The organism is Lentzea albida (genome assembly GCF_900111005.1).
Classification (GTDB): Bacteria; Actinomycetota; Actinomycetes; order Mycobacteriales; family Pseudonocardiaceae; genus Lentzea; species Lentzea albida.
Genome location: NZ_FOFV01000011.1, coordinates 166,229 through 219,651, shown reverse-complemented (window position 1 = coordinate 219,651; position 53,423 = coordinate 166,229). Strand labels below are relative to the sequence as shown.

Below are 53,423 nucleotides of genomic sequence, written 5' to 3'. Positions count from 1 at the left end.
GCTCGTGGTGGGGGCGCTCGTCGCCTGGTTCGTGCGGGTGCCGCGGGACGTGGTCGCCGTGGTGATGGCGTTCGGTGCCGGGGTGCTGATCGCGGCGGCGTCGTTCGAGCTGGTGGACGAGGCGGAGAGGACCGGTGGCCTGCTCCCGACCGCGGCCGGGTTCCTGGGCGGGGCGGTGGCGTACGTGCTGGCCAACGTCCTGCTCGCCCGGTACGGCGCGCGGCACCGCAAGCGCAGCACCGATCAGCCGACGGAGTCCGAGCAGGCCGGCAGCGGCACGGCGATCGCGGTCGGCGCGCTGCTCGACGGCGTGCCGGAGTCGGTGGTGCTGGGCGTGTCGTTGCTCGGTGGTGGCGGCGTCGGCGTGGCGATGCTCGCGGCGGTGGTCATCTCGAACGTGCCGGAGGGGCTCTCCAGCGTGGCGGGCATGAAACAGGCGGGGCGCGGGCCGAGGTACGTGTTCGGGGTGTGGGGTGTGATCGCGGTGGCGAGCGGGGTGTCGGCCGCACTGGGCAACCTGCTGCTCGACGGCGCCTCGCCGCAGCTCGTCGCCGTGATCACGGCGGTGGCGGCGGGGGCGATCCTGGCGATGGTCGCGGACACGATGATCCCCGAGGCGTTCGACCGCGCCCACCTCTACACGGGACTGTGCACGACGGCGGGGTTCCTGACGGCGTTCGTGGTGGAACGCCTCGGCTAGAAGTGTGCCGCGGAGCTAGGCGCGCCAGACCGTGGCGCCGCGGGTCTCGGTGCTCTCCAGCGTCAACGGCACCGGCACCTCGTAGCGGGCCAGCGCCGTGAACCGGCCGGGCGGCAGGTGCGCGCGGTCGGGGTCGCCGAGCAGCACCAGCGCGCCCCGTGCGGCGGCCCTGGCCAGGAACGGCAGCACGAGCGCGGTGATCTCGCCGTCGTAGAACACGTCTCCCGCCAGCACGACGTCGGCGCCGTGGGCGTCGCTGTCGAGCTGGTCGCCGCCGAGCGTGGCGACGGTGACGCCGTTGGCCGCGGCGTTGAGCCCCACGGCGGTCAGGGCGAGCGGGTCGATGTCGTTGGCCGTCACCGAGTCGGCGCCGGCCAGCGCGGCGGCGATCGCGACGAGACCGGAGCCGGACGCCAGGTCGAACACCTTCTTGTCGCGCACCAGGCCCGCGTGGTCGAGCAGGTGCCGTGCCAGGGCCTGGCCGCCCGCCCACGGGAACGCCCAGAACGGCGGCTGGTCGTGGCGGGTGAGCTCCCACAGGTCCATCGCCTCGGCCGCGCTGTGCAGCGACACCTCCGGCACCAGCGGCACGGGCGTCAGCGTCGTGTGGGCGAGCACGAAGTCGGTGAGCGTGGGCGCGGACATGACGGAGAAGCCTACGGGCAGGCCGGAGGCCCGCCGCAGAGGCGAAAGGCCTCGCGCGCGGTCACATGCCGCCCGCGACCCGCAGGATCGCGCCCGTCGTGTACGAGGCCTCGTCGGAGAGCAGCCACGCGATGGCGTTCGCGATCTCGCCGGCCTCGCCGGGACGTCCGAGCGGGATGCGGGAGGCGACGCGGTCGGGGCGGTCGGGCACACCGGAGAGCCGGTGGATGTCGGTGCGCACGGTGCCGGGCTGCACGCAGTTGACCCGGATCCCGCTCGGCGCGAGCTCCTTGGCCAGGCCGATCGTCAACGCGTCCACGGCGGCCTTGGTGGCGGCGTAGTGCACGTACTCCCCCGGGCTGCCCAGCGTCGCCGCCCCCGACGACACGTTCACGATCGACCCGCGGGTCATCCGCCGCGCCGCCTCCCGCGCGACGAAGAACGCGCCGACGACGTTGACGTCGACCACGCGGCGCAGGTGCTCGGTGCGCAGCTGGGCGAGCGGCCCGACCGGGGAGGTGACGCCGGCGTTGTTGACCACGCCGGTGACGTCCTCGCCCGCCGCGTCGAACAAGCGCGCCACGTCGTCCTCGTCGGTGGTGTCGGCGCGCACGGCGAGCACCCCGAGTTCCTTCTCGAGCAGCCGCGCCTCGTCCTCGGCCTGGCGGTAGCCGATCACGACGCGGTGGCCGTCGCGCACGAGCCTGCGGGCGGTCGCGGCACCGATGCCCCGGCTTCCCCCGGTGATCACCGTTGTCATGCCGCCACCCTAACTTCGGGACCGGCACCGGCTGGTGGGGCGCGCGAACGCGGTGGTATCCCGGCGAGGACCCACCGCACTTCCACCCTGGGGCCGGAAGGGGTTAGAGCTGACCGAACCGCACGACCGCGACGAACACCGCCAGCGCGAACAACACGGCGTTGATCGGCAGCGTGGCCTTCTCGCCGCGCCGCAGGTGCGTGACCGCCGCCCCGGCCTGCACCACCGCGAGGCCCGCCGCGGCGATCGGGGTCAGGACCGGCGCGACGCCGGTGAGCCACGGCAGCACCAGGCCGAGCGCGCCCGCGACCTCGACCGCGCCGATGCCCTTGACCTGACCGGACGTGAAGTCCCCCGCCCACGCCATGCGCGGCTCAGCGAGCAGGTCCTGTTTCGTCTTCGCCAGCTTGGTGAAGCCCGCCATGAGGTACAGGGCGGCCAGAACACCCGACACGATCCACACCACGACGTTCATGACCGGAAACCTAGTGATTCGGACGGCGATGTCCTACATCACACCCGACCGAGTAAGGGTGTCCTTACTCATCACCCGAACGGCCCTATAGAGTGTGCAGATGAGGTGCTCGATACTCTCCGACTTCGCGGGCGAACCGCTGGCCGGCACGGCCGCGACCGCGACGGCGTGGCTGTGCCTGGAGCAGCCCGGCCCGTGGGGCCGCGACGCGCTGACCGAGAGCCACCTCGACCCGGAACTGGGTGCCGAGCTGCAGCGCCGCGCCGACGGCACCGGGGTGCGCATCCTGCTGATCCGCCGCCCCGGCAAGCACGCCGACGACCACGTGCCCGCACGCCGCCGCCTGTACCTGGCCTCGACGAAGCCCGGTGGATCATGGCTGGAACAGGCCGATCTCGCCTCGCCGGAGGAGGCCCTCGAGCTCGACTTCGCGGCACTGGGCGCGGGCCGTTCCACCGCGTTCGGCACGCCGGTCGACGATCCGCTGCTGCTGGTCTGCACGAACAGCAAACGCGACGTCTGCTGCGCCCTGTACGGCCGTCCGATCGCCACCGCGCTGAACCTGTGGGAGTGCACCCACACCGGCGGTCACCGCTTCGCGCCCACCGGCGTGCTGCTGCCCACCGGTCACCTGTACGGGCGACTCGACCACCGTTTGGCGCAGCGCGTCGTCACGGAGGGCATCGTCGCCGACCGGTGCCGGGGCCGCTCCTGCTTCACCCCCCGGGGTCAGGTCGCCGAGGTCGCCGTGCGGCAGCAGATCGGGGAGACCCGCGACGTGCTCACCGTCGTGGCCGAGACCGGGGACTCCGCGACGGTGCGGCACGCCGACGGCCGCGAGTGGCGGGTGGCGCTGACCGAGAAGTCCGTGCCGCCGCGGCCGGCGAGCTGCGGCAAGTCCCCCGACGTCGCCATCGCGCTGGTGGCGACGGCGATCGACGAGCTGGTGCGCGTCTGCCGCTGAACGCCGGGGGTGACGGGCCGCCGCCCGGCCGCCCCTGCCGCCCGACGAGACCTCCGGGCCACGGCCTAGGCTCGGCCGGGTGCCCAGGCTGATCCACCTCAACGGTCCCACCGGCGTCGGCAAGTCCACGATCGCCGCCCGCTACGCCGCCGACCACCCCCGCACGCTCAACCTCGACGCCGACGAGATCGTCCGGCTGGTCGGCGCGTGGGAGGACGACTTCTCCGGCGCGGTGAACCTGGTGCGCCCGCTGGCGATCACGATGGCGACCACGCACCTGCGCTCCGGTCACGACGTCGTCATGCCGCAGCTGATCACCGACCGCTCCCAGAGCGACGCGTTCGCCCGGGCGGCGGCGTCGGCGGGCGCCGAGTACGTCGAGTTCGTGCTGCTCGCCTCGCCCGAGACCACGATCGACCGGTTCCAGGCGCGCGAGCACCACATCGACCGGGCCGTCGAGGCCATGGGCGGGGTGGCGGTCATCCGCCGCATCCACACCCACCTCGCCGCCTACCTCACGCCCGACTCGGTCGTCGTCGACACCGACACCGCCGACGTGGAGCGCACCTACGAGGCGCTGCTGGCGGCCCTGTCAGCCTGACTCCGCCGGACGCCGCGGCACGGCGGCGGTGTTCGGCGCGGTCGCGGAGAACACGCCGATCCCCAGCGCGTACGGGTCGTCAAGGCCCACCGTCTCGAGCGTCTCGGCCGGCAGGGCGAGCAGCGAGATGGCCACCCCGAGGAAGTAGGCGTCGAGCAGGCCGGTGTCGCGCACGGTCGAGGGCAGGCCCGCGGCCTGCTGCAGGGCTGCGGCGGCCTCGGCGTTGGCGAGCACCATGCCCGACAGCGCCGCCCGCACCCCCGGACGGCGCACGGCCTCCAGGTAGAGCTCGACCATCGCGAGCATCTGGGTCGGGTCGTCGGCGACCGCGCGGCGCAGCAGGGCCGGGTAGAGCTCGGCGACGTCGCTCGCGGTGACGTCGGGCGGGGTGGTCTCGCGCAGGCGCTGCACGGCGGCCTGGTGCAGGGAAGTCATGCGGGCCGCGCAGGCGGTGAGGATCGCCTCGCGGGTCGGGAAGTAGTTCTTGGTGGTGCCGAGGGGGACGCCGGCCTCGCGGTCGATCGCGCGGTGGGTCAGGCCCCGGCCGCCGTCCACCGCGAGGATCTGGATCGCGGTGTCGCACAGAAGATCACGACGGCTCACGGTCCGGGACACTAGCAAGATCACCGCCGGTCCGGCGTGCCGGGGCGAACGCGCTGGTCCCGGCGGTGGCGGTGACGGTCCCGCGTTCGAGCACGAGGAACAGGCCGCACACGCAGCGGACGTAGGCGACGGTGCCGTGCCGGGAGACGGCGGAGGTGGCGGGCCAGTGGCAGGCGGGGCAGGTGGCGATCATGGATCCCAGCGTGCTGTCATGGTCTAGTGCATTTCAACCCTTACGGCGGGGCGGCGGCGGAACTCGCCGCGAAGCTGGTCAACGCCGACCCGGCACTGCCCCTGCTCGACGTGCTGAAATCGTCGGACTACAAGCCCCTGGGCTCGCTCGACGCACGTCAGGAACGTGACGTACGAGACTGGGTCGAGCGGCTGCGGCAGGTGTTCCGCGAGCCCACCGTCGAGCTGCTCAACGACCTGCTCGCCCGCTCCTCGACCACGCACTACATCTCCACGCACGACGGACGCGCCCCGCACCTGCACTACGCCCGCGAGGACGCGCCGACCGACGTGCGCGTGAAGGCCTACACCGCCGCGGGCATGGCGGCGTTGTTCTGCGAGGACGCCGGGCGCATCGGCGTCTGCGGGCGCGACGGCTGCGACACGGTGTTCGTCGACACCAGCCGCAACGGCAAGAGGCGCTTCTGCTCCACCAAATGCGCCAACCGCGTCGCCGTCGCCAACCACCGCACGAGGACGACCGCGGCGCTCAGCCGGTCACGTTGAGCAGCCGCCGCGGCCGGTAGTTGTCCGTCGCGGAGATCCCGTAGCGCAGCACGCGGTACGTGGTGCCGTAGGTGCTGCGCTGCTCGTAGGCGTGATACGCCGTCCTGTACGGGTCGGCCCACTTCTCGAAGATCACCACGTGCCGTCCGTCGGCGGTGTCACCGGTGGTGTTGACGACGATGTCGCCCCACCGCAGGTCGGCCATCGCGATCGGCGCGGAGTGCAGCCGGTCCGCGAGGTCGATGGTGATCTTGCCCGGCGCGTCGATCCTCGCCGCCATCGACACGTAGCCGGAGCAGTCCTGCCGGTACCCCTGCAACCCCACGCTCTGGCTGTAGGGCACCGGTCCCCCGCCCGGCCCCGCCGTCAGCCACGACTTCGCGCGGGCGATCACCTCGGCGCGCGACACCTGCGGGTAGGCGTGCGCGGGTGCCGTCGACACCAGGGTCGTGCTCACCGCGACCAGGACCGCGGCGGCCATCGCGAGGACTCTCATGTGTGCTTCTCCCATTCCGTAGATCACCAGCGGGCGCTTAGGGTCGGCCCATGGAGCCGTCAGAGCTGTCGGAGCTGTGTTTCGCGGGCGTCGCCGCACAGGCGCGCGCCGTGCGATCCGGTCAGGTGAGCGCGCGGGAACTGGTCGCGGAACACCTGCGCCGCATCGAGCGGATCGACCCGGGGCTCAACGCGTTCCGCCTGGTCTTCGCCGACCAGGCCCTCGAGGAGGCGGCACGGCTCGACGCCCGCGGCTCCGGGGACCTGCCGTTGCGGGGCGTGCCGATCGCGGTCAAGGAGGACATCGCGATCGCGGGCCTGCCCACGACCAAGGGCACCAACGCCGCCCGCACCCCGCAGCCGGCCGATTCCGCGATCGTGGCCCGGCTGCGCGCGGCCGGAGCGGTGGTCATCGGCCGCACCCGCATGCCCGAACTGGGGCTGTGGCCCCACACCGAGAGCTCCTGGGCGGGCCCGACGCGCAACCCGTGGTCGCCGACCCACTCGCCCGGCGGATCGAGCGGAGGCTCGGCCGCCGCGGTGGCGGCAGGACTCGCCGCCGCGGCGATCGGCACCGACGGGGCCGGATCGATCCGCATCCCGTCGGCCGTCACGGGCCTGTTCGGGCTCAAGCCCCAGCGCGGCCGCGTCTCGCTGTCCCCCGAACCGCAGATGCTCGGCGGACTCGTCGTGGCCGGGCCGATCACCCGCACCGTGCAGGACTGGGCGCTGGTCGCCGACCAGATCCGCGGCGCCGCCCCCGGTGACGCGCACGTCGCCCACCCGCCGCGCACGAGCTTCACCCAGGCCGCGCGCACGGACCCGGGCAGGCTGCGGATCGGAGTGTCGCTGCGGCCGTGGGGTCCGGGCATCACCATCGACGGCGAGGTCCGCGACGCCGTGCAGGACACCGCCGCGCTGCTCACCGACCTCGGCCACGACGTGGTGCGCCTGGACCCGCCGATGCGCGATGTCACCGCCTCGACCCGGTTCGCCGTGCGCTACCTGCACAACGCCCACCTGGCCCGCACCGGCATGGAGTTCCCGGACCTGGTCGAGCCCCGCACCCGCGCGGTCGGCGAGCTGGGCCGCCGGGTGCCGCGCGGGGTGGCGCGGTGGGCGTGCGGTGGCGACGCCGACCTCACCGCGTACGCGAACCGGATCTTCACCTCGGTCGACGTGCTGCTCACCCCGGCGCTGACCCGCCCGCCGATCCGCGTCGGCGAGTGGGACGGCCGCGGCGCGTTCACGGCGTTGCTCGCGGCCTCGCACTACACGACGTTCCTGCCGCTGTGGAACATCACCGGCAACCCCGCCGCCTCGGTCCCGGCGGGCCGCACGTCGCAGGGACTGCCGCTCGCGGTGCAGCTCGTGGGCCGCCAGCACGACGAGTGCACGCTGCTGTCGGTGTCCGCCCAGCTCGAGCGCGCCCGGCCGTGGGCGGACCGGATCCCCTCCGGCCTCGATCATGCGAACTAGGATATTACGACTACGTACTATCCGAGGTGGGATCGGTCAGAAGCCGCGGCGGGACAACTCGTCGAGCAGTTCCCGGTCGGCGACGTGGCGGGACTTGATGTGGTCCAGGTAGTCGGCGAACGCGTCGGGCTGCAGACCGCGTAGTTGCGCGAGCCATTCCACGACCAGGTCCTGCTCCTCGATCCCCCGCCGCGCCAGCTCGACCTCGACGATGCGCCGGTAGACCTCGACCGCGAGCCGGCTGCCGTCCTGCACGAGATGCTGCACCAGCTCCGCGCGCAACGGCGGCCAGTCGTCGGTGTGCACGACCAGGGCCCGCGCCTTGAGGTAGACGTCGAGGTTCGGGCGCAGGAAGAACGCCTCCCGGCACACCTGCACCGCCCGCCCGGGCGAGCCGCGGCGCAGGTGCTCCTCCACGGCGAGGTCGATCAGCCGCAGCGCCGCGCCCCGGCCGCCGACGGCCCGCAGGCCTCGCTCCACCCACTCCAGGGCTTCGTCGGAGCGGTCGTTGTCGCGCAGCACGGTCGCGACCTGGAGGTAGTGCCAGCCCGAGGACAGGTCCTTCGACAGCACGAGCAGCTGCAGGTCGACGTCCTCGGTGTACTCGGCGAGCTCCTCCATGACGCGCAGCAACGCCCAGCGGGCGCGGTCGTAGCGGCCGGTCTCACCGAACCCGATCACCGGCAGCGGCTCGAACAACGCCACCGCCCGCTCCCGGTAGGTGGCCAGTCCCTCGTCGTCGAGCGCGCGGGCATAGGCGGCGAGGCTGACGTCGGGCGCCTCGGGGTGGTGCAGCTGCAGGTCGAGCAGCCAGTCGGCGAGCCGCCGCGGGTCGGGGGCGGTCTCGGCGCAGGCTCGGGCGTGGGTGGTCAGGACGCGGTGGGCCAGTTCGGCGAGCTCGACGCGGTGCCGGCGGCTGGCGGCGACCCCGTCGGCCAGCTGGGTGACGATCTCCTCGATCAGGGCGACGAGCCGCGGGCCGGGGTCGGTGACGAGCAGGGACTGCAGTTCGACCGACACCGCCGTCAGGGCCTGCCAGCGGGCGGGCCAGGCAGCGTCGTCCGCCTCGTCGTCGGCCTCGACGAGCGCGGAGGCGACGGTGGCGGGCAGCGAGTCCATTCACAACATCATTCCCGTGTCACCCGGTCGAGTGCCACCGATGTCCCCCGTACGATTTAAGGTTCACCCTCCGTGGCGGATCGCCTACAGTTCGGCCAGCTTGCGGGCCAGCACGGCGCGTTCGCGTTCGTTGCCGCAGAGACGAACGGCCTGCTCCAGCGCGGTGCGGGCCTCGTCGACGCGGCCCAGGCGGCGCAGCAACTCTCCGCGCACACCCGGCAGCTGGTGCGAGTCCTTGAACGCGTCGCTGCCCGCGAGGGAGTCGACGAGCGGCAGGGCGGCGGCGGGCCCCTGGGCCATCGAGACGGCGACCGCGCGGTTGAGGTCCACGACCGGGGACGGGGCGAGACGGCCCAAGCCGTCGTAGAGGGCGACGATGCGGACCCAGTTCGTCTCCTGCACCGAGGACGCCAGCGCGTGGCACTCCGCGATCGCGGCCTGCAGCCCGTAGTAGCCGTACCCGCGGCCGGCGTCGGTGGCCTTGGCGAGCGCGGCGCGGCCGCGGGCGATGGCGGAGCGGTCCCAGCGACGCCGGTCCTGTTCCTGCAGCAGCACGGTCTCGCCGTCGGGGCCGCGGCGGGCCGGGAACCGCGCGGCGGTCAGTTCGAGCAACGCGAGCAGGCTGTGCACCTCGGGTTCCTCGGGCATCAGCCGCGACAGGATCCGGGCGAGCCGTTGCGCCTCGCCGGCGAGGTCGAAGCGGATGACCTCGTCACCGGAGCTGGCGGAGGAACCCTCGGTGAAGATCAGGTAGACCACGCTGAGCACCTGCGCCAGGCGCGCGGGCCGTTCGCTCACCGGCGGCACCTCGAACGGCACCCCCGCCGCCCCGAGGGTCTTCTTGGCCCGCGTGATGCGCGCCTGCACCGTCGCCGTCGGCACCAGGAACGCCCGCGCGATCTCGTCGCTGGTCAGACCGCCGATCACGCGCAACGTCAGCGCCACCCCGGCCTCCCGCGACAGCACCGGGTGGCAGGAGGTGAACATCAGGGCGAGGGTGTCGTCGTCGATCTGGTCCGGGTCCCACAGCACGTCGTCGGGCGCGGGACCGGGTTCAGCGCCGGTGAGCGCGCCGCCTTCGGGCAGGTGGTGAGCCATGGCCGCGTACTTCTCGTCGCGGGCGCTGCGGCGGCGGAACGCGTCGATCGCGCGGCGCCGGCCGACGGTGAGCAGCCAGCCCGCCGGGTTGTTCGGCACACCCTCGCGCGGCCACGTCACCAGCGCTTCGGCGAGGGCTTCCTGCGCGAGGTCCTCGGCGAGGGCGAAGTCGCCGGTGTAGCGGGTGAGCGCACCGATGATCCTCGCGGAGTCGATGCGCCACACCGCGGCTACGGCCTTGCGTCCCGTGGGGTCGCTCATGGCGCCCAAAGTAGTTCAGGCGCGGAAACTCAGAGCTGGCCGGTGGACTCTCGCCACGCCCGTTCCTTCTTGATCCACTCGTTGTCCTGCGGGAACTCGTCGATCGTCGGCACGCGGCGGATCTCGGTCTTGAACCCGGCGGCGGTCATCGGGGTGCGCTTGGCCCACTCGATCGCGTCCTGGATGGTGGGGACGTTGATCAGGTAGAAGCCGTTGAACAGCTCCTTGGTCTCCCCGTACGGGCCGTCGGTGACCACGGGAGGCTCGGAGGAGAAGTCGACGACCACGCCCTCCTCGGCCGGCGCGAGGCCTTCGGCGGCGACGAGGACGCCCGCGTTGATGAGCTCCTCGTTGAACCGGCCGACGGTCTCGAGCATCTGGTCGAAGTCGATCTCGCCGAGGTTGCCCCAGGCCTCGTCGGAGGTCACGCGCCAGATCAGCATGAACTTCATGGTCAGTCTCTCCCGGGTGGTTCGTGCGGGTCCCTTGTGGACCCTTTCACGCCCAGGTCGAACGGGCGGGTGCTTCGATCGACACGCGCCCGGAAAAAATCTGGAACTTTCTGTTTCCGCTGGTCACACAGAGGAGCGGCCCACCCCGGTGATCGGGGTGGGCCGCTCGCGGGTGGTGCTCAGAGCCGTTCGTCGGGCTGGTGCAGCGACCGGGGCTGCTCCGCCTCCAGCTCCGGGACCGGGGACGGCGCGGCCACCGGACGCGGCGGGGTGCCCAGCGGGCCGGGCACCTCCTGACGCGCCACCGCCTCCGCGGCGGCGACGGCCTCCGCGACCTTCGGGTCCGACTTGAGGTCGAACCACGCGGCGACCGACTCGTCGTCGTCCTCGGGCTTGGGCCGCTCGGTGTCGTCGGCCGGTGCCTCGTAGCGGAACACGCCGTCGTCACCGGGTGCGCCGAGCATGCGGGCGAACCCTTCGAGGGCCTTGCCGTAGTCGGACGGGATCATCCAGACCTTGTTCGCGTCGCCCTGCGCCATCTGCGGCAGCGTCTGCAGGTACTGGTAGGCCAGCACCTCCGGGGTGGGCTTGCCGTCCTTGATCGCACCGAAGACCTTCTCGATGGCCTTGGCCTGACCCTGGGCCTGCAGGTAGCGGGCGGCGCGCTCACCCTGCGCGCGCAGGATCTGCGACTGCCGCTCACCCTCGGCCGACAGGATCGCGGCCTGCTTGGCACCCTCCGCGGCGAGGATCTGCGACTGCTTCTGGCCCTCGGCGGTCTTGATCGAGGACTCGCGCTGGCCCTCGGCGGTGAGGATCATGGCGCGCTTCTCGCGGTCGGCGCGCATCTGCTTCTCCATCGAGTCCTGGATGGAGGGCGGCGGGTCGATCGACTTGAGCTCGACGCGGGCCACGCGCAGGCCCCAGCGGCCGGTGGCCTCGTCCAGCACACCGCGCAGCTGGCCGTTGATGTGGTCGCGGGAGGTCAGGGTCTCCTCGAGGCTCATGCCGCCGACGAGGTTGCGCAGCGTGGTGATGGTGAGCTGCTCGACACCGACGATGTAGTTGGAGATCTCGTACACCGCCGAGCGCGGGTCGGTGACCTGGAAGTACACGACCGTGTCGATGGAGACGGTGAGGTTGTCCTGAGTGATCACCGGCTGCGGCGGGAACGACACGACCTGCTCGCGCAGGTCGATGCGGGCGCGCACCTTGTCGATGAACGGGACCATGATGTTGAGGCCGGGTGCCGCGGTGGTGCGGAAACGGCCGAGGCGTTCGATGACGGCGGCCTGCGCCTGCGGGATGACCAGCACGGACTTGACGGCGATGGTCAGCACGAAGATCGCGATGACGGCGACGATCACGAGGGTGATCGGGTCCAACTCGGTTCACATCCTTCTTGGGTTCGCACCCAGGGGGTCACACCGCGGCGATGACGACGGCGGTGGCTCCCGAGATCTCGACAACGGTGACGGCTTCGCCTTCTTCGACCACGGACCCGTCGAGGGTGCGCGCGCTCCAGGTGTCGCCGCCGATCTTCACCTGCCCGCCGTGCTCGTCCACCTTCGTCACCGCGACGGCTCTGCTGCCCAGCAGCGCCTCGTGGTGCATCCGCACGTTCGACCCGAGCTGCAGCCGCTTCTTGAGCAGCGGCCGGGCCGTGACGATCAGGCCCAGCGACGAGGCCGCGAACACGAGCACGCTCACCAGGTCGGCGGCACCCAGTGCGGACACGCCCGCGGCGGCCAGCGCGGCGGCGCCGAGCATGACCAGCACGAAGTCACCGGAGAGAACCTCGGCGACGACGAGCAGTATCCCGACGATCAGCCAGATCAGCGCGGCCATGAGCCCATACATACACCAACGGGGACCACGCAGCGTGAAGATTCACCGTGCTGGGCCCCGGACCGTTGCGAAATCGATCATCCGGCGGTGCCGCGACCACGCGGCGCCGTTCGCGCAGCCGGTGACGTGGGCCTTTCGCGAGTGCGCTGCGCGCGGGTCAGTCCTGGGGCACGGTGACGAAGTCGATGAGCCGTTCGACGGCGCCGAGCAGGTCGGACTCGATGTCCTTGTAGCTGCTCACGGCGCCCAGGACGCGCTGCCAGCCCTCCCACGTCTCGCCCCAGCCGAGCCGGGCGCACACGCCGGTCTTCCAGTCGGTGCCCCGCGGCACGCTCGGCCAGGCCTCGATCTTGACGGCCGCTGGTTTGACGGCCTGCCAGATGTCGACGTAGGGGTGGCCGGTGACCAGCACGTTCTCGTCGGTGATGCCGTCGACGATGCGCTGTTCCTTGGAGCGGGCGACGAGGTGGTCGACCAGGACGCCGAGGCGGCGGTGCGGGGCGGGGCCGAACTCGGTGACCAGGCGCGGGAGGTCGTCGACGCCGTGCAGGGGTTCGACGACGACGCCCTCGACGCGCAGGTCGTGGCCCCAGACGCGTTCGACGAGCTCGGCGTCGTGCTTGCCCTCGACCCAGATGCGGCTGGCCTTGGCGGTCTGCGCGCGCAGCCCTTCGACGCGCACCGAACCCGACGCGCTGGTCCGGGGCTTCTGCGCCTGCGGCATCGGCTTGACGAGGGTGACGGGCTTGCCGTCGACGAGGAACCCGGCGGGGTTGAGCGGGAACAGCCGGTGGCGGCCGTGGCGGTCCTCCAGCACGACCTGGCCGTACTCGAACTTCACGACGGCCCCGCAGAAGCCGCTGGCGGGGTCCTCGACGACGAGGCCGGGTTCGGCCGTGATCTCGGGGACCTTCTTGCGCTTCGGGTTCGACAGGACGTCGCGGCCGTAGTCGTGGGAACGCACGCACGGAACCCTAGCGCGGCGATCACCGCGCCGGTGCACCCGTGCACGGCACCAGCCCTCGTTCTTGACTGGAAATCAAGACGGTCCTAGCGTTCGTCTCCATCAGCTCTTGATCGCGAGTCAAGAAAGTCGGATGGGGTGGGCAATGGACACTTCGGCGGAGAAGGACAGCCCTGCCGCGGCGGTGCGGCGGGACGTGTGGTTCGAGTCCGGCGGCGTGCGGTGCGCGGCGTGGCTGTACGTGCCGGCGGCGGACGGCGGGCCTCGGCCGCTGGTGGTCATGGCGCACGGGCTGGGTGCGGTGCGGGAGTGGCGGCTGGACGCATTCGCGCAGCGGTTCGCCGCGCAGGGGTGGGTGGTGCTGGTGTTCGACTACCGGTACCTGGGGGCCAGCGAAGGAACTCCTCGTCAGTTGCTCGACATCGGCGACCAGCTCGACGACTGGCGGGCGGCGCTGGCCTACGGCCGGTCGCTGCCGGAGGTCGACCCGGACCAGGTCGCGGTGTGGGGGACCTCGTTCGGCGGCGGGCACGTGCTGCGGGTGGCGAGCGAGGACCACGGCGTGGCCGCGGTGGTGGCCCAGTGTCCGTTCACCGACGGTCCGGCGTCGTTGCTCTCCCGCTTGCGGTCCGGCCCGGTGAGCATGATCGGGCTCGTCGTCGCCGCCGTCCTCGATGTCGTGGGGTCGGTGTTCGGGGCGAAGCCGGTGCTGGCCCCGGTGGTCGGGGTGTGGTGGATGCCCGCCTTCCTGGTGTCGCCGACCGCGATCGCCGCGGCGTCCAGGCTGATCCCGGCGGGGTCGCGGCTCTCGCCTCGCACCGCCGGGGTCCTGTCCCGCATCCCGGCCGTGGGCAGGGGGCTGTCCCCGACCGTCGAGACGGCCGGGGAGCCGTTCCGCCCCGGCGACACCGCTGTCGGCCGCGACACCATCTGGGGCGTCTTGACGGGCTCGGGCGGCGGTGACAGCGCCAACGCGATCGCGGCCCGGCTCGCGTTGCGGCTACCGCTGTACCGGCCGGGCAAGGACCTGCGCAAGATCGCCGCGGCGGCCCTGTTGTGCGTGTGCGACGACGACCGCGCCGCCCCCGCGCGCACCACGGCCCGCCTCGCGGCCGGGCGCGACCACGTCCAGGTCAACCACTACGACGGTGACCACTTCGACATCTACGTCGGTGACCTGTTCGAGCGCGCCGTCGCGGACCAGGTCCAGTTCCTCACGGCCCGGTTCACGGCCGCGGCGAGCCGGTAGCGCCCGCCGCGTCACCGGGAGTCGGCGGAACCCGGCACGGCGGCGATGCCACGGGCGCTGCGGACCAGCGTCTCGACGACGGCGCGATCGCCCTCGGCGTCGCCTGTGTGCGTCAGCATCCCTTCGACGACGAACACGCCGATCCGGGTCATCGCGTCCTGTTCGGCCTCCGGCACCCCCAACGCGGCCAGGTGCCACCGCAGGACCGCCTCGACCTGCGCGTGGAAGCCGTCGTGCCACACCCGCAGCGACTCCGACGCAGCGACCCTGGCGTGCACCGTCGTGATCAGCCGGTCTACCCGCCGCAGCTCGCCGACGGCCCACAGCAACTGCTCGACCGGCGGTTCGGCCGAGCGTTGCGCCACGCCGGCCAGGAACTGCGCGAACAGCGCGTCCAGGACGGCGACCAGTACCTCGTCCTTGTCCTTGAAGTACCAGTAGACGGTGTTGGAGGTCACCCCCGCCTCGCGCCCGATCCGCGCCACCGTCGTGGAGTCGTAGCCCTCGTCCACGAACAACCGCGTGGCCGCGGCGACGATCTCGCCGCGCTTCTCTTCCCGGTCCTGCGGGCGTCGGTTACGCGGCATCCCCTACCTGGCCAGATCGGTCGCGCTGGAACCCCACTGTAAGGGGGCACGGACGTCCCGGCGAGGCCGGGTGATCACCGCGCTAGCCGTAGAAGGGCTTGAAGGCGGCGAGCCACTCGTGGACGCGGTCGAGGTCGACGTCGGCGCCGTGCAGGTCGTAGCCGCCGTGCACGAAGTCGAGCCAGTCGACGGCCGGGTCGCCGACGCAGGCACGGGGGTCGATGGCGACGGGGCCGTGCGGGCCTTGCAGGACGTTGCCGGGGTGCATGTCGCCGTGCAGCAGCACGGGCGGGATGTCGTCCTCGGCGAGTTTGCGGGCGCGGTGGTGTTCGGTGGCGTAGTAGGTGCCGGTGCGGCGGGTCAGCACCGTTTCGAACAGGAAGTCGACGCGGGCTTTGAGGGGCGGGAAGCCCTTCGGGCTGGCCTGGTGCAGGTGCGGGACGACCTTGGCGGGCTCGGCGGCGGGGGTGCCGGGGTCGATGGTGTCGAGCAGCAGCGCGCCGCGGGTGAGGTCGGTGTCGAGGAGGCCGACCACGGCGGGGGTGGCGGCCCAGGCGGTGAGGGCGCGGGCCTCGTGCCGGGCTATGTCGTGGTCGGGGGTGAGTTTGAGGACCGCGGTGGTGCACCGGAACGTGGCGCCGGTGCCGCCGGGCATGTGCCGCACGACCGTGAGGTCCCAGCGGGCGGTGAGGGTGGCGAGGAGGTCGGGCAGCGCGTCGACCCAGGCGTTCACGTCGGTGCCGAAACGGCGGACCAGGCGGGCTCTGGCGTCCTCATCGATCACTCAACTCAGAGTAGCGAGTCCGCTCCCGACTGGCGGCGGAACTGGTAGTCGGCCAGGGCCGGGCGCCACAGCGCGTTGGCGTCGAAGCAGGTGGAGAGCAGTTTCAGGTCGGCGCCGTCGCCGGCGATGGCGACCTTGCCGTCGACGACCCATCGGCCCCACGGCAGCAGCGGCACGGGCCAGCCCGCGATGACGAGCCGGTCGCACACCAGGCGCTGCAGGCGTCCGCCGTCGTTGTCGACGACGACGGCGGGGGTGTCGAGGTCGAGGTCGCGGACGGTGGCGAGCGGGTAGCGGCGGACGCCGATGTCGCCGAGCGCGTCGGTGCCGGGACCGATGAGGTGCACGGGCCCGAAGCGCCGCGCCAGGCACGTCGCGGCCCGCGCGCCGAGACCGGCGGCGCCCACCACGACGATCCGTTCGAAATAGCTCATGTCACCGTGTCCCGCAGTCGCGATTCGACTGTTCACGCAGGTCAGAACGCTTTACAGAAGATAGGGGCACGATGATCGACACGTCAAACCCCGGCAGCGTCTCAACTGGGGCGTGGATCGATGGGCACCGAATGGATCTCCGATGGCGGCCACGCTCAGTAGGTGACGGTGATCGTGCGGGCGGGCCCGTCGGCCTCGATGGTGCCGCCGACGGGGATGACGACCTGCGTCAGCGGGCTGCTGTTGCCGACGAACGGCTTGGGTCGCGCCCGTCGTGCGGGTCGCGGGTGCTCGACGAGCGTGAGGCCGAACTCGGTCCTCAGGCGCCGCAGGCCCGGTTCGTGCGGCAGTGACGCGGCGGCGTCAGAACGCGGGCCAGGGGATGGCGGGCCAGTCACCGGAGGGCTCGGGGTAGACGCCGTCGGCGAGCAGTTTGTCGACGCGCTCCCCCACGGCCCGGACCTCGGCGCGGGTGAGGTGGTCGTGCAACGTCTCCCCCAGCTGCGAGTCGAGCGAGGACCGCAGGCGGCGCAGCGTCTCGACGACGGTGCCGGGCAGCGGTTCGCGGGCCCAGCCCCACAGCACGGTGCGGAGTTTGGGTTCGGTGTGCAGGCAGATGCCGTGGTCGACGCCGTGCACGGAGCCGTCGAGGGCGTGCAGGACGTGGCCGCCCTTGCGGTCGGCGTTGTTGACGACGACGTCGAAGGCGGACATCTCGGCGATGCGGGGGTGGTCGGCGTGCACGAGCACGGCGGGTTCGCCGAAGCGGTCGTGGGCGTGGAAGACGGGGATCCAGCCTGGTTCGACGTCGTCGGCGGCGACGATGTCGACGAGTTCGTCCTCCTCGCGGGTCTCGACCCACAGCTGGACCATGCCGCTGCCGAACGGGCCGGGGCGCAGCACGGTGGGCGGGACGAGGCCGAAGGACGCGGCGGAGATCAGGTAGGTGGCCACCTCGCGGCCGGCGAGCGTGCCGTCGGGGAAGTCCCACAGCGGCCGTTCGCCTCGCACGGGCTTGTAGACGCACTGGGCGTCGACGCCGTCCAACGAGATCTTGCAGAACAAGGTGGCGTTGGAGGCGTCGACCAGGCGTCCCTCGACCTCGATGCGGCCGTGTTCGAGCAGGTGCAGGGCCGCGGAGGTGTCCACGTCAGTCTTCTTCGGTGCGGCGGTAGCCGTTCTGCCGCGGGCAGATGTGGCCGTCCGCGTCGAGCGGTTCGGCGCACAGCGGGCACGGTTTGCGGCCGGCGTTGACGACGCGGTCGGCGCGTTCGGCGAAGGCCCGGGCGGCGGACGGCGACAGGAAGACCCGCACGGCGTCGGGGCCCTCCTCGGTGTCGTCGAGCACGACGGCCTCGTCGACCTCCTCCTCGGAGATCGCGAGCAGCTCGATGACGACCGCCTTGGACTCGGCGTCCCAGCCGAGGCCCATGGTGCCGACCCGGAACTCCTCCTCGACGGGGACGTCGAGGGGCTGGGTGTCGAGGTCGTCGGGAGGGGCGTCGTCGGGCACGTCGGTGCCGAAGCGGCGGTGCACCTCCTCGAGCAGCGAGCCGATGCGTTCGGCGAGGACCTGGACCTGCTGCTTTTCCAGGGCGACGCTGATCAACCTGCTCTGCTCGGAGGCCTGCAGGTAGAAGGTGCGGTCGCCGGGCTGCCCGACGGTCCCTGCGATGAACCGGTCGGGTGCGCGGAATACGTGAATGACGCGAGCCATGGCAGATACGACCCTAGGCCACGCGGAGATCGTCGGCAGGTCCTCCCCCACCAAACACTCCGCGTATAGGGTCGGGTTGTGGTGAAGATCGCTTCGTACGGGACCTGGACCTCGCCGATCACGGCCGGCGACACCTCGAAGCCGGGGGGTGGGTTCCAGTGGGCCGACCTGCACGGTGAGAGCGTGTGGTGGGCGGAGAGCCGGCCCGCCGAGGGCGGCAGGGTGGCGTTGGTGCGCGACGGCGTGGAGGTGCTGCCCGCGCCGTGGAACGCCCGCAACCGGGTGCATGAGTACGGCGGGCGGCCGTTCGTGGTGCTCGCCGAGGACAGGGTGGCGTTCACGCACTGGGCCGACCAGCGCGTCTACGTGTTCGATCCCGCCTCCCCGGAGCCCACGCCCCTGACCGAGGAGCCGCGGCGGCACCACGGGATCCGGTACTCGGACCTGTCGGCGGGCCCGGACGGTGAGGTGTGGTGCGTGCGGGAGACCGTGACCGGTGAGGCGCGCACGGACGTGCGCCGCGACCTGGTGGCGATCACCCGCGACGGCGGGATCCGGGTGCTGGGCGCGTCGCACCACTTCATGACGGGCCCGAAGATCAGCCCGGACGGCACGAAGGTCGCCTGGATCGGCTGGGACCACCCGCGGATGCCGTGGGACGGCACCGAGCTGTGCGTCGCCGATGTCGGGTCCTCGGAGCACCGCGTGGTGGCGGGCTCGGACACCGAGGCGGTGTGCCAGTTCGAGTGGGAGGGCGACTCGCTGCTCGCGCTGACCGATCCGGACGGCTGGTGGAACCTCTTCCGCGTCTCCCCGGACGGCACGCGCAAGAACCTGGCGCCGTGCGAGGAGGAGCTGGGCGGCCCGATGTGGCGGCTGGGCAACCGGTGGTTCGCGACGCTGTCGCCGGGCCGGTACCTGGTGGTGCGCTCCGGGCACCTGGCGGTGCTCGACGAACGCAGCGCGACCGTCACCGACGTGCAGACCGACCTGCCGACGTGGGCGGCGGACCTGTCGGTGCGCGACGGCGTGGTGGTCTGCGGCGCGGCGGGGCCGACGTCGGACTACGCCGTGGTGCGCCTGGACCTGTCCAACGGCGAGCTGACCTACCTGACCGGCGGCCAGGAGTCCCCGGAGGCGGCGTACCTGCCGGTGCCGGTGGAACGGATGTTCGGGGAGATCCCGGCGTACGTGTACGCGCCGTCGAACCCGGACTTCGCCGGTCCTGAGGACGAGCTGCCGCCGTACGTGGTGCACGTGCACGGCGGTCCCACGGGCCGTGCGCTGCCCAAGCTCGACACGGACATCGCCTACTTCACCAGCCGCGGCATCGGCGTGGTGGCGGTGAACTACGGCGGCTCGACCGGCTACGGGCGGGCGTTCCGGGAGCGGCTGCGCGAGCAGTGGGGTGTCGTGGACGTGGAGGACTGCGCGTTCGTGGCCCAGCAGCTCGCGAAGGAGGGCACGGCGGACCCGGCGCGGCTGGGGATCCGGGGCGGCTCGGCGGGCGGCTGGACGTCGGCGGCGTCGCTGACCTCGACGAACGTGTACCGGTGCGGCATGGTGGCGTTCCCGATCCTCGACCTGGCGGGCTGGACGTCGGAGGGCGGCGAGACGCACGACTTCGAGTCGCGGTACGTGGAGGGCCTGGTCGGCACGCTGCCCGAGGCCGCCGACCGGTACTCCGACAGGTCGCCGTCGACGAAGGCCAGGTCGGTGTCGGGTCCGGTGCTGCTGTTGCAGGGCCTGGAGGACGAGATCTGCCCGCCGGAGCAGGCCGACCGGTTCGCCGCGGACCTGGCGGGGTCGGGGATCCCGCACGCGTACATCACGTTCGAGGGCGAGCAGCACGGGTTCCGGATGGCCGAGAACATCAGGACGGCGCTGGAGGCGGAGCTGTCGTTCTACGGGCAGGCGTTCGGGTTCGTCCCGCCGGGTGTTCCGGTGCTGGAACTGTCGCAGTGACCCTGCTCTCGCGCGGGGACCGGGTCGCGCTGGTGTCACCGGCCGGCCCGGCCCTGCCGTCGCGGCTGGCCGCGGGGGTGCAGGTGCTGCGCTCGTGGGGACTGGAGGTCACCACACCTGTGGTGGCGCCGTGGTCGTTGCCGTATCTCGCGGGCTCTGACCAGGCACGGGCCGACGAGTTCGTGGCGGGCTGGTGTTCGGACGTGGCGGCGGTGTTCTGCGTGCGCGGCGGCTACGGCTGTCTGCGGATGACCGATCTGGTGCCGTGGAAGGACCTGCCGGCGCGGGTGTTCGTGGGCTCGTCGGACGTGACGGTGCTGCACACCGAGCTCAACGCCGTGGGGCAGCCGACGGTGTTCGGGCCGATGCCGGGCACGGCGGACTTCGTCGACGACCCGCTGGCGCAGCGGCGGTTGCGGGCGGTGCTGTTCGACGGCGTGAAGTCGTGGACGGCCGGAACGCCCGTGGTGGCGGGTCGTGCGCGTGGGGTGCTCACGGGCGGGAACGTGGCGTTGCTGGCGGCGTCGGTGGGCGGCCCGCGGTGGTCGCCTCCGCCGCCGGGGGCGATCGCGGTGCTGGAGGACATCGGCGAGGAGGCCTACCGGCTGGACCGGCTGCTGACGCAGCTGCTGCGGGCGGGCTGGTTCGCGCCGGTGTCGGGGATCGTGCTGGGGTCGTGGACGGACTGCGGTGACGTGTCCGCGGTGCTGACCGACCGCCTGGCGGGGCTCGGCGTGCCGGTGCTGGGGGACTTCGGGTTCGGGCACTGCGCGGGGTCGTGGTCGTTGCCGCTGGGCGTGGCGGCGGAGCTCGACGTCGCGGCGCGGTCGCTCACGCTCGCCTGAGCCGGACCGGACCGCTGGGACCGGACTGCTGGGACCGGACTGGTCAGCCGCGGCGGTGGCGCTGGTCCAGGCGCAGCCGGTCGGTCTGGCGGCCGATGCCGGCGATCTGCTCGGCGAGGCCGGGTTGGTGTTCGCGCAGTCCCTCCTCGGCCTGGGCGAGCGGGGTGAGCAGGTCCGCGGCGTCCGACCCGCCGAGCGCGTGTTGCACGGCGGCGTCGTGCGGGCCGACCTGGGCGGCGAGGCCGCGCAGCACGCCTGCGTTGCGCTGGGCCCAGGCGGCGACGGCCTTGTCGCCGGCGCGGCGGTCGCGTTCGGCCTGGACGCGTTCGTCGCCGGTGCCGCTCTCCCCGGTGCGGCGCACCCGCAGGTAGCGCTTCTCGGCGGCCTGGCGGCTCGCGACGCCGAGTGCCGGGGCGAGGTCGGCCCAGCTGGTGCCCAGTGCCCGTGCGGCTTCGATCAGCTGGGGTTCCCATTCGGACAGCTCGTCGCGCAGCTGGCGCAGCAGCATCAGCGCGGCGAGGACCTCGGTGGCGGTGCCGGGGGTGGCGGCCGCGGCGCGGACGGCGTCGTAGTCGTTCGTCATGTCATCCTCCCGACGACATTTGGGACTTGTCATCGTTTCGACGACATGTTACAACGGTGGGGCAGCGCATTGACAGTCCCGATGAGCGATGACTGGAGGTGTCAGATGTTGATGCGCACTGACCCGTTCCGTGAGTTCGACCGGCTGACGCAGCAGGTGCTGGGGTCGGCGGGCACGTGGTCGCGGCCCGCGGCGATGCCGATGGACGCCTACCGCGACGGGGACGAGTTCGTGGTGGCCTTCGACCTGCCCGGGGTGGCGCCGGACGCGATCGATCTCGACGTCGAGCGCAACGTGCTGACCGTGAAGGCGGAGCGCAGGCCGGTGGGCAAGGACGTGGAGATGCAGGTGTCGGAACGGCCGCTGGGCGTGTTCTCGCGGCAGCTGTTCCTCGGTGACACCCTCGACGCCGACCGCATCGACGCGAAGTACGACGCGGGTGTGCTGACGCTGCGGATCCCGATCGCGGAACGCGCGAAGCCCCGCAAGATCGCGATCTCCGCCGGGGACGAGTCGCCCCGCCAGATCGACGCCTGATCCACCCGGCGGGCGGCGGCCGTCCGGGTGACGCCGGGTAGGCTTCCGCCCGCCATGAGACCCCAGCCCCAGTGGACGGCGTTAGACGTCTACGCGTCCAACTCCGACCTCTACGCCGATCCCCGACTGGTGGAACGGGTGGACTACCGGCGCCGCTTCAAGCGCCACCGCCCCCGCACGCCCTCGGTCGTCCTCGCCCCGCACGGCGGTGGCATCGAGGTCGGCACCTCGGAACTGTGCCTCGCGATCGCGGGCTTGCACCCCGGCACGCGCGTGCCGATCGGCCAGACCCACGACTACTGGATGTTCGAGGGCCTGCGCACCGCGGCGAACGACGAGCTGCACGTCACCTCGTCCAACTGCGACGACCGCGTGGCCCGCCAGCTCGTCTCGGGGGCCTCGCACGCCCTCGGTCTGCACGGCTGCACCGCCGCGGCCGCGGGCCTGGAGGACCACGACCGGGCCGTCCTGGTCGGCGGCCGGGACGCGTTGCTGCGCCTGGAGCTGCTGACGCGGCTGCGGCGGGCCGGTTTCCACACGATCGACGCGGTCGACCACCCGGTGCTGGGCGGCTTCGACCGGGCGAACATCGCGAACCGCACGAAGTCGCGCCAGGGCGCGCAGCTGGAGCTGACGACACCGCTGCGCACCGCGATGTTCGCGGAGAACTCGCGCTCGGACCGGCGGCACACCACGACCGAGGTGTTCTGGGACTTCGTGCACGCCTGCCGGGCCGCGCTGGCCGCGCGTGAGGCGCTCAACAACTAGCGTCAGGCCGCATGCGCCTCACGTCGGTCACCATCGGCACGTCCCAGCCCGTCGCGCTCGCCGCGTTCTACGCCCGTCTGCTCGGCGGCACCGTGCAGGCCGTGGACGACGGCTGGGCGCAGGTGCGGACACCCGGCGGGCTGACGGTGAACCTGGAGCGGGAGCAGGCGTTCCGGCGACCGGTGTGGCCCGCGGTCGCGGGTGAGCAGGTGGCGACGCAGCACCTCGACATCGAGGTGGACGACCTGGAGGTGTCGGTCGCGCACGCGGTGGCGTGCGGGGCGGTGCTCGCGCAGGTGCAGCCGCAGGAGGACGTGCGGGTGCTGTTCGATCCGGACGGGCACCCGTTCTGCCTGTTCACCGGCTAGTGGCGTGGCACAGAACGTTGGCGACGTATCCGCGCTCAGCAGGATCCGTCGCGGCACCGCCCCACGCCCCCGTTCAACCAGTACGAGGCCGTGGGGGGCGGCACCCCGACACATCCGTCTGACCACGAATACACCGGCAACGTTCCGAGCCACACCACTAGACGCGCTGCCCGAGCAGCCGGCCGGGCCAGGTGCCGCCGCGCGCGGTGAAGGTGCCCAGCGACGTGAAGCCCTGCTTCTCGTAGTAGGCGACGAGGCGGTGGTCGTCGCCGTCGTAGCAGTCGACGCGGACGAGGCCGACCCCGGCGGCGCGGGCTTCGGCGAGGGCGTGGCGCAGCAGCGCGGCGCCGACGCCCCGGCCGGTGAACGCGCGGGCGGTGACGAGCAGGGAGATGTAGTGCTCGGGCTCGTCGGCGGGCGGCACGTACGCGGCGGCGGTGGTGGAGGTGATGACCACACCGGCGACGGCGTTGCCGGTGTTGCCCGTGTTGTCGGCGGTGCTCTCGTCGCCACGGTCGACGGCGAGCCACACGGTGCCTGTCGTGGCGAGCGCGGTGAACCGTTCGACGGAGGCCGGGACGCCGGAGAAGTGGTCGGTCCCCCACTGTCCGGTGCGACCTCGCGAGGCGAGCCAGTCCTGCGCGTCATCCAGCATCTGCAGGATCGCCGGGACGTCGGCCGGCCCGCCTCGCGTGATCTCCATGCCTCTACAGGTACTTCTTGAGCTCCCGCTTGGCCAGCGACATGCGGTGGACCTCGTCGGGTCCGTCGGCGAGCCGCAGGGTGCGGGCGGCGACCCAGAGTTCGGCGAGCGGGGTGTCCTGGCTGACGCCGCCGGCGCCGTGGGCCTGGATGGCCTTGTCGAGGACCCATTCGGTCATGAGCGGGGTGCCGATCTTGATGGCCTGGATCTCGGTGTGGGCGCCCTTGTTGCCGACGGTGTCCATGAGCCACGCGGTCTTGAGCACGAGCAGGCGGGCCTGTTCGATGCGGACGCGGGCCTCGGCGATCCACTCCTGCACGACGCCCTGGGTGGCGATGGGCTTGCCGAAGGCGACGCGGGACACGGCGCGGCGGCACATGAGTTCGAGGGCGCGTTCGGCCATGCCGATCAGGCGCATGCAGTGGTGGATGCGGCCGGGGCCGAGGCGGGCCTGGGCGATGGCGAAGCCCTCGCCCTCCCCGGCTATGAGGTTCGACGCGGGGACGCGGACGTTGTCGAAGACGATCTCGGCGTGGCCGCCGTGGGCGTGGTCGCCGTAGCCGAAGACGCGCATCTCGCGTTGCACGGTGATGCCGGGGGTGTCGCGCGGGACGAGGATCTGGGACTGCTGGCGGTGGCGGTCGGCGCCGGGGTCGGTCTTGCCCATGACGATGAAGATGGCGCAGTTGGGGTTCATGGCGCCCGAGGACCACCACTTGCGGCCGTTGATGACGTAGTCGTCGCCGTCGCGTTCGATGCGGGTGGCGATGTTGGTGGCGTCGGAGCTGGCGACGTCGGGTTCGGTCATGCAGAACGCGGAGCGGATCTCGCCGTCGAGCAGGGGCTGCAGCCACTGCTTCTTCTGCTCGTCGGTGCCGAACATGGCGAGCACTTCCATGTTGCCGGTGTCCGGGGCGGCGCAGTTGAGGGCTTCGGGGGCGAGGTGGGGGCTGCGGCCGGTGATCTCGGCCAGGGGCGCGTACTGCAGGTTCGTCAGGCCCGCGCCGTGCTCGGCGTCGGGAAGGAAGAGGTTCCACAGGCCTTGGCGGCGGGCCTCGGCCTTGAGCTCTTCGAGGACCGGCTGGCGCTGCCACGGGTCGTCGGCGTCGTGCAGCTGCTGCTCCAGCACGGCCTCGGCCGGGTAGACGAACTCGTCCATGAAGGTGAGGAGCCTGGTGCGCAGTTCCTCGGTCTTGGCGTCGTAGGCGAAGTCCATGACTCAGAGCTCCTTGTGGGCGGCGGCGAGTCCCTGCCGCACGAGGGGAACGGTGAACGCGCCGAGCTTGTCGAAGCCGGCGCCGACGGTCTGGCCGCCTGCGAAGCGGAAGTGGATGCCTTCGACGATGACGGCGAGCTTGAAGTAGCCGAAGGCGATGTACCAGCCGAGGCCGGAGGTGTCGGTGCCGGTGCGGGCGGTGTAGCGGGCGACGAGCTCGTCGGCGGAGAGGAACCCGGGCAGGGAGGTGACGCCGCCGGTGATGGGGTCGTTGTCGGAACCGAGACCCGCCCAGTAGACGTAGAGCAGTCCGAGGTCGGCGAGCGGGTCGCCGAGGGTGGCCATCTCCCAGTCCAGGACGGCGCTGATGGCGAGGGGGTCCTGGGTGACGAGGGCGTTGTCGAGGCGGTAGTCGCCGTGGATGATCGCGGCGCGCGGCGAGTCGGGGACGGTGGCGGCGAGCTTGTCGCGCAGTTCGTCGATGCCGGGCAGGTCGCGGCTGCGCGAGGCGTCGAGCTGCTTGCCCCAGCGCTTGACCTGGCGGGCGAGGAACCCCTCCGGGCGGCCGAAGTCGCCGAGCCCGACGGACTCGGGGTCGACGGCGTGCAGGTCGGCGAGCACGTCGACGAGGCGCTGCGACAGGGTGCGGGCCTGCTCAGGGGTGATCCAGGGGCACTGGCCGCGTTCGCGCAGGGCGGCGCCGGGCATCTCCTGCATGAGGTAGAACGGCGCGCCGATCACGGACGGGTCCTCGACCAGCAGCTTCGCGCCCGGTACGGGGACGGCGGTGCCGGCGAGGGCGGAGATGACGCGGAACTCCCGCGCCATGTCGTGCGCGGTGGCGAGGACGTGGCCCAGCGGCGGGCGGCGCAGCACCCACGTGTCGGTGCCGTCGCTGACGCGGTAGGTGAGGTTGGAGCGGCCGCCGCGGAACAGCTCGCCGGTGAGCGGGCCCGTGCCCAGGTGCGTGGCCAGTGCCTGCAGGTCGAGGCCGGGAAGGTCGGTCACAGGTTCACTCCGAGGGTGGCGAGGTGGGCGCGGGTGGCGTCGGCGCTCGTGTGCCGCAGGGCGTGCATGCCGACGGCCTGGGCGGCTTCGACGTTGATCGGCGCGTCGTCGAAGAACACGGCGCGCCCGGCGGGGACGCCGATGCGCTCCAGGGTGTGGTGGTAGATGCGCTCGTCGGGTTTGCGCAGGCCGATGCGGCCGCTGATCACGACGGTGTCGAACAGCTCGAGCAGCAGGTCCTTCGGGTAGCCCTCGCCCCAGCTGTTGGACAGCAGCGCGGTGTGCAGACCGGCGGCGCGCGCCTTGCGGACGAGTTCGACCATCGCCGGGTCGGGGGTGGCGCCGCCGAACATGCGCTTGAGCAGCCCGTTGCCGTCCACGGCCGTGCCGGTGGTGGTGATGAGCTCGGCGGCGAGCAGCCGTTCGAACTCGGGCACCGTGAGCTCGCCGGTCTCCAGGCGGAACACGGGGTTGTCCGGGAGCGCGTCGCGGCTGAGCCATTCGCGCATGATGCGGCCGTAGACGTCGCGGTCGATGGCCTCGGCGTGCATCCAGGCGCCGACGAACTCGGGCACGGAGACCGTCATGACGCCGCCCCAGTCGAACACCAGCGCGTCGACCTCGGGCTGCGGAGGAAGCGTTGAGTCACCCACGCACCGGAGGGTACCGACCGGTCGGTATGTGAGCAACCGGTGGTCGTCGCGTCCGACTTTCGATGGACGCGCCCTGTCGCCTTTATGCGGTTTCCCCGCCGTGTGGTCCTCGCTACGTTCGACCCCGAAAGGGGGATTCATGAGAAGGACAGCAGTGGCGGTGCTGGCCGCCGTGATGACACTGGCCGTCGTGCCGCCCGCGGCCTCTGCCTCGGCGGACGGGCCGGTGGTGAGCACGGACAAGGGCGCGGTGCGGGGGAAGGTGACCGAGCGGGTGCGGACGTTCGGGAGCATCCCGTTCGCCGCCGCGCCGGTCGGGGCGAACCGGTGGCGCGACCCGCAGCCGGTGACGGCGTGGCGGGGTGTGCGGGACGCGACGACGCCCGCTCCGGCGTGCGCGCAGACCTCGCAGCTGGGGCAGCCGGCCTCGGAGACGGAGGACTGCCTCTACCTGAACGTGACGACACCGGCGCAGCGCTCCCACCGGACGCGGCCGGTCATGGTGTGGATCCACGGCGGCGGCTTCACCGCCGGGGCGGCGTCGATGTACGACCCGTCGTGGCTCGCGGCGAACAACGACGCCGTCGTGGTCACGGTGAACTACCGGCTGGGCGTGTTCGGGTTCTTCGGCCACCCCGGACTGCCGGGATCAGGGGCGTTCGGGCTGGCCGACCAGCAGGCGGCGCTGCGGTGGGTGCAGCGCAACGCCCGCGCGTTCGGCGGCGACGCCCGCAACGTGACGGTGTTCGGCGAGTCCGCGGGCGGGCTGAGCGTGTGCGCGCAGCTGGCGTCCCCGCGGGCGGCCGGGTTGTTCGCCAAGGCGATCATCCAGTCGGGGCCGTGCGGGCTGACGCTGCCGTCGTTCACCACGCCGGGTGAGTTCACCGGTGTGTGGCGGTCACGCGCGGACACGGAGAAGGCCGGTACCGGCACCCTCGGGTGCGCCGATCTGGCCTGCCTGCGGGCCAAGCCGGTGGCGGAACTGCTGACGGTGCACGAGCAGTTCGCGTCACCGTCCTACGACACCGCCGTGCTGCCGATCGACCCGGTCATCGCACAACGCACCGGCCGGATCCACCGCGTGCCGACGCTGGTGGGGTCGACGCACGACGAGATGACGCTGTTCGCGCCGCTGTTCTGGCCGCAGCCGATCCCGGAGTCCGCCTACGGCGACCAGCTGGCCTGGATCTTCGGCGCAGACGCCGGCGAGGTCGCGGCCCGCTACCCCGTCAACGGCAACGACGACGCCCGCGACGAGATCGCCCGCGTGCTGACCGACCGGTCGTGGGCCTGCACCAGCCAGACCACGCGCGCGGAGCTGGGCCGGTACACGCGGGTGTCGGGCTACGAGTTCGCCGACCCCGACGTGCCGATGATCTTCCCCGGCTTCCCGCCGTTCCCCGACTACGGCGCCTACCACGGCTCCGAGCTGCTGATGCTGTTCGACCTGGGCCAGACGCTCACGCCCGCACAGCGGCAGGTGTCGGACTACGTGATCGCGGAGTGGGGCCGCTTCGCCCGCACCGGTGACCCGGGGTGGCGCGCGCCGGTGCAGTCACTCGCGCCGGGGGCGATCGGCGGCACCGATTTCGCCCTGGATCACCAGTGCGGGTTCTGGTCGTCCATCCTGTAGCGCATGCCCGGTTACCGCGGACTCGCCCGCGATCGCGAGTTCCGCGCCCTGTTCGTGGCGCACGTGGTGTCGGTGGCCGGGGACCAGTTCGCCAGGGTCGCGCTGACGGTGCACGTCTACGACCGCACCGCCAGCGCGGGCCTCACGGCGCTGACCTACGCGTTGACGTTCCTGCCGGACCTGCTCGGCGGGCCCCTGCTCTCGGGGCTCGCCGACCGGTTCGCGCGCCGCGGCGTGATGGTGGCCGCCGACCTCGTGCGAGCGGCGTTGCTGCTGGTGATGGCGGTGCCGGGGCTGCCGTTGTGGGTGCTGGCGGCGCTGCTGGTCGCGGTGCAGCTCGCGGGCGCCCCGCACGGAGCGGCCCGGGCCGCGGTGCTGCCGACCATCCTGCCCGACGAGCGCTACCCCCTCGCCCAGGCCGCGCTCAACACCGTCACCCAGCTCGCGCAGGTCGCCGGGTTCCTCGGCGGCGGCGTGCTCGTCGCCGCCCTGGGACCGAGCCCGGTGCTCGTGGCGGACGCGGCGACGTTCGCGGTGTCCGCGCTGCTCGTCGGCGTGTTCCTGCTGCACCGGCCACCACCGGCCCACCCGCACGTGCGCGCCTGGCCCGCCGACCTCGTGGGAGGCGCGAGACTGGTGTGGGGCGACCGCCGCCTGCGCGCACTGGTCGCACTCGCCTGCGTGTCCGGCTTCTACATCACCGCCGAAGCACTCGCCGCACCGCTCGCGTCCGGGCTCGGCGCGGGACCGGCCGCCGTCGGCGCCATCTTCGGTGTGGTGTCGGCGGGCACCGCGGCGGGCATGGTCGTCCTCGCCCGCGTCCCCGCCGAACGCGGGCTGCGGTGGATGCCCGTGCTCGCGGTCGCCTCGTGCGCGGTGCTGCTGCCGATGGCGTTGCAGCCGGGTCTGCTGTGGACCCTCGTCCTGCTCGGCCTCTCCGGCGCCGCGAGCGGCTACCAGCTGCTCGCGAACGCGACGTTCGTCCGTTCCGTGCCCGACGCCACCCGCGGGCAGGCGTTCGGGCTCGCCGTCACCGCCCTGCGCGTCTCGCAGGGCCTCGGGATCGCCGCGGCGGGCGCCGCCGCGCAAGCCTGGCCCGTGCACCACGTCGTCGCCGCCGTCGCCGCGGTGGGCGTGCTGGCGGCGGCCGGTGCCGCACGGGACTGGAAGCAAGCCTGCGAACAGGCCGAACAAGCGTCACGGTGACGGTGGAGGGTGCTGGCGGACACCCTCCTTCGTCACCACGAACCCCCAGGGCTCAGACGGTCCAGTCGGTCGACGCGAACGTCCAGTCCGTCGACGAGGCGAACGTCCAGTCGGTCGACCCGGACGCGAACGTCCAGTCCGTCGACTTCGCGAAAGTCCAGTCAGTGGAGGTGAAGGTCCAGTCGGTGGACAGCGCGCGGTTGATCATGACCGTCTCCTTGTGGGAATGCGGGGTGTGCAACGAGGGGTGAGAACACGAGGACTACTCAGGGTGAGGTCCCCCACATGGAGCCACGACTTCGCGTGACCCGGTAGCTACAGTGGTTTGTTCCTGATGGTGTTCGGTGGGGGTGGCAGCGTGCCTTGGCTCGACCCGCGCCGGTGGAAGTTATGGTCCCTTCCTCCTGTCGTGCTGACCTACGTCCTGACGATTGCCCTGCTCGCGGCACTCGTCACGGTCGCGACCGCACGGCTTACCCCTGTCGAGGTGCGCCACTGGGTCTGGTTCGCGGCACTCACCGCGGCAGCGCTGGTCCACCTCGAAGCAGCGCGCGGAATCGAACGCATCCGCGAAATCTCCTCTGAGGGCGTCCCTCACGCGCAGATGCAGTCGGTCTGGCAATTCGCGGGCGTGCTCGTACTCCCGATGCCACTGGTCGTCCTGATGGTCGTGACCATCTACCTGCACGCGTGGCTGCGGGTCTACAAACGCCGGGCCGTTCTCTACCGGAAACTGTTCTCCGCCGCCACTGTCGTACTTGGCTGTGCCGCAGCGCAATGGGTGCTGCACATGTTCTCCGCCTCAACACCGTCCGACCTGGACGGCCCACGAGGACTCGCCGCCCTCGTGATCGCGGGACTGCTCTACTGGTTCGTCAACTACGCCCTGGTCGTGGGCGCCATCATCATGACCAACCCCGCCAACCCCCTGAAGACCGCGCTCGGCCACGCCAGCGACGTCCTCATCGTCACCGCGTCCGTCGGCCTCGGCTCCGGCATCGCCGTCATCGCCACCGCACGCCCCTGGCTCTCCCCCATCCTGCTGCTCACGGTGCTCGCCCTGCACATGGGCCTGCTGCTGCCGCAGTTCCGCGTCGCCGCCCGCACCGACAGCAAGACCGGCCTCGTCGACGCCACCTTCTGGCACGACGTCGCCGAACGAGAACTCGCCCGGGCCCGCCGCCTCGCCTCCACCGTCGGCGTCCTCATCCTCGACCTCGACCACTTCAAACAGATCAACGACACCTACGGCCACCTCGCCGGCGACCGAGTCCTGCGCGCCGTCGCCGACACCCTCAAACACGCCGTCCGCTCCTACGACCTCGTCGGCCGCTTCGGAGGCGAGGAGTTCGCCGTCCTGCTCCCCGGCGTCGGATCAGGCGAGGTCCGCGCCACCGCCGAACGCATCCGCTTCGACATCGCCCGCCTCGAGGTCGAGGTCGTCGACCGCCTCGGCGAGACCCGCGTCATCACCGGCCTCACCGGCTCCGTCGGCGCCGCGGTGTTCCCCGACACCGCCACCGAACTCAGCCCCCTGCTCCTCGCCGCCGACGAGGCCCTCTACCAGGCCAAGAACAACGGCCGCGACCGCGTCGCCACCGCCGCGGCCCGCTAGGAGCACGCCCCTCGCGGGCCGCCGGGAAGAGCGCGGGCCTGGGGAACGGCAGGGCGCCTCGCGGGCGAAAGCGGGAGGCCGCGAAAGCGGAAAGCCGTGGAGGGCGAAGCAGCAGTTCTCGGCATCCACGCCGCTCAGGCCCTTCACGACACACCGGCGGCGCGGGCCCCTCACACCACACCGCGAAAGCGCGCCCCGCCCGCCGGGCCACCCGCGAAAGACGCCGCCCGGCCTCACCGCCCGCCCGGACCCGCCCCTAGCGCCCGAGGAACGCCTCGACCTCCCGCGCCACCCGCTCCGGCTCCTCCACCCAGGGGAAGTGCCCCACACCCTCGTGCACGTACAACGTCGCGTCCGGGAACAAGCCCACCAGCTCCGCACACCGCCGCACCGGCGAGATCGGGTCCTCCGAGCACGCGTACACCAGCACCGGGTGCCCGAAGTCCACCAGCGCCCGCCGCAACACCCCCGGCACGAACGCCCCCTCGGCGTTGTAGCCCAGCGCCACCTCGTACTTCCACTGCCCGAGCTCCGCCTCGGCGTGCGCCTGAGCGCGCGCGTCCCACCGCGCGTACAGCAACGGCGACGCCGCCACCCGGTTGCTCACCGAGTCGTCACCGGCGGCGGTCCTGTCCAGGGCCGTCGTCGCCGCCTCGAACCACGGCTCACCCGCACGGGCCGCCAGGAACACGTCCCAGTCGCTCTGCTCCGGCGACAACCCCACGCTGCGCAACGCCGGCGTCAGCAGCACCAGCTTCCCGATCCGGTCCGGGAAGTCCGCCGCGTAGCCCATCGCGATCCCCGCACCCGCGGAGTGCCCCAGCACGTCCACCACCTCCAGGCCGAGGTGGCGGCGCAGCATCTCCACGTCCCGCACCAGCATGTCCCGCCGGTAGGTGAACGGATCCGCCGGCTCGTCCGACTCACCCGTGCCCCGGTTGTCCAGCACGACCAGCCGCCGCGACGCGTCCAGCCCGCCCAACGTCTCCAGGTACTCCGACGCCCGCCCCGGACCACCCGCCAACACGAGCAGAGGGGGACCCTCGCCCACATCTCGATACGCGAGTTCCGTGCCGTCGAACGAGGTGAAGCGTGCCATGCTGCCTATCATGCCGAAGATCGCCACGGCCGACCTCGTCGACCGGCCGCAGCTGCTCGAGTTCCTCGCAATCCGCCACCACGGCGTCCTCATCACCCGCCGCAGCACCACCGACGGCCTGCAGGTCTCCCCCGTCTCCTGCGGCGTCGACACCCGGGGCCGCATCGTCGTCGCCACCTACCCCCAGCGCGCCAAGGTCCGCAACGCCCGCCGCAACCCCCACGTCACGATGTGCGTGCTCTCCGACGACTGGGACGGCGCCTACGTCCAGATCGACGGCACCGCCGAGGTCCTCGACCTCCCCGACGCCCTCGAGGACTTCGTCGAGTACTACCGCTGCATCGCGGGCGAACACCCCGACTGGGACGAGTACCGCGCCGCCATGCTCCGCCAGGGCAAGTCCCTCATCCGCATCACCATCGACACCTGGGGCCCCGTCGCCACCGGCGGCTTCCCGCCCGAACTGGACCAGTAGCCCGTGAAGCCCTGGATGAAGACCGTCCTCTGGGTCTACATCGCGTTCAACCTGCTCCAGGCCGTCGTCCTCACGATCGACCCCGAACTCACCGACCGCGCCTACCTCGGCGGCGAGATGACCCCCACCCGCGCGTTCCAGTGGTACGCCGTCGCCGGCTACCACGTCCTCATCATCGCCGTCACGATCATCGCCATGGGCCTGCACCGGGCCGCCGACCGACGCAAGATCATCATCGTCAACGCACTGATGTACCTGCTCTGGGACGCCGGCTCACAACTGGCCTACTGGGGCAGCGAGATCGGCATGGCCACCTCGGACCTGCTCATCAACGCCGGCGTCAGCACCGCCACCGGCCTCACCCTGCTCGCCGTGGCCTGGTTCGACCGCGACCCGGCCTAACCAGCCCAGTTCCCGCCCCAGCCCGCCGGCTTCTCCAGCAACGCGCACGAGCCGCCGTGCGGGCCCTGCACCGAGGCGACCCTGCCGATCGGCAAGGCACCCGGACCCGACGTCACCTCACCGCCCAGCTCCACCACCTGGGCACACGCCGCCTCGACGTCGTCCACCGCGAAGTACACACCCCACGACGACTCCGCGCCCAGACACGACTGCATCGTCCCCGCCACCGGACGCGGACCACCGTGCCGCGCCGACGTGAACAGACCCAGCGCCCGCGCACCGGACGCCGCCTCCCACCCCAGCTCCCGCGTCCAGTACTCGTCGTCCTCACCCGGCGTGCCCGTCAGCAACTCCACCCAGCACGGCTCACCATGCCTCGGCGGCGGCGCCCACGGACCGTGCAACACCCGCCCACCGTCCACAGAGGAGTTCGCCCTCAGCCCACGCGCCCCGTCACCACCGAAGACGACCTGCCACCCCAGATCCCCCGCGACCACACGCGCCGCCAGCCGATCACCCACGAAACCCGAGAACGACCCACCCGGCTCCGCGATCACCGTCCACCCCAGAACCCCCGCGAAGAAGTCCACCGACGACTCCGGCTCGGCAACGCACAACTCAAGACGACGAACACCACAAGACGACACGGACATCCCATCAGGCGGGGATCAGGAGCGCGCACCATCCTCTGCTCCGACCACCTGAGACGACAATGCGCCATTCGGCGGCATGCGCTCCGCGCTCACCACGTCACGCAACGGCACCGGCCTGCCCAGGTGGAAACCCTGCCCCACCCGCACCCCGAGTCCCCGCAACGCCTCCACCTGCGACGGACGCTCCACCCACTCCGCCACCGCCGACAACCCCAGCCCGTTCGCGATCTGCACGATCCCCGACACCAGCACCGCATCCGCCTCGCTGGTCTCGATCCCCTTCACGAACTCACCGTCGATCTTGATCCCCGTGATCGGCAGGTGCTTCAGGTGCACGAACGACCCGAACCCCGACCCGAAGTCGTCCAGCGTGATCCGGCACCCGAACCCCCGCAGCTGCGTCGCCAACGCCACCGCCGCGTCCAGGTTCGTCACCGCCGCCGTCTCCGTGATCTCCAACCCCAACCGGCCGGGAGCCACCCCCGCCGAACCGAGCTTGTCCAGCACGAAGTCACCGAAATCAGGATCCTCCAACGTCCGGCCCGACACGTTCACGTTGAACCGCAACCGCGGATCCGGCTGCGCCACCAACGCGTCGATCGCCGTCGTCAACACCCACCGGTCCACCTCCAGGATCAGGTTCGACCGCTCCGCCACCGGCAGGAAGTCCGCAGGCCCCAGATACGGCTCCTGCCCGTCCTCCAACCGCAACAACAACTCGTGCCCCAGCGTCTGACCCGACGTCAGCTCCACCATCGGCATCCCGTACAACGCCAGCCCGCCACCCGCCAGCGCCGCCCGCAACCGGTCCAGCACACTGACCCGCTTCACCGTGTCCGCGTAGTGGTTCGGCTCGTACACCGTCACCCGGTCCCGGCCCGCCGCCTTCGACGCGTACAACGCCAGATCCGCGTTCGCCAGCACCAACTCCCACGAATCACCCGGACCGAACTCCGCCAGCCCCGTGCTCACCGTGATCCGCGCCGGCGTCCCGATCCCCGCCAGCGGAAAACCCGCCACCGCGTCCCGCAGACCATCCGCCACCTCGGACGCGTCCTTCGGCGACGCCCCCGGCAACACCACCGCGAACTCGTCACCACCCAGACGAGCGATCAACCTGTCACCCAGACGAGACTGCAACGCACTCGCCAGCATCCGCATCACCCGGTCACCCACCGCATGACCGCGCAGATCGTTGACGTCCTTGAAGTTGTCCAGGTCCAGCACCAGCAACGCACCCGAACCGTTGTTCGCCAGCTCCTGCTCCAACGCCCGCGTCAACGCCCGCCGGTTCGGCAACCCCGTCAGCGGATCCTGCTCCGCCATCCGCACCAGCTCGTCGTGCACCCGGCTCGACTGCGTCACGTCGTGCGCCGTGCCCAAAGCCCGCAACGGCGTGCCGTCATCCCCCACGACGACCTCACCGAAGCACTCGAACACCCGCTCCTTGCCGTCCGGCCGCAACATCCGATGCGTGTACGTGAACACCGACCCCGTCTTCAACGCCGCGTCCAGCGTCTCCTCGATCATCGGAAGATCGTCCGGATGCACCAGCTGCGAGTACATCTCGAAGTCGAACGCCGTCCCCGGCGCGAACCCGAACATCTCCAGGAAGCTGTCCGACCACGTCACCCGGTCGTCCCGGATCGACCACTCCCACGTGCCCATCCGCCCCAGCGCCTGAGCCCGCCGCAACGCGTCCGCCTCCTGCGTCACCGTCAACTCACGATCACGCCACGACGACACGTCCACGACCTCGTACATCAGGTCGTCACCCAGCTTCGAGCACCGCACCTCGAGCCACCGCGGCCCCGGCACCAGCACTTCCCGCACCGGCGCCGGCACCTCGGGCACCCCCGGCAGCAACGCGGGCAACGACCGCCCGTACGCCTGCTCGACCGGAACCCCTAGCACAGCACCCAGCGCACGGTTGCACCACAACAGGTTCCCGCGCGCATCCGTCACGGCATAGCCGACACCCGCCCGGTCCAGCACCGTGCGGCAGTAGGAGGTCACGCGCGTCATGATCGTCCGATCACCGGACGTAAGCAACCCGCTACGCCGGTCAGTTCGATGTTGTGCGAACGGCTATCGCAGCCGCTCCAAACCCTTCGCCGACTCCACCAGCTCCGCCGCCAGCTTCCTCAGCTCCTCGTTCTCCGCCCCGTCCTGCGCCGCCGTCACCACGTCCTCGGCGGCACACCGCAGCTGGAACAACCTGTCCTGCAGATCCGCCAGCTCCGCCGTGCTCAGCACGACGGCGTCCTCCGGCAGACCACCGCGCTGCAACGCCGCCCGGCGCTCGTACGCACGCTGACGACACGGCTGCGCGCAATAACGCCTCGGCCGACCGATCCGCCCACTCCCCGGCAACCGCCTCCCGCACCACGCGCAGTGCCTGGGCTCATCCGCCTCCATGGAGCGCTCCATGGCGCGCGACGGTAGCGAATCGCGGTGGGTGGTCTCCAGCGACGCGCCAGAAAGCCCGACCTTCGTAGGGAACCGGACACTACCCGCCGGGCCGTTGGTGTCGCATTCGGGTGCAGGCGGTGGCCTCGGGTGGCGGAGCGCAGGCCGGATGTGCACTGGTCGCCCCGGCCTGGGGCGGATCCGGCACACCGGTCGCCTCGCGCGATGCCGGCCCAGCCGCGTTCTGGCCAAGTCCCGGAGACCCGGACCGGCTCCCGCTCCTTTGCTGTTGTTGGGCGTGAGCTGCTGTGGGCACGTTCCGCCGTGAGGCTTGCTTTTGGTCAACACTGAAGTAATAGAAAACAAGAAGAAAGTGTGCCGCCACCCACCGTCCACCCCGGAGCCACCGCCACCAGGCAGACTCACCTGCCGTGACCCACCCCTACCTCGCAGGCCCGCGCCCCCGCGCCTTCGCCCACCGCGGCTGGCACGTCGACGACCTCACCGGCATGGAGAACTCGCTGAGCTCCTTCCGCCGGGCCGTGCAGGAGGGCTACCGCTACATCGAGACCGACGTCCACGCCACCTCCGACGGCGAGGTCGTCGTCCACCACGACCACACGCTCGACCGCACCACGGACGCCCGAGGCGTCGTCTCGGACCTCTCCTGGACCGAGGTCAAACGCGCCAACGTCGGCGGACGCGAACCCATCGCACGACTCGCCGACGTCCTCGAGGAACTGCCCGACACCTTCTTCAACATCGACGTGAAGTCCGAGAACGCGGTCGAGCCGATCATCACCCTGCTGCGCCGGTGCAAGTCCCTGCACCGCGTCTGCCTCGCGAGCTTCTCCGACAACCGCCTCGCCCGCCTGCGCCGCATCGCCGGACCCGAACTGCTGACCTCCATGGGGCCGCGCTCCGCCGGCGCGCTCTGGGCCGCCGGCCGCGTGCCGTTCGCCGGACTCGCCGTCCGCGGACAGGTCGCCCAGGTGCCCGTCAGCCAGGGACGCCTGCACATCGTCGACCGCCGGTTCGTCCAGGCCGCCCACCGCAGGTCCCTCGAAGTGCACGTGTGGACGATCGACGACGAGGCCGACATGCGCGCCCTGCTCGACCTCGGAGTGGACGGGCTCGTCACCGACCGGCCCGACGTCCTGCGCGAAGTTCTCCGGTCCCGCAACAGCTGGTAACAGGTTGGACAGTCGATCAACTGCCGTGTCGGCGGACAAGTACAGTCCGCCGACATGAAGGTCAAGGGCGACGACACCGCCGACGCCAACAACGCCGGGCGCCGCAAGAAGGAACAACGCGGCTGGGTCTGGTACGACGTGGCGAACTCCGTGTTCCCCACGTCGGTGATCACCGTCTTCCTCTCGCTCTACCTCACGAGCATCGCGACCAACGCGGCCAAGGCAGACACCGCGCTCAACGGGACCAACCCGTGCGCGAACGACAACGCCTTCGACCACTGCGACGTCACGATCCTCGGACTGCAGTTCCCCTCCGGATCGCTGTGGGGCTACCTGCTCTCCATCGCGACCGTGATCCAGGTGATCGTGCTGCCCGTCATGGGCGCCATCGCCGACCGCACCCAGAACAAGAAGAAGATGCTCGGCTTCTTCGCCTTCACCGGCTCCGCCGCCACCATCGCGCTCGCCGCCGTCGAAGGCACCAACTGGAAGCTCGGCGTCGGACTCTTCGTCATCGCCAACATCTGCTACGGCTCCAGCGTCGTCGTCTACTACGCCTTCCTCCCCGAGATCGCGACACCGGACGAACGCGACGCCGTGTCGAGCCGCGGCTGGGCCTTCGGCTACCTCGGCGGCGGCGTGGCCCTCGCCATCCAACTCGGCATCACCCTGTCCGCCGACGCCCTCGGCATCACCTCCGGCGACGCCGCGCGCATCGCGTTCGTCATCTCCGGCATCTGGTGGGCCGCCTTCACGATCATCCCGCTGCGCGCCCTCACCGAGCACCAGAGCCCGCACGGCGGCGAGCACGGCGCCTCGGTGATCTCCGCCGGCTTCAAGGAACTCGGCACGACCCTCAGGCAGGCCAAGGCCTTCCCGCTCACGCTCGCGTTCCTCGGCACCTACCTCATCTACACCGACGGCATCGCCACCGTCGCCAACGTCTCGGCCCAGTACGGCAGCGTCGAGCTCAAGTTCGAACAGCAGACGCTCATCACCGTGATCCTCATCGTCCAGTTCGTCGCCTTCATCGGCGGCGTCCTGCACGGCTTCGTCGCCAAGCGCGTCGGCGCCAAGAAGACGATCCTCGGGTCCCTGGTCGTCTGGATCGTCGTCATCACCGCGGCGTTCTTCGTCCAGGCGGGCGACGAGCTCCAGTTCTACTTCGTCGCGGCCGGCATCGGCATCGTGCTCGGCGGCACGAACGCCCTGTCCCGCAGCCTGTTCAGCCAGATGGTCCCGCCAGGACGCGAGGCGCAGTACTTCTCGCTCTACGAGGTCGGCGAGCGCTCCACCAGCTGGCTCGGCCCGCTGGTGTTCGCCGGCGTCGGCCAGGCCACCGGCAGCCTGCGCCCCGCCATCCTGGCCCTGATCGTCTTCTTCGTGGCCGGGTTCGTCCTGCTGATCTTCGTGCCCGTCCGGCGCGCCATCAAGGCCGTGGGCAACAAGGAACCCGCGCTCGTCTAGTTCGCCTGCGGCGCCGTCTTCGGGCGGCGCCGCAGCGGCCACACCACGGCGAACACCAGCAGCACGCCGAGACCGGCCGAAACGACATCTCCCCCCACGAACGCCAGCAGCAGCAACGGCACCAGCTGCAGCGCCGCGAACAACGACAACGCACGCCCCAGCACCACGTCACCCCGCACGAACGCCACGCCTCGCACCACCACGGTGACCAGCCCGGCCGCCAGCACCCCCGCCCCGGTCGCGACCCCGCCGAGCACCCCCAGCAGCACCGCTCCCCCACCCCACCACAGCAGCCTGCGCGCGGGCGGCGCCGGTGCCTCCCGGTGGAACCCCAGGCACAGGCATGCGAACGTCACCAGCGACGGCAACTGGAACACGCTCCACGCCAGCGCGTACTCGGGCTGCGCCAACGCGACCAGGGACAGCACCACCGGAGCCCCCGCCGCCACCTTCGCGAGCGTCCGCCGTCCGCTCAGCAACACCCCGAACGCCACCAGCGGCCCCAGCTCCAGCACCCGCCACCACCCCGGCGCGGGCTCCCCGGGATCACCGGCGACGACGTCCACCACCGCCGCCGTCGCGTAGAAGACACCGAGCAGCAGCCCGAGCACCCCCAGCGCCCGCACCACCTCACCGCGCCACACGACCTTCGCCGGCACGCTCGAGAGCGCCGCCCCGGCCGCGAGGTGGGTGCGCACCGCGAGCCCGAGGATCGCGGCCGTCTCCCCCCACCCCGGCCAGCTGTGCTCCAGGTCGAGCTCGTCGGTCCGATCGGCCAGGAAGATCCCGACCATCTCCTCCTCGCGGTCCGCGCGGTACCACCGCGGCAGCACCCGCAGCAACGACCGGTACCGCCGTTCCAGATTGCTCATGCCCGACTCGCCCACGCCTGGACACCCCTCCCCCTCAGCACCGCCGTCGCTGCCCGCACGTTCGCGCTCAGCCTCGCCACCTCCGCCTGCAACGCCCGCACACCCGAGTCGGTGAGCTTGTAGTAGCGCCGCAGCCGGCCCTGGTGCACCTCCTCCCGGTCGCGCTCGGCCAGGCCGTCCGCCACCAGCCGGTCCAGCACCCCGTAGAGGGTGCCGACCCTCAACACCGTTCGACCTTCGGACAGCTGCTCGACCGCCTGGACGATCGCGTACCCGTGCAGCGGCTCCTCCGCCAGCGCGGTGAGCACGAGGAACGTCTGCTCGGACATGACCCGACCACTCATGTCGCTGAATATATCGCTGCGCGAGTTATATCGGGAGCCTGAAACCTTCGGATTGTTAATTTCGGCCAACACTGAAGCTATCGAGTACGTCGAGCACGCTTCGACGCCTCGACGGCGGCCGTGGGATGAGGCGCCAGACCTCGGCCGGCGACAGCCGAACCGAAGCGCCGCCTCGGCCGAACCAGAAACGCCGGGTTTCCACGGCCGGCAGGAGGAGGCGGGTGCGTTGTCGTCAGCCGTTCTGCTTCGCGAGCCACTCCCCTCCCCCGGTTCCGACCCCGGGTCCGTTTCTCAGTCCGCACTGAAAGTTTCGAGGAGGTCGATTCGAGAAGTGTGTTTAGAGTCCCCTCGAAGCGGCTATGTCGTCCCGAAACAGCAGGTCGCACTCAAGGGGGCGCACGATGGCGAGGGACAGACCGCGGGGATTCCTCATGATCGGGATCCAGGCACTAGGGTGACCCGCCGTGGACGCCCTTCCCGATCCGACAGACGCCCTGTCCGCCGTACCTGTCGCTGGTTCCCGGCGCTCGACGCCGGTGGTGGGGCACCTGAAGTTCTTCTTCGGCCCCATGGACTGCGGCAAGTCGACGCTCGCACTGCAGATCGACCACAACAACTCGCGCCAAGGCAGGCGCGGGCTGCTGCTGGTGCGGCACGACCGGTCGGGGCGCCCCCAGATCTCGAGCCGCATCGGCATCACGCGCGAGGCCGCGGAGATCCGCGACGACGACCTCCTCCGGCTGGTGCGGGCGGAGTGGGCCGAGGGCCGGCGGGTGGACTACCTGATCGTGGACGAGGCGCAGTTCCTCACCGGCGCCCAGGTGGAGCAGCTCGCGGAGCTCGCGGACGACGTCCAGGTCGACGTGTACTGCTTCGGGCTCGCCACGGACTTCCGCGGGGAGATGTTCCCGGGGTCGCGGCGGCTGTTCGAGCTCGCCGACGAGTTGAACGCGATCCAGGTCGAGGTCCTGTGCTGGTGCGGGGTGCCGGGACGGTTCAACGCGCGGGTGCGAGCCGGTCAGGTGATTCGCGCCGGGAACACGGTCCTGGTCGCCGACACCAAATCGGACACGGAACAGCACCGATCGGGTACGGAGAGCAACGGTGTAACCGAGACCACGGAAACTACCGTCCGTTACCAGGTGCTCTGTCGGCGTCACTTTAGGTTGGGTGACCTCGGCCCTGACGTCGCACAAAGTGGTCAACTTCGGTTGGCATAGGCGACTACCCACGGCCGCCACTGGGCCATTAGAGTGATGCATGAGCGCAGGAGCTTGATAACGCGTCACGATCCTGTGGCGATCGCATCCATTAGTAGGAAGCCTTCGTTGACGAGTGAACGACGTCACTGTGGGCGACCATGAGAGCGAACCGGAAACAAACGGAGCAATCCGGGCGTTGCACACGGTGAGCAAGAAGCCTGGGCCCCGGCCCTGAGCCGAGCGAAAGGACACCGCCATGGCCGACCGCGTTTTGCGTGGCAGCCGGCTCGGAGCAGTCAGCTACGAGACCGACCGCAACCACGATCTCGCTCCGCGCCGGGCAGCGCGGTACGCCTGCCCGAAGGGACACGACTTCGAGGTCCCCTTCTCCGACGACGCCGAGTTGCCGCCGACCTGGGAATGCCGCCTCCACGGCACCGAGTCGAAGATCATCGACGGGGTCGAGCCGGAGGTGAAGAAGGTCAAGCCGCCGCGCACGCACTGGGACATGCTCCTGGAGCGCCGGTCGATCCCCGAGCTCGAGGAGCTGCTCGACGAGCGCCTCGAAGAGCTCCGCGGACGCCGCACCCGCACGGCCTGATCTCGCAGACGCTTCAAGCCGTCCCGGTCTCCCGCCGGGGCGGCTTTTTGCGCACCTCTAGGAGGCCCGTGCGGCCGTCCTGATCAGGTTCCGGCCCCACCACACCCCGAGGGCCGCCAGCACCGCCCAGATCGCCAACGCGACGAGGGAACGGGGTGAGCCGAGGTCGCTCAGGGCGTCGCCCAGCACCGCGGCGAGCACGGTCGAGGGCACCAGGCCCAGCGCCGTGCCGAGCGCGAAGTGCCGGCCGCGCACCGCCGTGACGCCCGCGCCGTAGTTCGCCAGCGTGAACGGCAGGACCGGCAGCAACCGGATCACGAGCGTCGCCTCGACCCCCCGGCGCGCGAAGACCCGTTCGAGCACCGCCAGCCGCTCCCCGAGCCAACCCTTCACCGTGTCGCGCCCCAGCACGCGGGCGACGGTGAACGCGATCATCGCGCCCGCCGTGAAGCCCGCGATCGCGAGCACGCTCCCCCACCCCACGCCGAACAGCAGCCCCGCCGCCGTGGCGAGGACCGGTTTCGGGAAGAAGACCGCCGTGCCGAGCGCGCACACCGCCACGAACACGACCGGTGCGGCGTTGCCCGCGCCGTCGACGAGCGCGCGGAGCCCGGCCCCGTCCGGGAGGTCGACGAGCTGCGCCGCGACCGCCAGCGCCACCACGAGCAGCACCAGCAGCACCAGGCCCGCGAGTCGCATCATCCCAACCTACCCGTCAGGCTGGGGAGCATGACCGTGCTGCTCCCCTCCGGCGAGACCGTCCCCGCGCTCGGCATGGGCACCTGGAAGATGGCCGAGGACCCGTCCCGGCGCGACGCCGAGATCGCCGCCCTGCGCGCCGGCCTCGACCTGAGCCTGACCCTGGTCGACACCGCCGAGATGTACGGCTCCGGCGCGTCGGAGGAACTCGTCGGGGAGGCGCTCGGGGACCGTCGCGACGAGGTGTTCCTCGTGTCGAAGGTGCTGCCGTCCCACGCCTCCGCGGCCGGCACCGTGCGCGCGTGCGAGGCCTCGCTGCGCCGCCTGGGCACCGACCGGCTGGACCTGTACCTGCTGCACTGGCGGGGCTCGGTGCCGTTCGCCGAGACCCTGGAGGGCTTCGCGGCGTTGCTGGAGGCGGGCAAGATCCGGCACTGGGGCGTCAGCAACCTCGACCTCGGGGACATGCAGGAACTGACGGCGTTGTCCGACGCGTGCCAGACCAACCAGATCCTCTACAACCTCAGCCGCCGCGGCCCGGAGCACGACCTGCTGCCGTGGCAGGTCTCGGCCGGCATCCCGGTGATGGCCTACTCCCCCGTCGAGCAGGGCCGCCTGCTGGGCTCCCCCGCGCTGGCCGCCGTCGCCGCGCGGCACGACGCCACGCCCGCCCAGGCGGCGCTGGCATGGGTGCTGCGGCGGCCGCAGGTCTGCGCGATCCCGAAGGCGGGCACGGTCGAGCACGTGCGGGAGAACGCGCAGGCGGTGGAGCTGGCCCTGACGGCCGAGGACCTGGCCGAGCTGGACCGCGCGTTCCCTCCCCCGCAGGGCCCGTCGCCGCTGGAGATGCTCTAGCCGGAGCGCCGAGATGACCGTTGAGGACACGTGGACGCGGCTGGAGGAGCGGCTGCGCACGGACGCCCCGAGGCTGCACGCTTCACCGCTGCCTCCCGCCGGCCCCGGGATCACCGGCCTGCCGCCGGACCTGGCCGCGTGGTGGCGGGTCTTCGGCGGGGTCGACCGCGGAGCGCTCGGCGACGAGAGTCCGCTCCTCCCCCGGTACTGGCACCCGCTGGACGTCAGGGTGGCCGTGAACCGGCGCACCTCCGACCGGATCCCCCTCGCGGTGGACTGCCACGAGGACGACCAGCTGCTGTTCGCAGACCTCCGCACCGGGCACGTCTTCAGTGACGAGATGACCGAGTGGCCGAGTGTGGGCGCGATGCTCGACCAGGTCCTGCGGCTCTGCGAGCACGGCCGCGACCGCGACCGCGAGCACAGGCTCCTCCGCTACGACGACGGCCACATCGGCTGGGACTGAGACGCGCGTCCCACTCCCACCCCGGCTTCACGGCCGTGCCGCTACCGTGACCACGTCTTGCCGGCCGGACACGAGGAAGCGAGGTGAGCGACACATGCCAGGCGTCAGTAGCCGGCGCAGGTCACCGCACCTCGCACGCACGTAGTTCTGGCGTGTGACGCACACCCCTGCACGCAAGGGGAGTCACACGATGCACGTCTTCGACATGACATTGCGCATCGCCGAGAGCATGGGCCTCGGCGCACTGATCGGCTTCGAGCGCCAGTACCGCGCCCGCACCGCCGGTCTGCGGACCAACGCCCTCGTGGCGGTGGGTGCCGCGCTGTTCGTCCTGCTGTCCGCGCAGGGCTTCAACGGCCAGGGGGATCCCACGCGCGTCGCCGCCCAGGTGGTGTCCGGGATCGGGTTCCTCGGGGCCGGGGTGATCCTGCGCGACGGGTTGTCGGTCCGCGGACTCAACACCGCGGCCACGCTGTGGTGCGCGGCCGCGGTGGGGTCACTGGCGGGTGCCGGGCTGCACGTCGTCGCGGCGGCCGGCACGGTGGCCGTCATCGCGGTCAACGTCGGCCTGCGGGAGCTCGGCCGGGCCGTCGACCGCAAGGACGACGAGGGTTAACGCGGCTGGTACGTCAGGCAGTTCGCGTGGTGGTCGCCCGCGCCCTGGCCGACCCGCACGCTCTGCGCGGTGCACTCCAGCGAGGCGTTGTGCACGCAGTCGGTGCGCGAACAGGCGCCGACCTGGGCGACGACCTTGTCGAGGCCGCCCTTCGTGCCGAGCGGGATGAACGTGCCGCAGTCCGCGGCGCCGTTGTCGCCGCGCACCGTGATCGCGAAGGCGTGGCAGCCGTCGTGGTTGTAGGAGCAGTCGCTCACGGTGCAATCGTGGACTGCGGGCATCGCCGGGTTCTCGAGAGTGGTCATGTCCGCTCCTGCCGTGGTGGGAAAGGTTCGGTTATTCCGGACCATGCCACCACGGCAGGGAGCTCGCAATTCGAGGATTAATTAGGCGAGCCTATCCTCAAGAATGATTTCAGCCGTGGTCCAGAACGCGTCGCAGGAACCTCCTGGTGCGTTCTTCCCGGGGGTCGCCGATCACCTGACCAGGCGTTCCGTGCTCCACGATCACCCCGCCGTCCAGGAACAACACCTGGTCGGCGACGCGTTCGGCGAACCGGATCTCGTGCGTGACGATGACCGTGGTCCACCCTTCCGAGGCGAGATCTTTGATCACGGCGAGCACCTCCCCCACGAGTTCCGGGTCGAGTGCGGAAGTCGGTTCGTCGAACAGGACGACTCGAGGTTTCAAAGCCAGCGCACGGGCAATGCCCACGCGTTGCTGTTGTCCGCCGGAAAGCTGGTGCGGGTACGAATCGGCCTTGTCGGCGAGGCCGACCTGGTCGAGCAGCGTCCGCGCCTCCCCCACGACCTCGTCCAGCGGGCGCTTCTGGGCCACGACCGGCCCCTCGGTCAGGTTCTGCAGGACCGTGCGGTGCGGGAAGAGGTTGTGCGACTGGAACACCATGCCGCTCTGCGCCCGCAGGCGTGCGCTCTCGGCCCGACCGGCCTTGCCCGGCGGCAGTGCGGAGAAGTCGACCGACACGTCGTCGATGCGGACGACGCCGCTGTCCGGGGTGTCGAGGGCGTTGAGCGAGCGCAACAGGGTGGTCTTGCCGGAGCCGGACGGTCCCAGCAGGACGGTGGAGGTGCCGCGCGGGGTGGTGAAGTCGATGCCCCGCAGCACGTCGAGCGAGCCGAAGGACTTGTGCAGTCCCGTGACCTCGATGCGGATGTCGGTCATGCGATCACGTACCTGTTCAGCCTGGTCTCCAGTCGTTTCTGCCCGGCGGACAGCGCCACGCAGATCACCCAGTAGTAGAGCCCCGCGAACGAGTACAGGGCGAGGAACTCGTTGCTCTCGGCCGCGGCGAGCTGCGACTCGCGGAAGAGCTCCGTCAGCAGCACGACCGAGCCGAGCGACGTGTCCTTGAGCAGTGACAGCAACGTGTTCGACAGCGGGGGCACGGCCGTGCGGGCGGCCTGTGGCAGCACGATGCGGCGCAACGTCTGCGCGTAGCCGAAGCCGATCGTCGAGGCCGCCTCGAACTGGCCGCGCGGCACGGACAGGATCGCCGAGCGGATCACCTCCGCGGCGTAGCCGGCGACGTTCAGCGAGAACGCGACCACGGCGGCGGTGAACGGCGGGAACTTCAGGCCTATCTGCGGAAGGCCGTAGAACACGATGAACAGCTGCAGCAGCAACGGTGTGCCGCGGATGATGGAGATGAACGCCCTGGCGAGCCCCGAGAGCACCTTGTACGGCGAGATGCGGGCGAGGGCCACCAGCAGCGCGAGCACCAGGCCGATCGCGAACGACAGCGCCGTCAGCGGGATGGTCACCTTGACCAGGCCCACGAACATCGGCCACGCCGTGGAGGCCAGGACGTCCCAGGTGCTGCGCGGGCCGCGTCCTTCCGACAGGTCCGCCGCGCCGCCGTTCTCCACGGACACGTCGGCCTTGAAGTACTTCTGCGAGATGCCGCGCAACGTGCCGTCGGCCTTCAGCGCCGCGATCGCCTGGTCGGCCTGGGACAGCAGCGCGGAGTCGGCCTGCCGCAGCGCGAGCACCTGTTCGCTGCCGGACTGACCCGCGTCGCCCGCGATCTCGACGTCCTTCGAGCCGGTGGTGGCGAGGTAGTCGAGGACGGCGATGTTGTCGTTGACGATGGCGTCGACGCGTCCCTGCTGCAGCAGCGCCGCCGCCTGGGCGAAGCCTTCGACGGCCTCCACGTTCGCGCCGGCGTCCCTGGCGACCTTCGCCCAGTTGCTGGTGCTGGACTGGGCGGTGGTCTTGCCCCTCAGGTCGGCGATCGAGGAGATCCGCTGGTCGCCGGTGCGGCGGACGATCACGCCGCGCGAATAGGTGTAGGTGCTCGACAGGCCGTACTTGGCGGCGCGTTCGGGGTTGCGCGAGACCTGGTTCGCGATGAGGTCGATCCTGCTCGCGTCGAGGGCGGGGAAGATCGCGTCCCACTGCGTCTCGACGAACTCGAGCCGCCACCCCGCCTTCGCGGCGATCGCCTTGACGACCTCGATGTCGTAGCCGGTCAGCTCCTGGGTACCGGGGTCGTGGAACGAGAACGGCGGGTAGGTGCCCTCGGTGCCGACGCGGACCAATGGTGGTTGCTCTTGTTGCGCGTTCGCCGGTGCGGGGACGACGATCAACAGCAGCAGGAGCAGCACCGCGCCCCTGAACACTTGTCGCATCCAGGCAGGGTATTGCCGATCGGGCAGACGGCGCTGAAGATCCACTATGCGGGACGGGGTGCGCGGATGACCACGGTGACCACGCCAGACGGGCAGCTCGTGTCCTACGTGGACCACGGCGGTGACGGCCCGGTCGTCCTGCTGCTGCACAGCTTCCTGATGGACTCCTCGATGTGGGCGCCGCAGGTCGAGGCGTTCGGCGACCGCTACCGGCTCGTCGCGGTCGACGAGCGCGGGCACGGCGGCACGCCCGCGACCGGGCCGTTCGACCACTGGGACGTCGCCCGCGACGCGCTCGCGGTGCTGGACGCGCTGGAGGTCGACCGGGCAGCGGTGATCGGCACCAGCCAGGGCGGGTTCGTGGCGCTGCGGATGGCGTTGCTGGCACCCGAACGGGTCACCGCGCTCGCGTTGCTCGGCACGTCCGGTGAGCCCGAGGACGAGCAGATCTCCGCCGCGTACCAGCAGCTCGCCGAGGTGTGGATCGCGCAGGGACCGGAGACGGTGACCGAGGCCGTCGCGAAGATCTGCCTGGGCGAGTACGACCCGTCGGACTGGACGCCGAAGTGGGCCGCCGTGGAGCCGGACCGGCTGCGGCTGGTCATGACCGCCCTGGTCGGCCGCGAGGGCGTGCTGGACCGGCTCGCGGAGGTGGGTGTGCCCGTGCTCGTGCTGCACGGCACCGCCGACCTGGCCTACCCCGTGACGAAGGCCGAGGCGCTCGTCGCCGCGCTGCCCCGAGCCGAACTCGTGCTGGTCGAGGGTGGCGCGCACTTCCTGAGCCTGACGCACGCCGCGGACGTGAACCCGCACCTGGAGCGGTTCCTCCGCGCGCACGCCTGACCCCCGCCGGAATAAACGGGGTGCGGTCCGGTTAAGCTAGGTGACACATCAACTAGCGAGGACCGGGTGCGCTGTGAAGATCGCTGTTCTGGGTGCGGGCCACGTCGGCCCCGTCATCGCGCGCCTCGCCCTGGCGGCGGGGTACGAGGTGGCCATCGCGGGGTCCGGTGACCCGTCGCGGATCGAGATGATCACCGACTTCCTCGCGCCCGGTGCCGTCGCCACCTCGGCGGCCGACGCGGTCGCCGACGCCGACCTCGTCGTGCTGGCGATCCCGTGGCACCGGTTCGGGTCGGTGGAGCCCGCGACGTTCGCGGGCAAGGTCGTCATCGACTCGATGAACCACTGGCCGCCCGCCGAAGCGCCGCTAGGCACCAGTGAAGAGGTGGCCGCACGGCTCGTGGGCGCGCACGTCGTCAAGACCCTCAACCACGTCGCCTACCAGGACATGGAACCCGCGGCCGGTCGTGCGGTGGGGTACGCCGGTGACGCGCCGGCCGCGCTCGGCGCGGTCGCGGACTTCCTGGCGCGCCTCGGGTTCGACCCCGTGCCGGTGGGTCCCCTGACCGCCGGACGGCTGCTGGAACCCGGCAGCCCGCTGTTCGGCGTCGCGGCGACCAGGCAGGAATTCGAGAACTTCGTCAAGGAGCAGCAGTCATGACCACCACGTTCGGGCTGGACACGTTCGGCGACGTCACGCACGACGCCGACGGCACCCCGCTGAGCCACGGCCAGACCATCCGCGACCTCGTCGAGCAGGGCGTGCTGGCCGACCAGGTCGGCCTCGACTTCTTCGGCATCGGCGAGCACCACACCCCGGACATGCCGCTGTCGGCCGCCGACGTCGTGCTGGCCGCCATCGCCGCCCGCACGTCGTCGATCCACCTCGGCTCGGCCGTGACGGTGCTCAGCTCGGACGACCCGGTGCGCGTCTACCAGCGCTTCTCGACGCTCAACGCGGTGTCGGACGGTCGCGCCGAGATCATCCTGGGCCGTGGGTCCAGTGTGGACTCGTTCCCGCTGTTCGGCTACGACCTCGCCGACTACGAGGACCTGTTCGAGGAGAAGACGCACCTCTTCGCCGAACTGCTCAAGGGCGGCAAGATCACCTGGGAGGGCAAGACCAGGGCGGCCCTGCACGAGCAGGACGTCGTGCCCCACACCGAGCCGTTCCCGACGTGGATCGGCGTGGGCGGCAGTCCGCAGTCCGTCGTGCGCGCGGCCTCGTACGGCTTCAACCTGATGCTCGCGATCATCGGCGGCCACCCCGGCCGCTTCGCCCCGTTCTCCGAGCTCTACAAGCACGCGCTGGAGAAGTTCGGCCACGCCCCGCTGCCGATCGGCATCCACTCCCCCGGCCACGTGGCGGAGACCGACGAGCAGGCCCGCGAGGAGTTCTGGCCGCACTACCTCGACGTGATCGGCAGGCTCGGCAAGACGCGCGGTTTCGCCACGCCGACGCCGGAGTCGTACGCGCACGAGGTGGGTCCGCACGGCGCGCTGTTCGTCGGGTCGCCGGAGACGGTGGCGGAGAAGATGGCGCGCACCATGAAGAAGCTCGACGCGAGCCGGTTCGACCTGAAGTACGGGATGGGCGGGCTGTCGCACGAGTCGCTGATGCGGGGGATCGAGCTGTACGGCACCAAGGTCGTGCCGTTGGTGCGCGACATGCTCGCCTGAGGTGGGCGGGGCCTGCCGGCCCCGCCCAGCGCGTCACTTCCGCCTCGGAACAGGCGCGACCGGCACCGCGGGTGTGACCGGCACGACAGGCGCTGGAACGACGTTGCACGTCACTTCACCGGAACTCTCCTGATACACCCAGCGTTGATCCGCTGGAGAGGAAACCGGTGATTGTTCCCATGCCCACGAGCGCGCCCCGTCGCACGGGCTCGTTCGTACTGACCGAGGACGTGACCGTCCGGGTGACCGGCCAGGCGCGCACCGCGGCGGCGATGCTGCGCGAGCACGTCTTCCGGCAGACCGGCTACCTGCTGGCGGAGTCGCCCGACGGCATGCTGATGGTGTCGCACGACCCGGCCATGCGCGGGCTCGGCCCCGAGGGGTACGCGCTGCTGGTCAGCAACGACGCGGTGATGCTCCGGGCCGGCACGCAGGCGGGGCTGCGGCACGGCGTGCAGACGTTCCGGCAGCTCATGACGAACGACGGCACGGTCCGCGCGGCCGACGTGCGCGACTCCCCCGCGTTCGCGTGGCGCGGTGTGTCCAGCGCGCTGCTGCCGCCGGCCGAGATGCGCAAGGCCATCGACAAGATGGCCGCCTACAAGTTGAACGTGCTGCACGTGTTCCCCGAAGGTGACCCGGACGCGCTGCGCGACCTGGTCGAGTACGGGCGTGATCACGGCATCACCGTCGTGCCCGAGCTGAGCCCGGCGACGATCGAGCTGCTGGACCTCTTCCCGAGCCGCTGGGTGCACATCGGCACCGCCACGCTGACGACGAAGTTCGCCGGTCTGCTGGAACGCCACGGCAAGCTGCCGGTGCGGTGGCACGACGGCAGCACGGCCGTTCTCGGCCCGCACGGCAAGCTCGCCGAGGGCGACGACGGCCTGCGCGCCGTCGCGACCGCGGGCTGGGTGGGCGAGCTGCGCACCGCCTCCGCCGTCGCGCCCGCCTGGTAGCGCGTTCACAGTCGTCGCGTGATCGCAGGTCACGCGACGACTCCCTTCACATGTGGAAGTTTGGCTCCAGCGCGTCTCAACTGGCGCGGAACCGCGTGGAAGACTGAATTCCGCTGCACCCGGCTTTGTGATCACAACTGTGAATTTCCCGGTGCCTGTCCATTGCCTGTTGCCCGGTGCCGGCGACCTGGTCCGCCCCTGCTCGCGGGTGCATTGTGGTTGCCGTGCGGGCATCTTCGAAGATCAGGTCGGCCCACCGCTTCCGGTTGCTGCTCGTGGACGACGACCGGGAACTGGTGGAGCTGCTCGCCGCGGTGCTGCGCGGCGAGGGTTATGACGTCGACGTCGCCCTGGACGGGCAACGCGGGCTGCACCTAGCGCTCACCCACCCCTACGACGTGGTGGTGATCGACCGGGGCCTGCCGGTGATCGACGGGCTGGACCTGTTGTCCCGGTTGCGTTCCCGGTCCGTGCGGTCGCAGGCGCTGATGCTCACCGCGATGGGGTCGGTGCGCGACAGGATCGACGGCCTCGACGCCGGCGCGGACGACTACCTGACCAAGCCGTTCGACCTCGGTGAGCTCGTCGCCCGGCTGCGGGCGCTGTGCCGGCGCGCCGCGGAACTGGCCGCGGTGCTGCGGATCGGCGCCGGCCGGTTGGAGCTCGAACAACACCAGGTCGTGCTGCCCGACGGCGAGAAGGTTCCGCTCACCACCAGGGAGTTCGCGCTGCTGCGCGTGCTCGCCACACATCCCGAGACGGTGCACACGCGGGCGGCGTTGCGGCGCACGGTGTTCCAGGACGCGCCCTCGCCGTCCATTGTGGACACCTATGTGCACTACCTGCGGTCCAAGGTCGGCCGCTCGGTCGTGCAGACCGTGCAGGGCATCGGCTACCGGCTGGGGGCGCTGTGAGGGCGTGGGCCGAGGCGGAACGCGCGGAGGTCCGCCGCGCACGGCTGAAGGTGAGCGTGCTGGTGGGCCTCGCGATCACCGTGATGATCACGTTCGTCGGCGCGATCGCGTACGTCGTGATGGCGCACTCGCAGGAAACCCAGGTGGCACGCGAACTCCGGTACAACGCGGTCTACGGCGTGCCCGGCATCGCACCCCGCTGCGCGTGGGTGTTCGTGCTGGAGGACGGCGAACTGCACCTCGGCCCGCTGGAGGTGCCCGGCGGCTTCCCGCTGCGCGACGACCTCTCGTCGGTGCACGCGTCGGGCTCGGCCGTCTCGCGCGACGTGTCCGCGAACGGCACCGAGTACCGCGTGCTCACCGCCCCCGGCGCGGACGGCACCACCGTGCAGGCCGTGTTCGACATGCGCTACCAGCTCTCCGACCGGACACACCTGGTGCAGGCCCTGGCGATCGCCCTCGCCGCGGGCCTGCTGGTGGCCGCGCTGATCGGCCTGACCGTCGGCCGCCGCACCGTCGCCCCGTGGGCGGAGGCCCTGGCGCGCCAACGCCGCTTCGTCACCGACGCGAGCCACGAGCTCCGCACCCCGATAGCCCGCGCCTACCTGCGAGCCCAGCTCCTCGCCGCCGGCCTGCCCGCCGACCAGCGCACCGACCTCGACGCCCTGGCCAGGTCGATCCGCGGCCTCGCCGACGTGGTCGACGACCTCCTGGCCTCGGCCCAGCTGACGCAACGCCAGGACCACGCCCCCGTCGACCTGGCGGACGTGGCGGAGGCGGCGGTGGTGGGCGAGACCGAGCGGGCCGCCGAACGCCGCATCACGTTGTCGTTCGACCACCCCGGACATCCCCTGGTGGTGCCCGGGGTGGAGACCGGGCTGCGGCGGGCGGTCGACGAGCTGCTGGCCAACGCCGTGCGGCACACGCCCGAAGGTGGGCGGATCTCGGTGGGGGTGCGGGCCGTGGCCGGGGTCGTCGAGTTGTCGGTGGCCGACACCGGGTCGGGGTTCGAGCCGGGTCAGGCGGAGCGGTTGTTCGAGCGGTTCCACCACGGGGGCGGGGAGGGGCGGTTCGGGCTGGGGCTCGCGTTGGTGCGGGAGATCGTGAGCGGGCACGGCGGGACCGTGGAGGCGTCGGGGGCGCCCGGCGTGGGGGCCCGGTTCACGTTGCGGATACCGATGGCGGAGGTCGGGGACGTGGTGGTGCGGGAGCGGGTGACCAGCGTGCACCTGTGAACAAGGTGTGGCAGGGCCGTCGTCCAGGGGGCGGCGGCCGACGGTCAGGGCTCGCGCTGCCGCCTCACCACTCCCCCGAGATCACCACCTCAGCCGCCACCCGCACGTCCACGTCCAACGGCCGGTCCGGGTCCACCGGCTCGATCACAGCGGCCAGCGCGTCCAGCAACGCCGCACACCGGGGCGCGGTGGGCCGCCGGCCTCCCACGTGCACCGCCTGCCGCAGCCCCAACGCGAGCGACCCGCACAGCAGCCGCAGCAGCTCGGCCAGGTCGTAGGCGCGCAGGGCGGCCTGGGTGCCGAACGGCACCACGTCCTGGTTGTGCAGGTTGGTGGGCAGGCTCTGGGTGCTGGCGGGCAGGACCCCGCGCCGGATCTCCGCCACGAACGCCGTCGTGGCGAGTTGGACGCCCTGCAAGCCGTGCTGGCGGCCGGGGCCCGCGGCGAGCATCGGGGGCAGGCCCGTGTTGCGGGCCGGGTCGACGAGGAGGTCCAGCTGGCGTTCGGCGAGGTTGCCCAGGGAGGCCGTGACCATCGCCAGGACGTCGGCGGCGAAGGCGGCCGGTTGGCCGAAGAAGTTGCCGCCGTGGGCCACGAGGTCGTCGTCGGGGAAGAAGAGCGGGTTGTCGCTGACGCCGCCGAGGTCGGCGGTGACCACGCTGTCGACGTATCGGAGGGCGTCCTCCGCGGCGCCGAGGAGTTGGGGTGAGCAGCGGAT

64 protein-coding genes (2 of these 64 running past the window's edge) are annotated in these 53,423 nt (G+C 71.4%); 29 read left to right on the top strand and 35 right to left on the bottom strand.

The features are described 5' to 3' along the window. Window positions 1–700: the 3' portion of a ZIP family metal transporter gene (locus BMY74_RS26495; RefSeq protein WP_089920693.1), read on the top strand. Its footprint begins 50 nt before the window's first position; the window shows 700 of its 750 coding nt (coding positions 51–750); its start codon lies beyond the left edge, outside the window; its stop codon occupies window positions 698–700. A 15-nt stretch (window positions 701–715) separates the two neighbouring features. Here BMY74_RS26495 and BMY74_RS26490 read toward each other — a convergent pair whose 3' ends face one another. The 3 genes from BMY74_RS26490 to BMY74_RS26480 all read right to left on the bottom strand — a co-directional run bounded on the left by BMY74_RS26490 (window position 716) and on the right by BMY74_RS26480 (window position 2,580). Continuing rightward, window positions 716–1,345, bottom strand: coding sequence for a class I SAM-dependent methyltransferase (locus BMY74_RS26490; protein WP_089920691.1), 630 nt, complete (start codon window positions 1,343–1,345; stop codon window positions 716–718). Between the two features lie 61 nt (window positions 1,346–1,406). After that, a complete protein-coding gene (locus BMY74_RS26485) occupies window positions 1,407–2,105 on the bottom strand; it encodes an SDR family NAD(P)-dependent oxidoreductase (RefSeq protein ID WP_089920688.1) in 699 nt (232 codons plus the stop codon). Window positions 2,106–2,208: 103 nt separating this feature from the next. Continuing rightward, window positions 2,209–2,580: a DoxX family protein gene (locus tag BMY74_RS26480; RefSeq protein ID WP_089920686.1), complete on the bottom strand. Its 372-nt coding sequence runs from the start codon at window positions 2,578–2,580 to the stop codon at window positions 2,209–2,211. Window positions 2,581–2,680: 100 nt separating this feature from the next. On the opposite strand from BMY74_RS26480, the gene BMY74_RS26475 reads away from it, so the two are divergent. Together BMY74_RS26475 and BMY74_RS26470 are read left to right on the top strand one after the other, a co-directional pair. After that, a complete protein-coding gene (locus BMY74_RS26475) occupies window positions 2,681–3,544 on the top strand; it encodes a ferredoxin family protein (RefSeq protein ID WP_089920928.1) in 864 nt (287 codons plus the stop codon). A 79-nt stretch (window positions 3,545–3,623) separates the two neighbouring features. Beyond that, a complete protein-coding gene (locus BMY74_RS26470; protein ID WP_177229928.1) occupies window positions 3,624–4,145 on the top strand; it encodes an AAA family ATPase in 522 nt (173 codons plus the stop codon). On the opposite strand, the gene BMY74_RS26465 is transcribed toward BMY74_RS26470, so the two are convergent. Both BMY74_RS26465 and BMY74_RS44330 read right to left on the bottom strand, forming a co-directional pair. After that, window positions 4,137–4,748, bottom strand: a complete 612-nt coding sequence (locus tag BMY74_RS26465; protein WP_245786374.1) for a TetR/AcrR family transcriptional regulator — start codon at window positions 4,746–4,748, stop codon at window positions 4,137–4,139. The genes BMY74_RS26470 and BMY74_RS26465 overlap by 9 nt on opposite strands. Further along, window positions 4,735–4,941, bottom strand: coding sequence for a hypothetical protein (locus BMY74_RS44330; RefSeq protein ID WP_143091714.1), 207 nt, complete (start codon window positions 4,939–4,941; stop codon window positions 4,735–4,737). The genes BMY74_RS26465 and BMY74_RS44330 overlap by 14 nt, the downstream gene beginning before the upstream one ends. 26 nt (window positions 4,942–4,967) lie before the next feature. On the opposite strand from BMY74_RS44330, the gene BMY74_RS26460 reads away from it, so the two are divergent. After that, window positions 4,968–5,486 (top strand): CGNR zinc finger domain-containing protein, encoded by a 519-nt coding sequence (locus BMY74_RS26460; RefSeq protein WP_089920682.1) that lies wholly within the window; start codon window positions 4,968–4,970, stop codon window positions 5,484–5,486. On the opposite strand, the gene BMY74_RS26455 is transcribed toward BMY74_RS26460, so the two are convergent. Then, window positions 5,470–5,982, bottom strand: a complete 513-nt coding sequence (locus BMY74_RS26455) for a hypothetical protein (RefSeq protein ID WP_143091713.1) — start codon at window positions 5,980–5,982, stop codon at window positions 5,470–5,472. The genes BMY74_RS26460 and BMY74_RS26455 overlap by 17 nt on opposite strands. 50 nt (window positions 5,983–6,032) lie before the next feature. Here BMY74_RS26455 and BMY74_RS26450 point away from each other — a divergent pair, with 50 nt between their 5' ends. After that, window positions 6,033–7,460 (top strand): amidase, encoded by a 1,428-nt coding sequence (locus BMY74_RS26450; RefSeq protein WP_089920678.1) that lies wholly within the window; start codon window positions 6,033–6,035, stop codon window positions 7,458–7,460. A gap of 36 nt (window positions 7,461–7,496) precedes the next feature. Here the strand turns inward: BMY74_RS26450 and BMY74_RS26445 are convergent, their stop codons facing one another. From BMY74_RS26445 to BMY74_RS26420, 6 genes are all read right to left on the bottom strand, one after another. Next, entirely contained in the window at window positions 7,497–8,579 is a 1,083-nt protein-coding gene (locus tag BMY74_RS26445) for a hypothetical protein (RefSeq protein ID WP_089920676.1), read from the bottom strand. A gap of 84 nt (window positions 8,580–8,663) precedes the next feature. Next, window positions 8,664–9,938 (bottom strand): RNA polymerase sigma factor, encoded by a 1,275-nt coding sequence (locus BMY74_RS26440; RefSeq protein ID WP_089920674.1) that lies wholly within the window; start codon window positions 9,936–9,938, stop codon window positions 8,664–8,666. Between the two features lie 29 nt (window positions 9,939–9,967). Continuing rightward, complete coding sequence (locus BMY74_RS26435) at window positions 9,968–10,390, bottom strand: YciI family protein (RefSeq protein ID WP_089920672.1); 423 nt, start codon at window positions 10,388–10,390, stop codon at window positions 9,968–9,970. Between the two features lie 179 nt (window positions 10,391–10,569). After that, a complete protein-coding gene (locus BMY74_RS26430) occupies window positions 10,570–11,766 on the bottom strand; it encodes an SPFH domain-containing protein (protein ID WP_177229935.1) in 1,197 nt (398 codons plus the stop codon). 46 nt (window positions 11,767–11,812) lie between these two features. After that, the gene (locus tag BMY74_RS26425) at window positions 11,813–12,238 is read right to left on the bottom strand and encodes an NfeD family protein (protein ID WP_089920668.1); all 426 of its coding nucleotides are present in this window, start codon (window positions 12,236–12,238) and stop codon (window positions 11,813–11,815) included. Window positions 12,239–12,395: 157 nt separating this feature from the next. Further along, on the bottom strand, window positions 12,396–13,202 hold the full coding sequence (locus tag BMY74_RS26420; protein ID WP_089920666.1) for a DUF3097 domain-containing protein: 807 nt from the start codon (window positions 13,200–13,202) through the stop codon (window positions 12,396–12,398). A gap of 145 nt (window positions 13,203–13,347) precedes the next feature. Between BMY74_RS26420 and BMY74_RS26415 the strand changes: the two genes are divergently transcribed. Beyond that, window positions 13,348–14,451 (top strand): alpha/beta hydrolase, encoded by a 1,104-nt coding sequence (locus BMY74_RS26415; RefSeq protein ID WP_089920664.1) that lies wholly within the window; start codon window positions 13,348–13,350, stop codon window positions 14,449–14,451. Window positions 14,452–14,462: 11 nt separating this feature from the next. Here the strand turns inward: BMY74_RS26415 and BMY74_RS26410 are convergent, their stop codons facing one another. The 6 genes from BMY74_RS26410 to BMY74_RS26385 form a co-directional block, all read right to left on the bottom strand. Then, window positions 14,463–15,038 carry a TetR/AcrR family transcriptional regulator gene (locus tag BMY74_RS26410; RefSeq protein WP_089920662.1) on the bottom strand — a complete coding sequence of 192 codons (576 nt, stop codon included), beginning with the start codon at window positions 15,036–15,038 and terminating at the stop codon, window positions 14,463–14,465. A gap of 82 nt (window positions 15,039–15,120) precedes the next feature. Then, entirely contained in the window at window positions 15,121–15,822 is a 702-nt protein-coding gene (locus BMY74_RS26405; protein ID WP_089920660.1) for an aminoglycoside phosphotransferase family protein, read from the bottom strand. 5 nt (window positions 15,823–15,827) lie between these two features. Further along, window positions 15,828–16,256: a hypothetical protein gene (locus BMY74_RS26400; RefSeq protein WP_089920659.1), complete on the bottom strand. Its 429-nt coding sequence runs from the start codon at window positions 16,254–16,256 to the stop codon at window positions 15,828–15,830. A 155-nt stretch (window positions 16,257–16,411) separates the two neighbouring features. Next, window positions 16,412–16,654 carry a hypothetical protein gene (locus tag BMY74_RS26395; RefSeq protein WP_089920657.1) on the bottom strand — a complete coding sequence of 81 codons (243 nt, stop codon included), beginning with the start codon at window positions 16,652–16,654 and terminating at the stop codon, window positions 16,412–16,414. Continuing rightward, a complete protein-coding gene (locus BMY74_RS26390; RefSeq protein WP_089920655.1) occupies window positions 16,620–17,405 on the bottom strand; it encodes an SCO1664 family protein in 786 nt (261 codons plus the stop codon). Before BMY74_RS26390 ends, BMY74_RS26395 begins: the two co-directional genes overlap by 35 nt. 1 nt (window position 17,406) lies before the next feature. Beyond that, window positions 17,407–17,973, bottom strand: a complete 567-nt coding sequence (locus tag BMY74_RS26385) for a DUF3090 domain-containing protein (RefSeq protein ID WP_089920653.1) — start codon at window positions 17,971–17,973, stop codon at window positions 17,407–17,409. Between the two features lie 78 nt (window positions 17,974–18,051). Between BMY74_RS26385 and BMY74_RS26380 the strand changes: the two genes are divergently transcribed. Both BMY74_RS26380 and BMY74_RS26375 read left to right on the top strand, forming a co-directional pair. Then, window positions 18,052–19,938 carry a dipeptidyl-peptidase 5 gene (locus tag BMY74_RS26380; protein WP_089920652.1) on the top strand — a complete coding sequence of 629 codons (1,887 nt, stop codon included), beginning with the start codon at window positions 18,052–18,054 and terminating at the stop codon, window positions 19,936–19,938. Continuing rightward, a complete protein-coding gene (locus tag BMY74_RS26375) occupies window positions 19,935–20,783 on the top strand; it encodes a S66 peptidase family protein (RefSeq protein WP_089920651.1) in 849 nt (282 codons plus the stop codon). Before BMY74_RS26380 ends, BMY74_RS26375 begins: the two co-directional genes overlap by 4 nt. Before the next feature lie 43 nt (window positions 20,784–20,826). Here BMY74_RS26375 and BMY74_RS26370 read toward each other — a convergent pair whose 3' ends face one another. Then, entirely contained in the window at window positions 20,827–21,366 is a 540-nt protein-coding gene (locus tag BMY74_RS26370) for an HSP18 transcriptional regulator (protein WP_218159751.1), read from the bottom strand. Between the two features lie 105 nt (window positions 21,367–21,471). Between BMY74_RS26370 and BMY74_RS26365 the strand changes: the two genes are divergently transcribed. The 3 genes from BMY74_RS26365 to BMY74_RS26355 are packed head-to-tail and all read left to right on the top strand — an operon-like array spanning window position 21,472 to window position 23,039. After that, window positions 21,472–21,903, top strand: coding sequence for an Hsp20/alpha crystallin family protein (locus tag BMY74_RS26365; RefSeq protein WP_089920649.1), 432 nt, complete (start codon window positions 21,472–21,474; stop codon window positions 21,901–21,903). A 54-nt stretch (window positions 21,904–21,957) separates the two neighbouring features. After that, entirely contained in the window at window positions 21,958–22,671 is a 714-nt protein-coding gene (locus tag BMY74_RS26360; RefSeq protein ID WP_089920648.1) for a poly-gamma-glutamate hydrolase family protein, read from the top strand. An 11-nt stretch (window positions 22,672–22,682) separates the two neighbouring features. Then, window positions 22,683–23,039 carry a VOC family protein gene (locus BMY74_RS26355; RefSeq protein ID WP_089920647.1) on the top strand — a complete coding sequence of 119 codons (357 nt, stop codon included), beginning with the start codon at window positions 22,683–22,685 and terminating at the stop codon, window positions 23,037–23,039. A gap of 157 nt (window positions 23,040–23,196) precedes the next feature. Here the strand turns inward: BMY74_RS26355 and BMY74_RS26350 are convergent, their stop codons facing one another. The 4 genes from BMY74_RS26350 to BMY74_RS26335 are packed head-to-tail and all read right to left on the bottom strand — an operon-like array spanning window position 23,197 to window position 26,619. After that, entirely contained in the window at window positions 23,197–23,742 is a 546-nt protein-coding gene (locus tag BMY74_RS26350; RefSeq protein ID WP_089920646.1) for a GNAT family N-acetyltransferase, read from the bottom strand. A gap of 4 nt (window positions 23,743–23,746) precedes the next feature. Continuing rightward, the gene (locus tag BMY74_RS26345) at window positions 23,747–24,958 is read right to left on the bottom strand and encodes an acyl-CoA dehydrogenase family protein (protein ID WP_089920645.1); all 1,212 of its coding nucleotides are present in this window, start codon (window positions 24,956–24,958) and stop codon (window positions 23,747–23,749) included. A gap of 3 nt (window positions 24,959–24,961) precedes the next feature. Next, complete coding sequence (locus tag BMY74_RS26340) at window positions 24,962–25,966, bottom strand: phosphotransferase family protein (RefSeq protein WP_089920644.1); 1,005 nt, start codon at window positions 25,964–25,966, stop codon at window positions 24,962–24,964. After that, the gene (locus BMY74_RS26335; protein ID WP_245786373.1) at window positions 25,963–26,619 is read right to left on the bottom strand and encodes an HAD family hydrolase; all 657 of its coding nucleotides are present in this window, start codon (window positions 26,617–26,619) and stop codon (window positions 25,963–25,965) included. The genes BMY74_RS26340 and BMY74_RS26335 overlap by 4 nt, the downstream gene beginning before the upstream one ends. 139 nt (window positions 26,620–26,758) lie before the next feature. Between BMY74_RS26335 and BMY74_RS26330 the strand changes: the two genes are divergently transcribed. Continuing rightward, window positions 26,759–28,252 (top strand): carboxylesterase/lipase family protein, encoded by a 1,494-nt coding sequence (locus BMY74_RS26330; RefSeq protein WP_245786372.1) that lies wholly within the window; start codon window positions 26,759–26,761, stop codon window positions 28,250–28,252. A gap of 3 nt (window positions 28,253–28,255) precedes the next feature. Beyond that, entirely contained in the window at window positions 28,256–29,458 is a 1,203-nt protein-coding gene (locus BMY74_RS26325; protein WP_089920642.1) for an MFS transporter, read from the top strand. A gap of 52 nt (window positions 29,459–29,510) precedes the next feature. Here the strand turns inward: BMY74_RS26325 and BMY74_RS45210 are convergent, their stop codons facing one another. Then, entirely contained in the window at window positions 29,511–29,666 is a 156-nt protein-coding gene (locus BMY74_RS45210) for a hypothetical protein (RefSeq protein WP_177229927.1), read from the bottom strand. Window positions 29,667–29,867: 201 nt separating this feature from the next. Between BMY74_RS45210 and BMY74_RS26320 the strand changes: the two genes are divergently transcribed. Continuing rightward, window positions 29,868–31,073 (top strand): GGDEF domain-containing protein, encoded by a 1,206-nt coding sequence (locus BMY74_RS26320; protein ID WP_245786371.1) that lies wholly within the window; start codon window positions 29,868–29,870, stop codon window positions 31,071–31,073. Between the two features lie 256 nt (window positions 31,074–31,329). Here the strand turns inward: BMY74_RS26320 and BMY74_RS26315 are convergent, their stop codons facing one another. Next, window positions 31,330–32,172 carry an alpha/beta fold hydrolase gene (locus tag BMY74_RS26315; RefSeq protein WP_089920640.1) on the bottom strand — a complete coding sequence of 281 codons (843 nt, stop codon included), beginning with the start codon at window positions 32,170–32,172 and terminating at the stop codon, window positions 31,330–31,332. A 10-nt stretch (window positions 32,173–32,182) separates the two neighbouring features. Between BMY74_RS26315 and BMY74_RS26310 the strand changes: the two genes are divergently transcribed. Together BMY74_RS26310 and BMY74_RS26305 are read left to right on the top strand one after the other, a co-directional pair. Continuing rightward, window positions 32,183–32,647: a PPOX class F420-dependent oxidoreductase gene (locus BMY74_RS26310; protein ID WP_177229926.1), complete on the top strand. Its 465-nt coding sequence runs from the start codon at window positions 32,183–32,185 to the stop codon at window positions 32,645–32,647. Between the two features lie 15 nt (window positions 32,648–32,662). Next, entirely contained in the window at window positions 32,663–33,049 is a 387-nt protein-coding gene (locus BMY74_RS26305) for a hypothetical protein (protein WP_089920638.1), read from the top strand. Here BMY74_RS26305 and BMY74_RS26300 read toward each other — a convergent pair. The 3 genes from BMY74_RS26300 to BMY74_RS26290 form a co-directional block, all read right to left on the bottom strand. Next, entirely contained in the window at window positions 33,046–33,702 is a 657-nt protein-coding gene (locus BMY74_RS26300) for a VOC family protein (RefSeq protein WP_089920636.1), read from the bottom strand. The two genes, BMY74_RS26305 and BMY74_RS26300, sit on opposite strands and share 4 nt — an antisense overlap. 15 nt (window positions 33,703–33,717) lie before the next feature. Then, window positions 33,718–35,718: a putative bifunctional diguanylate cyclase/phosphodiesterase gene (locus tag BMY74_RS26295; protein WP_245786370.1), complete on the bottom strand. Its 2,001-nt coding sequence runs from the start codon at window positions 35,716–35,718 to the stop codon at window positions 33,718–33,720. Between the two features lie 72 nt (window positions 35,719–35,790). Beyond that, window positions 35,791–36,132 carry a hypothetical protein gene (locus tag BMY74_RS26290; RefSeq protein WP_030475304.1) on the bottom strand — a complete coding sequence of 114 codons (342 nt, stop codon included), beginning with the start codon at window positions 36,130–36,132 and terminating at the stop codon, window positions 35,791–35,793. Between the two features lie 410 nt (window positions 36,133–36,542). On the opposite strand from BMY74_RS26290, the gene BMY74_RS26285 reads away from it, so the two are divergent. Together BMY74_RS26285 and BMY74_RS26280 are read left to right on the top strand one after the other, a co-directional pair. After that, complete coding sequence (locus BMY74_RS26285; RefSeq protein ID WP_245786369.1) at window positions 36,543–37,304, top strand: glycerophosphodiester phosphodiesterase family protein; 762 nt, start codon at window positions 36,543–36,545, stop codon at window positions 37,302–37,304. A gap of 54 nt (window positions 37,305–37,358) precedes the next feature. After that, window positions 37,359–38,771 carry an MFS transporter gene (locus BMY74_RS26280; protein ID WP_089920631.1) on the top strand — a complete coding sequence of 471 codons (1,413 nt, stop codon included), beginning with the start codon at window positions 37,359–37,361 and terminating at the stop codon, window positions 38,769–38,771. Here the strand turns inward: BMY74_RS26280 and BMY74_RS26275 are convergent. Both BMY74_RS26275 and BMY74_RS26270 read right to left on the bottom strand, forming a co-directional pair. After that, entirely contained in the window at window positions 38,768–39,643 is an 876-nt protein-coding gene (locus BMY74_RS26275) for a hypothetical protein (protein WP_143091712.1), read from the bottom strand. The genes BMY74_RS26280 and BMY74_RS26275 overlap by 4 nt on opposite strands. Then, window positions 39,640–39,987, bottom strand: coding sequence for a PadR family transcriptional regulator (locus BMY74_RS26270; RefSeq protein ID WP_245786368.1), 348 nt, complete (start codon window positions 39,985–39,987; stop codon window positions 39,640–39,642). Before BMY74_RS26270 ends, BMY74_RS26275 begins: the two co-directional genes overlap by 4 nt. A 464-nt stretch (window positions 39,988–40,451) precedes the next feature. On the opposite strand from BMY74_RS26270, the gene BMY74_RS26265 reads away from it, so the two are divergent. Continuing rightward, entirely contained in the window at window positions 40,452–41,207 is a 756-nt protein-coding gene (locus BMY74_RS26265; protein WP_089920625.1) for a thymidine kinase, read from the top strand. A 238-nt stretch (window positions 41,208–41,445) separates the two neighbouring features. Next, window positions 41,446–41,790, top strand: a complete 345-nt coding sequence (locus tag BMY74_RS26260; protein WP_030466135.1) for an RNA polymerase-binding protein RbpA — start codon at window positions 41,446–41,448, stop codon at window positions 41,788–41,790. A gap of 57 nt (window positions 41,791–41,847) precedes the next feature. Here the strand turns inward: BMY74_RS26260 and BMY74_RS26255 are convergent, their stop codons facing one another. Next, the gene (locus BMY74_RS26255) at window positions 41,848–42,489 is read right to left on the bottom strand and encodes a TVP38/TMEM64 family protein (RefSeq protein ID WP_177229924.1); all 642 of its coding nucleotides are present in this window, start codon (window positions 42,487–42,489) and stop codon (window positions 41,848–41,850) included. Between the two features lie 30 nt (window positions 42,490–42,519). Here BMY74_RS26255 and BMY74_RS26250 point away from each other — a divergent pair, with 30 nt between their 5' ends. The 3 genes from BMY74_RS26250 to BMY74_RS26240 all read left to right on the top strand — a co-directional run bounded on the left by BMY74_RS26250 (window position 42,520) and on the right by BMY74_RS26240 (window position 44,426). Beyond that, window positions 42,520–43,344, top strand: coding sequence for an aldo/keto reductase (locus BMY74_RS26250; RefSeq protein ID WP_089920621.1), 825 nt, complete (start codon window positions 42,520–42,522; stop codon window positions 43,342–43,344). A gap of 13 nt (window positions 43,345–43,357) precedes the next feature. Further along, window positions 43,358–43,810 (top strand): SMI1/KNR4 family protein, encoded by a 453-nt coding sequence (locus tag BMY74_RS26245; RefSeq protein WP_089920620.1) that lies wholly within the window; start codon window positions 43,358–43,360, stop codon window positions 43,808–43,810. A gap of 190 nt (window positions 43,811–44,000) precedes the next feature. Next, entirely contained in the window at window positions 44,001–44,426 is a 426-nt protein-coding gene (locus BMY74_RS26240; RefSeq protein ID WP_089920617.1) for an MgtC/SapB family protein, read from the top strand. Here the strand turns inward: BMY74_RS26240 and BMY74_RS26235 are convergent. The 3 genes from BMY74_RS26235 to BMY74_RS26225 form a co-directional block, all read right to left on the bottom strand. Further along, window positions 44,423–44,731, bottom strand: a complete 309-nt coding sequence (locus BMY74_RS26235; RefSeq protein WP_089920614.1) for a DUF1540 domain-containing protein — start codon at window positions 44,729–44,731, stop codon at window positions 44,423–44,425. The genes BMY74_RS26240 and BMY74_RS26235 overlap by 4 nt on opposite strands. A 109-nt stretch (window positions 44,732–44,840) precedes the next feature. Continuing rightward, window positions 44,841–45,608 carry an amino acid ABC transporter ATP-binding protein gene (locus BMY74_RS26230; protein WP_089920612.1) on the bottom strand — a complete coding sequence of 256 codons (768 nt, stop codon included), beginning with the start codon at window positions 45,606–45,608 and terminating at the stop codon, window positions 44,841–44,843. Beyond that, a complete protein-coding gene (locus BMY74_RS26225) occupies window positions 45,605–47,074 on the bottom strand; it encodes an ABC transporter substrate-binding protein/permease (RefSeq protein WP_089920610.1) in 1,470 nt (489 codons plus the stop codon). The genes BMY74_RS26230 and BMY74_RS26225 overlap by 4 nt, the downstream gene beginning before the upstream one ends. Before the next feature lie 66 nt (window positions 47,075–47,140). On the opposite strand from BMY74_RS26225, the gene BMY74_RS26220 reads away from it, so the two are divergent. The 6 genes from BMY74_RS26220 to BMY74_RS26195 all read left to right on the top strand — a co-directional run bounded on the left by BMY74_RS26220 (window position 47,141) and on the right by BMY74_RS26195 (window position 52,705). Next, window positions 47,141–47,917 (top strand): alpha/beta fold hydrolase, encoded by a 777-nt coding sequence (locus BMY74_RS26220; RefSeq protein ID WP_143091711.1) that lies wholly within the window; start codon window positions 47,141–47,143, stop codon window positions 47,915–47,917. 73 nt (window positions 47,918–47,990) lie between these two features. Continuing rightward, complete coding sequence (locus tag BMY74_RS26215) at window positions 47,991–48,578, top strand: NADPH-dependent F420 reductase (RefSeq protein WP_089920605.1); 588 nt, start codon at window positions 47,991–47,993, stop codon at window positions 48,576–48,578. Then, window positions 48,575–49,597 carry an LLM class flavin-dependent oxidoreductase gene (locus BMY74_RS26210; protein WP_089920603.1) on the top strand — a complete coding sequence of 341 codons (1,023 nt, stop codon included), beginning with the start codon at window positions 48,575–48,577 and terminating at the stop codon, window positions 49,595–49,597. The genes BMY74_RS26215 and BMY74_RS26210 overlap by 4 nt, the downstream gene beginning before the upstream one ends. Before the next feature lie 167 nt (window positions 49,598–49,764). After that, window positions 49,765–50,556 (top strand): glycoside hydrolase family 20 zincin-like fold domain-containing protein, encoded by a 792-nt coding sequence (locus BMY74_RS26205; protein WP_256557477.1) that lies wholly within the window; start codon window positions 49,765–49,767, stop codon window positions 50,554–50,556. A gap of 224 nt (window positions 50,557–50,780) precedes the next feature. Further along, a complete protein-coding gene (locus BMY74_RS26200; protein WP_245786367.1) occupies window positions 50,781–51,470 on the top strand; it encodes a response regulator transcription factor in 690 nt (229 codons plus the stop codon). Beyond that, window positions 51,467–52,705 carry a sensor histidine kinase gene (locus BMY74_RS26195; RefSeq protein WP_245786366.1) on the top strand — a complete coding sequence of 413 codons (1,239 nt, stop codon included), beginning with the start codon at window positions 51,467–51,469 and terminating at the stop codon, window positions 52,703–52,705. Before BMY74_RS26200 ends, BMY74_RS26195 begins: the two co-directional genes overlap by 4 nt. Window positions 52,706–52,769: 64 nt before the next feature. On the opposite strand, the gene BMY74_RS26190 is transcribed toward BMY74_RS26195, so the two are convergent. Continuing rightward, window positions 52,770–53,423, bottom strand: the 3' end of a protein-coding gene (locus tag BMY74_RS26190) for an aromatic amino acid ammonia-lyase (RefSeq protein WP_177229922.1). It continues 843 nt past the right edge of the window; only the last 654 of its 1,497 coding nucleotides appear in the window; its start codon lies off the right edge, out of view — the gene reads right to left on this strand; it ends in the stop codon at window positions 52,770–52,772.

Excerpts from the sequence above, each read along its gene's own strand:
- BMY74_RS26490 (WP_089920691.1), bottom strand. The coding sequence starts at position 1,345 with ATGTCCGCGCCCACGCTCACCGACTTCGTGCTCGCCCACACGACGCTG.
- BMY74_RS26485 (WP_089920688.1), bottom strand. The coding sequence starts at position 2,105 with ATGACAACGGTGATCACCGGGGGAAGCCGGGGCATCGGTGCCGCGACC.
- BMY74_RS26480 (WP_089920686.1), bottom strand. The coding sequence starts at position 2,580 with ATGAACGTCGTGGTGTGGATCGTGTCGGGTGTTCTGGCCGCCCTGTAC.
- BMY74_RS26475 (WP_089920928.1), top strand. The coding sequence starts at position 2,681 with ATGAGGTGCTCGATACTCTCCGACTTCGCGGGCGAACCGCTGGCCGGC.
- BMY74_RS44330 (WP_143091714.1), bottom strand. The coding sequence starts at position 4,941 with ATGATCGCCACCTGCCCCGCCTGCCACTGGCCCGCCACCTCCGCCGTC.
- BMY74_RS26455 (WP_143091713.1), bottom strand. The coding sequence starts at position 5,982 with ATGAGAGTCCTCGCGATGGCCGCCGCGGTCCTGGTCGCGGTGAGCACG.
- BMY74_RS26450 (WP_089920678.1), top strand. The coding sequence starts at position 6,033 with ATGGAGCCGTCAGAGCTGTCGGAGCTGTGTTTCGCGGGCGTCGCCGCA.
- BMY74_RS26445 (WP_089920676.1), bottom strand. The coding sequence starts at position 8,579 with ATGGACTCGCTGCCCGCCACCGTCGCCTCCGCGCTCGTCGAGGCCGAC.
- BMY74_RS26440 (WP_089920674.1), bottom strand. The coding sequence starts at position 9,938 with ATGAGCGACCCCACGGGACGCAAGGCCGTAGCCGCGGTGTGGCGCATC.
- BMY74_RS26435 (WP_089920672.1), bottom strand. The coding sequence starts at position 10,390 with ATGAAGTTCATGCTGATCTGGCGCGTGACCTCCGACGAGGCCTGGGGC.
- BMY74_RS26425 (WP_089920668.1), bottom strand. The coding sequence starts at position 12,238 with ATGGCCGCGCTGATCTGGCTGATCGTCGGGATACTGCTCGTCGTCGCC.
- BMY74_RS26415 (WP_089920664.1), top strand. The coding sequence starts at position 13,348 with ATGGACACTTCGGCGGAGAAGGACAGCCCTGCCGCGGCGGTGCGGCGG.
- BMY74_RS26410 (WP_089920662.1), bottom strand. The coding sequence starts at position 15,038 with ATGCCGCGTAACCGACGCCCGCAGGACCGGGAAGAGAAGCGCGGCGAG.
- BMY74_RS26400 (WP_089920659.1), bottom strand. The coding sequence starts at position 16,256 with ATGAGCTATTTCGAACGGATCGTCGTGGTGGGCGCCGCCGGTCTCGGC.
- BMY74_RS26385 (WP_089920653.1), bottom strand. The coding sequence starts at position 17,973 with ATGGCTCGCGTCATTCACGTATTCCGCGCACCCGACCGGTTCATCGCA.
- BMY74_RS26370 (WP_218159751.1), bottom strand. The coding sequence starts at position 21,366 with ATGACGAACGACTACGACGCCGTCCGCGCCGCGGCCGCCACCCCCGGC.
- BMY74_RS26365 (WP_089920649.1), top strand. The coding sequence starts at position 21,472 with ATGTTGATGCGCACTGACCCGTTCCGTGAGTTCGACCGGCTGACGCAG.
- BMY74_RS26360 (WP_089920648.1), top strand. The coding sequence starts at position 21,958 with ATGAGACCCCAGCCCCAGTGGACGGCGTTAGACGTCTACGCGTCCAAC.
- BMY74_RS26355 (WP_089920647.1), top strand. The coding sequence starts at position 22,683 with ATGCGCCTCACGTCGGTCACCATCGGCACGTCCCAGCCCGTCGCGCTC.
- BMY74_RS26350 (WP_089920646.1), bottom strand. The coding sequence starts at position 23,742 with ATGGAGATCACGCGAGGCGGGCCGGCCGACGTCCCGGCGATCCTGCAG.
- BMY74_RS26345 (WP_089920645.1), bottom strand. The coding sequence starts at position 24,958 with ATGGACTTCGCCTACGACGCCAAGACCGAGGAACTGCGCACCAGGCTC.
- BMY74_RS26330 (WP_245786372.1), top strand. The coding sequence starts at position 26,759 with ATGAGAAGGACAGCAGTGGCGGTGCTGGCCGCCGTGATGACACTGGCC.
- BMY74_RS26325 (WP_089920642.1), top strand. The coding sequence starts at position 28,256 with ATGCCCGGTTACCGCGGACTCGCCCGCGATCGCGAGTTCCGCGCCCTG.
- BMY74_RS45210 (WP_177229927.1), bottom strand. The coding sequence starts at position 29,666 with ATGATCAACCGCGCGCTGTCCACCGACTGGACCTTCACCTCCACTGAC.
- BMY74_RS26315 (WP_089920640.1), bottom strand. The coding sequence starts at position 32,172 with ATGGCACGCTTCACCTCGTTCGACGGCACGGAACTCGCGTATCGAGAT.
- BMY74_RS26310 (WP_177229926.1), top strand. The coding sequence starts at position 32,183 with ATGCCGAAGATCGCCACGGCCGACCTCGTCGACCGGCCGCAGCTGCTC.
- BMY74_RS26305 (WP_089920638.1), top strand. The coding sequence starts at position 32,663 with ATGAAGACCGTCCTCTGGGTCTACATCGCGTTCAACCTGCTCCAGGCC.
- BMY74_RS26300 (WP_089920636.1), bottom strand. The coding sequence starts at position 33,702 with ATGTCCGTGTCGTCTTGTGGTGTTCGTCGTCTTGAGTTGTGCGTTGCC.
- BMY74_RS26290 (WP_030475304.1), bottom strand. The coding sequence starts at position 36,132 with ATGGAGCGCTCCATGGAGGCGGATGAGCCCAGGCACTGCGCGTGGTGC.
- BMY74_RS26280 (WP_089920631.1), top strand. The coding sequence starts at position 37,359 with ATGAAGGTCAAGGGCGACGACACCGCCGACGCCAACAACGCCGGGCGC.
- BMY74_RS26275 (WP_143091712.1), bottom strand. The coding sequence starts at position 39,643 with ATGAGCAATCTGGAACGGCGGTACCGGTCGTTGCTGCGGGTGCTGCCG.
- BMY74_RS26270 (WP_245786368.1), bottom strand. The coding sequence starts at position 39,987 with ATGAGTGGTCGGGTCATGTCCGAGCAGACGTTCCTCGTGCTCACCGCG.
- BMY74_RS26260 (WP_030466135.1), top strand. The coding sequence starts at position 41,446 with ATGGCCGACCGCGTTTTGCGTGGCAGCCGGCTCGGAGCAGTCAGCTAC.
- BMY74_RS26255 (WP_177229924.1), bottom strand. The coding sequence starts at position 42,489 with ATGCGACTCGCGGGCCTGGTGCTGCTGGTGCTGCTCGTGGTGGCGCTG.
- BMY74_RS26250 (WP_089920621.1), top strand. The coding sequence starts at position 42,520 with ATGACCGTGCTGCTCCCCTCCGGCGAGACCGTCCCCGCGCTCGGCATG.
- BMY74_RS26245 (WP_089920620.1), top strand. The coding sequence starts at position 43,358 with ATGACCGTTGAGGACACGTGGACGCGGCTGGAGGAGCGGCTGCGCACG.
- BMY74_RS26240 (WP_089920617.1), top strand. The coding sequence starts at position 44,001 with ATGCACGTCTTCGACATGACATTGCGCATCGCCGAGAGCATGGGCCTC.
- BMY74_RS26235 (WP_089920614.1), bottom strand. The coding sequence starts at position 44,731 with ATGACCACTCTCGAGAACCCGGCGATGCCCGCAGTCCACGATTGCACC.
- BMY74_RS26230 (WP_089920612.1), bottom strand. The coding sequence starts at position 45,608 with ATGACCGACATCCGCATCGAGGTCACGGGACTGCACAAGTCCTTCGGC.
- BMY74_RS26225 (WP_089920610.1), bottom strand. The coding sequence starts at position 47,074 with ATGCGACAAGTGTTCAGGGGCGCGGTGCTGCTCCTGCTGCTGTTGATC.
- BMY74_RS26220 (WP_143091711.1), top strand. The coding sequence starts at position 47,141 with ATGACCACGGTGACCACGCCAGACGGGCAGCTCGTGTCCTACGTGGAC.
- BMY74_RS26210 (WP_089920603.1), top strand. The coding sequence starts at position 48,575 with ATGACCACCACGTTCGGGCTGGACACGTTCGGCGACGTCACGCACGAC.